This is a genomic window from Pseudomonas sp. B21-031, assembly GCF_024748985.1.
Classification (GTDB): Bacteria; Pseudomonadota; Gammaproteobacteria; order Pseudomonadales; family Pseudomonadaceae; genus Aquipseudomonas; species Aquipseudomonas kermanshahensis.
The window spans coordinates 522,501-578,367 of record NZ_CP087181.1; the positions used below are offsets into that span (position 1 = coordinate 522,501).

Below are 55,867 nucleotides of genomic sequence, written 5' to 3' on the forward strand. Positions count from 1 at the left end.
ATACCAAGGCGCTTGAGAGAACTCGGGTGAAGGAACTAGGCAAAATGGCACCGTAACTTCGGGAGAAGGTGCGCCGGCGAGGGTTAAGGACTTGCTCCGTAAGCCCATGCCGGTCGAAGATACCAGGCCGCTGCGACTGTTTATTAAAAACACAGCACTCTGCAAACACGAAAGTGGACGTATAGGGTGTGACGCCTGCCCGGTGCCGGAAGGTTAATTGATGGGGTTAGCGCAAGCGAAGCTCTTGATCGAAGCCCCGGTAAACGGCGGCCGTAACTATAACGGTCCTAAGGTAGCGAAATTCCTTGTCGGGTAAGTTCCGACCTGCACGAATGGCGTAACGATGGCGGCGCTGTCTCCACCCGAGACTCAGTGAAATTGAAATCGCTGTGAAGATGCAGTGTATCCGCGGCTAGACGGAAAGACCCCGTGAACCTTTACTATAGCTTTGCACTGGACTTTGAATTTGCTTGTGTAGGATAGGTGGGAGGCTTTGAAGTGGGGACGCCAGTTCTCATGGAGCCATCCTTGAAATACCACCCTGGCAACTTTGAGGTTCTAACTCAGGTCCGTTATCCGGATCGAGGACAGTGTATGGTGGGTAGTTTGACTGGGGCGGTCTCCTCCCAAAGAGTAACGGAGGAGTACGAAGGTGCGCTCAGACCGGTCGGAAATCGGTCGTAGAGTATAAAGGCAAAAGCGCGCTTGACTGCGAGACAAACACGTCGAGCAGGTACGAAAGTAGGTCTTAGTGATCCGGTGGTTCTGTATGGAAGGGCCATCGCTCAACGGATAAAAGGTACTCCGGGGATAACAGGCTGATACCGCCCAAGAGTTCATATCGACGGCGGTGTTTGGCACCTCGATGTCGGCTCATCACATCCTGGGGCTGAAGCCGGTCCCAAGGGTATGGCTGTTCGCCATTTAAAGTGGTACGCGAGCTGGGTTTAGAACGTCGTGAGACAGTTCGGTCCCTATCTGCCGTGGACGTTTGAGATTTGAGAGGGGCTGCTCCTAGTACGAGAGGACCGGAGTGGACGAACCTCTGGTGTTCCGGTTGTCACGCCAGTGGCATTGCCGGGTAGCTATGTTCGGAAGAGATAACCGCTGAAAGCATCTAAGCGGGAAACTTGCCTCAAGATGAGATCTCACTGGGATCTTGAATCCCCTAAAGGGCCGTCGAAGACTACGACGTTGATAGGTTGGGTGTGTAAGCGCTGTGAGGCGTTGAGCTAACCAATACTAATTGCCCGTGAGGCTTGACCATATAACACCCAAGCAATTTGCTAGCGCGAATTGCGGTGGTGAAGACGAAAGACCCGAAAGTTCGTAACCACAAAATCGCATATCCGAATTCGCTGGGCTGTCCATCTGGACATTCTGGCTACAGAATTTCTTGACGACCATAGAGCATTGGAACCACCTGATCCCATCCCGAACTCAGTAGTGAAACGATGCATCGCCGATGGTAGTGTGGGGTTTCCCCATGTGAGAGTAGGTCATCGTCAAGATTCATTTCGCAAAACCCCTATCTGCGCAAGCAGGTAGGGGTTTTGTCTTTTCTGGCCGAAATTAGTCCTTTCTGCGGTCTTTCCGGGCAGCCCTTTTCCTATGCAAGCCCACTACCCATAGCTATCATGCCAGCCTTATTCCAAGTCGAGACTGGCATGCTGAAGTTGTTGAATCTCCTCAAGGACGGCCGGTTCCATTCCGGAGAAGCCTTGGGGGCAGCCCTCGGGGTGAGTCGCAGCGCCGTTTGGAAGCAGCTGCAGCACCTGGAGAATGAGCTGAACCTCACCATTCACAAGGTTCGTGGGCGTGGCTACCAGCTTGCGGCACCTCTCGCCCTGCTCGAATCACAGGCGATCAATGAATTCGCCGAGGGCGAGCAGTGGCCTGTTTTCATCCACGAAACCATCGATTCAACCAATGCTGAAGGGCTTCGGCTTGCAGGCGAAGGGCAGTCGGCGCCATTCCTGGTCCTTGCCGAGCGTCAGAGCGCTGGGCGTGGCCGCCGCGGTCGCCAATGGGTCAGCCCTTTCGCAGAAAACCTTTATTACAGTCTCGTCCTGCGTGTCGAAGGTGGCATGCGTCAGCTCGAAGGGCTGAGCTTGGTGGTGGGGTTGGCAGTGATGCGTACCCTGCAGAGCTTTGGAGTGAAGGATGTGGGGCTGAAATGGCCCAATGATGTGCTTGTTCGTGGGCAGAAGATCACCGGTATCTTGCTTGAGTTGGTCGGTGATCCTGCAGACGTGTGTCACGTTGTGCTTGGAATAGGTATCAATGTAAACATGCAAGCCAATGACCAGGTCGACCAGGAGTGGACATCGATGCGTCGAGAGCTTGGCACCGCTATTGATCGCAACCGTCTGGTGGCAAAGCTCAGTCAGCAGTTGCAGCATGAATTGGCGCGCCACCGCCGCTATGGTTTTGCTGCTTTCCAGGAAGAATGGGAGCAGGCGCATCTATGGCAGGGGCGTAACGTATCGCTTGTTGCAGGCAGTACCCGCATTGATGGGGTAGTGCTGGGGGTAGACGGGCAGGGCGGTTTGCGCCTTGAGGTCGAAGGTGTAGAAAAGAGCTTTAGTGGTGGTGAGCTCAGTTTGAGGTTGCGTGATGATTCTTGAGCTCGATTGCGGTAACAGCTTCATTAAATGGCGAGTTATTCACGCCGCGGACGCTACGATCGTGGGCGGCGGTATTGTTGATTCCGACCATGCATTGGTGGCCGAGGTCAGTGCGTTGGCGTCGTTGCGCTTGACTGGCTGCCGCATCGTCAGTGTGCGCAGCGAAGAAGAAACCGCCGCGCTCTGCGCGCTGATCCATCAGGCGTTCTCGGTGGTGGCGCGCGTTGCCGAACCTGCTCAGCAAATGGCGGGGGTGCGCAATGGTTATGAAGACTACCAGCGCCTGGGCATGGATCGTTGGCTTGCAGCATTGGGTGCATTCCACCTGGCCAAGGGTGCTTGCCTGGTGATTGATCTTGGCACCGCCGCCAAATCCGATTTCATCGCCGCCGATGGCGAGCACTTGGGTGGTTACATCTGCCCGGGGATGCCCCTTATGCGCAGTCAATTGCGTACGCATACGCGGCGCATCCGCTATGACGATGCTTCGGCAGTTCGCGCACTGACAAGCCTTGCCCCTGGCCGCTCGACGGTCGAGGCTGTGGAGCGTGGCTGCGTGTTGATGCTGCAGGGCTTTGCCCACACTCAGCTTGAGCAGGCGCGGGCGCTGTGGGGGGAGAATTTTACGGTGTTCCTTACCGGTGGGGATGCGCCGTTGGTGCGTGAAGCGGCACCGATGGCGCGCGTAGTCCCTGACCTGGTATTCGTTGGCCTGGCAATGGCCTGCCCACTGGATTGAGGTGCTTATGCGTTGGTTGTTTCTGCTGTTGCTGGTGCTCAACGTCTTCTATTACGTCTGGCACCAACAGGAAGCCCCGCTCAAGGCCAAGGATGTCGCCCCGCTGTCGTTGTACAAAGGTAGTCAGCAAGAAATTCGGCTGTTGCGTGAAACCGGTGTATCCGCGCCGGCCCGCCGTCGTGATGAATGCCTGGTAGTAGGTGGCCTGGTGGCAAAAGAGCAGCTCGATGCGCTGCGCCAGCGGCTGTTGAGCCTGGATATCAATGCGTTGCCGGTGTCGGGTCAGTTACCGGGTGCTGATGGTTTCTGGCTCAAGATTTCCCCGGAAAGCGAGCGTTTGCTGGACCAAACAGTACTCGTCGCTCTTTCCAACGATTTCAAAGACTTAAAACAAAAAATTATTTTCTGCCAGGGTATTGCAACTGGCGAATAGCTTGATAGAATGGCGCCCGCTTCACAGGGAACACCATCAAGGTGGTAGAACTGGAAGCGGTGTCAAAGCAGCTAAGTTTCAGATTTGATTGAAAAAATTTGAAAAAACGCTTGACACTAGGGCGGCAGACAAATAGAATGCCGGCCACATCTGGAGGGATTCCCGAGCGGTCAAAGGGGACGGACTGTAAATCCGTTGCGAGAGCTTCGAAGGTTCGAATCCTTCTCCCTCCACCAGTTTTAGCGAGAGCCGCAAGCTCCGCGGGTATAGTTTAGTGGTAGAACCTCAGCCTTCCAAGCTGATGATGCGGGTTCGATTCCCGCTACCCGCTCCAAGTTTGCTGGATTTTGCGCAAAGTGTTTCGCTCTTGTAGCTCAGTTGGTAGAGCACACCCTTGGTAAGGGTGAGGTCAGCGGTTCAAGTCCGCTCAAGAGCTCCATATAAACAAGGCAGATATGAAAATATCTGCCTTTGTTTTATCAGCTTTATCAGCGTAAGACTATTTCTTCTGCGGAGGATTGTATCGATGGCTAAGGAAAAGTTTGATCGTTCCCTACCACACGTGAACGTTGGCACTATTGGCCACGTTGACCATGGTAAAACCACTCTGACCGCAGCTCTGACTCGCGTCTGCTCCGAAGTTTTCGGTTCGGCAGTCGTTGAGTTCGACAAGATCGACTCGGCTCCGGAAGAAAAAGCGCGCGGTATCACCATCAACACCGCTCACGTCGAGTACAACTCGAACATTCGTCACTACGCTCACGTCGACTGCCCAGGTCACGCTGACTACGTGAAGAACATGATCACCGGTGCTGCCCAGATGGACGGCGCGATCCTGGTTTGCTCGGCCGCCGATGGTCCGATGCCACAAACCCGTGAGCACATCCTGCTGTCCCGTCAGGTTGGCGTTCCGTACATCGTGGTCTTCCTGAACAAGGCTGACCTGGTAGACGACGCTGAGCTGCTGGAGCTGGTCGAGATGGAAGTTCGCGACCTGCTGTCCACCTACGACTTCCCAGGCGACGACACCCCGATCATCATCGGTTCGGCTCGTATGGCGCTGGAAGGCAAAGACGACAACGAAATGGGCACCAGCGCTGTCAAGAAGCTGGTTGAAACTCTGGACAGCTACATCCCAGAGCCAGAGCGTGCTATCGACAAGCCGTTCCTGATGCCAATCGAAGACGTATTCTCGATCTCGGGTCGTGGTACCGTTGTTACCGGCCGTATCGAGCGTGGTATCGTCCGCGTTCAAGATCCGCTGGAAATCGTTGGTCTGCGTGACACCACCACCACCACCTGCACCGGCGTTGAGATGTTCCGCAAGCTGCTGGACGAAGGTCGTGCTGGCGAGAACTGCGGCGTTCTGCTGCGTGGTACCAAGCGTGACGACGTTGAGCGTGGCCAGGTTCTGGTCAAGCCAGGTTCGGTCAAGCCGCACACCAAGTTCACCGCAGAAGTCTACGTCCTGTCGAAGGAAGAAGGCGGCCGTCACACTCCGTTCTTCAAAGGCTACCGTCCTCAGTTCTACTTCCGTACCACTGACGTGACCGGTAACTGCGAACTGCCGGAAGGCGTTGAAATGGTAATGCCAGGTGACAACATTCAGATGACTGTCACTCTGATCAAGACCATCGCAATGGAAGACGGTCTGCGCTTCGCTATCCGTGAAGGCGGTCGTACCGTCGGCGCCGGCGTCGTGGCAAAAATTATTGAATAAGTAGTTGATTTACTTGATCAGGCCGGTATAATGGCCGGCCTGATACAGCGTTACAGGTCAGTAGCTCAATTGGCAGAGCGACGGTCTCCAAAACCGTAGGTTGGGGGTTCGATTCCCTCCTGACCTGCCATTCACCTCGGTGTGATTGGCTTTCTTCTCACAGGATCCTCCCCGATGACTCCCAAAACTGAAGCCCAAGAATCGCGTTTTGATCTGTTCAAGTGGCTGGCTGTAGTTGCTTTGGTGGTTGTTGGCGTCGTGGGTAATCAGTATTACTCCGCCTCCCCAATCCTGTATCGCGTACTCGCACTGCTCGCCCTGGCTGCGGCTGCTGGCTTTGTTGCCTTGCAGACTGCGAAGGGTAAGTCGTTCTTTGCGCTGGCGAAGGAAGCTCGTACCGAGATCCGTAAAGTCGTGTGGCCGACCCGCCAAGAAACCACTCAGACCACGCTGATTGTCGTGGCTGTAGTTCTGGTTATGGCGCTGCTGTTGTGGGGTCTTGATTCCCTGCTCGGTTGGGCGGTCTCCTTGATTGTTGGCTAAGGGTGTCCCGTGGCTAAGCGTTGGTACGTAGTGCATGCTTACTCGGGTTACGAGAAGCATGTGATGCGCTCGCTGATCGAGCGCGTCAAGCTGGCTGGCATGGAAGACGGTTTCGGCGAAATTCTGGTTCCGACCGAAGAAGTCGTTGAAATGCGTAACGGCCAAAAGCGCAAAAGTGAGCGCAAATTCTTCCCTGGCTATGTTCTGGTCCAGATGGAGATGAATGAAGGGACTTGGCACTTGGTCAAGGATACCCCTCGTGTGATGGGCTTTATTGGTGGTACCGCAGATAAGCCTGCACCAATCACTGATAAAGAAGCCGAGGCTATCCTGCGTCGCGTTGCCGACGGTAGCGACAAGCCGAAGCCTAAGACGCTGTTCGAGCCAGGTGAAGTGGTTCGAGTCATTGACGGTCCGTTTGCTGACTTCAATGGCAGTGTCGAAGAGGTTAACTACGAAAAGAGTCGCCTCCAGGTGGCGGTGCTCATTTTCGGTCGCTCTACTCCGGTGGAGCTCGAGTTCAGCCAGGTCGAGAAGGTCTAGGCGAACGAAGCATCCCATACCCCGCAGCCCTGTGTGCTGCGGGGTTTTGTCGTCACTGGGATAAAACGCAAGTCATCCGGGGAGCCATCTGGCGTTTGTACCCGATTTTGGAGTAGCTCATGGCTAAGAAGATTCAGGCTTACATCAAGCTGCAAGTTAAGGCCGGCCAGGCCAACCCAAGCCCACCCGTTGGTCCAGCACTGGGCCAACACGGTGTGAACATCATGGAATTCTGCAAGGCCTTCAACGCCCGTACTCAGGGTCAAGAAGCCGGCCTGCCGACTCCTGTGATCATCACTGTTTACAGCGACCGTAGCTTCACTTTCGAGACCAAGAGCACCCCTGCCTCGGTTCTGCTGAAGAAAGCTGCTGGCCTGACCAGTGGTTCGGCTCGTCCGAACACCGTTAAAGTCGGTACCGTGACCCGTGCTCAGCTCGAAGAGATCGCCAAGACTAAACAGGCTGATCTGACCGCTGCTGACCTGGACGCTGCTGTACGCACCATCGCTGGCTCTGCCCGCAGCATGGGCCTGAACGTGGAGGGTGTGTAATGGCTAAGCTGACCAAGCGCCAAAAGGCCATTGCTTCGAAAATCGAAGCTGGCAAAGTTTACAACTTCGAAGAAGCAGCAGTGCTGCTGGCCGAACTGTCCACCGTGAAGTTCAGCGAATCCTTCGACGTTGCCGTCAACCTCGGCGTTGACCCGCGTAAATCCGACCAGGTCGTTCGTAGCGCTACTGTGCTGCCACACGGCACTGGCAAGACCGTACGCGTTGCCGTCTTCACCCAGGGTCCAGCTGCTGAGGCCGCTCTGGCTGCCGGCGCTGACCGTGTAGGTATGGACGATCTGGCTGCAGAAATGAAAGCCGGCGACCTGAACTATGACGTCGTCATCGCATCGCCTGATGCCATGCGCGTTGTTGGTCAGCTGGGTCAGGTTCTGGGTCCTCGCGGCCTGATGCCTAACCCGAAAGTGGGTACTGTGACTCCAGACGTAGCCGGCGCTGTCAAAAACGCCAAGGCTGGTCAGGTTCGCTACCGTACCGACAAGAACGGTATCATTCACACCTCCGTTGGCAAAGTCGGCTTCGAAGCTGGCAAGCTGAAGGAAAACGTTGAAGCCCTGATCGCTGATCTGAAGCGTATCAAGCCAGCTTCTTCGAAAGGCATCTACGTCAAGCGCGTTACCCTGAGCACCACTATGGGCCCAGGCCTGGTCATCGACCAGGGTTCGCTGAACGCGTAAGGCCATGGCGGTGCGACGTGTCGCGCCGCCAGCAAAAAATTGGGGTCCCTGCCTGGCGGGGGCTATCCAAGACCGTAGGCGGCGCAAGCCTTAAACCACAAGCCTACGCAGATGGTGCTCCCGATTCGTTATCGAATCAGACACCAAAACGACATCCGGCTTCGGCCAGATGAAACGGTAGAAACCAGGAGTAAACCCGTGGCAATTAAACTCGAAGACAAGAAGGCCATCGTCGCTGAAGTCAACGAGGCTGCCAAAGTCGCTCTGTCCGCTGTCGTGGCTGATGCCCGTGGTGTGACTGTAGGCGCAATGACCGGACTCCGTAAAGAGGCTCGTGAAGCTGGCGTTTACGTACGTGTCGTACGTAACACCCTGCTCAAGCGCGCTGTTGCCGATACTGAATTCAGTGTCCTCAACGACGCCTTCACTGGCCCGACCCTGATCGCTTTCTCCAACGAACACCCGGGCGCTGCTGCTCGTCTGTTCAAAGAGTTCGCCAAGGGTCAGGACAAGTTCGAGATCAAGGCAGCTGCGTTTGACGGCAAATTCATTGCCGCCAACCAGATCGATGTACTGGCTACCTTGCCGACCCGTGACGAAGCTATCGCACGTCTGATGAGCGTGATTCAAGGCGCCACCAGCAAGCTGGCTCGTACTCTGGCGGCCGTTCGCGACCAGAAAGAAGCTGCTGCTGCCTAAGGCGGCGTAACCTCTTTCAAAATCATTTGTTTAATTTGATGGCTGCGAAGGCTGTCACCCCAATACAGGATTTAAGTCATGTCCCTGACTAACGAGCAAATCATCGAAGCAATCGGCCAGAAAACCGTTCTGGAAGTTGTTGAGCTGATCAAAGCTATGGAAGAAACCTTCGGCGTTACCGCTGCTGTTGCCGCTGCTGGCCCAGCTGCTGCTGCTGCCGTTGTTGAAGAGCAAACCGAGTTCAACGTTGTTCTGGTTGAAGCCGGCGAGAAGAAAGTAAACGTGATCAAGGCCGTTCGTGAACTGACCGGTCTGGGCCTGAAAGAAGCCAAAGAGAAAGTCGATGGCGCTCCTCAGGTTGTAGCTGAAGGCGTTTCGAAAGAAGCCGCTGAAGACGCTAAGAAGAAGCTGGAAGAAGCAGGCGCTAAAGTCGAGCTGAAGTAATTTCGACTTTGCGATGCCAGCCTGAGCGTTGAGCACAAGGCTGATGGCTGGTGGCTTATGCCACCGGCCTTTTTCCGTTATTGGTGGCCGATCAGATCGGCCCCGATAACGAGCTGCAAGACACCCATGTGGGTGGCGCAAACCAAGGGGTTTGCACGATTTTCTGGCTGCTCCCGCCGGGAGAAGCCAAACAAGCAGGTGACCAAGCTGGGGAACGCTGATGGCTTACTCATACACTGAGAAAAAACGTATCCGCAAGGACTTTAGCAAGTTGCCGGACGTCATGGATGTGCCTTACCTCCTGGCCATCCAGCTGGATTCGTATCGCGAATTCCTGCAAGCGGGAGCATCCAAGGATCAGTTCCGCGACGTCGGCCTGCACGCGGCCTTCAAATCGGTATTCCCGATCATCAGCTACTCCGGCAATGCTGCCCTGGAGTACGTAGGCTATCGCCTGGGCGAACCCGCCTTCGATGTGAAGGAATGTGTCCTGCGTGGCGTGACCTTCGCGGTCCCACTGCGGGTCAAGGTGCGCCTGATCATCTTCGACAAGGAATCGTCGAACAAAGCGATCAAGGACATCAAAGAGCAAGAAGTCTACATGGGTGAAATCCCCCTGATGACTGAGAACGGTACCTTCGTAATCAACGGTACCGAGCGTGTGATCGTTTCCCAGCTGCACCGTTCGCCTGGTGTGTTCTTCGACCACGACCGTGGCAAGACGCACAGCTCCGGCAAGCTGCTGTACTCCGCTCGCATCATCCCTTACCGCGGCTCCTGGCTGGACTTCGAGTTCGACCCGAAGGACTGCGTGTTCGTGCGTATCGACCGTCGCCGCAAACTGCCGGCCTCGGTACTGCTGCGCGCATTGGGTTACAGCACCGAAGAGGTTCTGAACACCTTCTACACCACCAACGTGTTCCACGTCTCCGGCGAAAAACTCAGCCTGGAACTGGTACCTCAGCGTCTGCGTGGTGAAGTCGCGGTCATGGACATCCATGACGAAACCGGCAAGGTCATTGTCGAGCAGGGTCGCCGCATCACTGCGCGCCACATCAACCAGCTCGAGAAAGCCGGCGTCAAGCAGCTCGACGTTCCTATGGAATACGTCCTGGGCCGCACCACCGCCAAGGCTATCGTGCATCCGGCTACCGGCGAGATCCTTGCCGAGTGCAACACCGAGCTGACCACCGAGCTGCTGATCAAGGTCGCCAAGGCACAGGTCGTCCGTATCGAGACCCTGTACACCAACGACATCGATTGCGGTCCGTTCATCTCGGACACCCTGAAGATCGACACCACCAGCAACCAGCTGGAAGCCCTGGTCGAAATCTATCGCATGATGCGTCCAGGCGAGCCGCCAACCAAGGATGCTGCCGAGACCCTGTTCAACAACCTGTTCTTCAGCGCTGAGCGTTACGACCTGTCCGCCGTAGGCCGCATGAAGTTCAACCGTCGTATCGGTCGTACCGAGATCGAAGGTTCGGGCGTGCTGAGCAAGGAAGACATCGTCGAGGTCCTCAAGACCCTGGTCGACATCCGTAACGGCAAAGGCATCGTCGACGACATCGACCACCTGGGTAACCGTCGCGTACGTTGCGTCGGCGAGATGGCCGAGAACCAGTTCCGTGTTGGCCTGGTGCGCGTTGAGCGTGCGGTCAAGGAACGTCTGTCGATGGCTGAAAGCGAAGGCCTGATGCCGCAAGACCTGATCAACGCCAAGCCGGTAGCGGCCGCGGTGAAAGAGTTCTTCGGTTCCAGCCAGCTGTCGCAGTTCATGGACCAGAACAACCCGCTCTCCGAGATCACCCACAAGCGCCGCGTTTCTGCACTCGGCCCTGGCGGTCTGACCCGTGAGCGTGCTGGCTTCGAAGTCCGTGACGTACACCCGACCCACTACGGCCGCGTGTGCCCGATCGAGACCCCTGAAGGTCCGAACATCGGTCTGATCAACTCCCTGGCAGCCTATGCCCGCACCAACCAGTACGGCTTCCTCGAAAGCCCGTACCGCGTGGTGAAGGAAGGCGTAGTCAGCGACGACATCGTGTTCCTGTCGGCCATTGAAGAAGCGGATCACGTCATCGCCCAGGCTTCGGCTGCGATGAACGAGAAGAAGCAGCTGATCGATGAGCTGGTAGCGGTTCGTCACCTGAACGAATTCACCGTCAAGGCGCCAGAAGACGTCACCTTGATGGACGTTTCGCCGAAGCAGGTTGTTTCGGTTGCAGCGTCGCTGATTCCGTTCCTCGAGCACGACGACGCCAACCGTGCACTCATGGGTTCGAACATGCAGCGTCAGGCTGTACCGACCCTGCGCGCTGACAAGCCGCTGGTAGGTACCGGCATGGAGCGCAACGTTGCCCGTGACTCCGGCGTCTGCGTCGTGGCTCGTCGTGGCGGCGTGATCGACTCGGTCGATGCCAGCCGTATCGTCGTGCGTGTTGCCGATGACGAAGTCGAAACCGGTGAAGCAGGTGTAGATATCTACAACCTGACCAAATACACCCGTTCGAACCAGAACACCTGCATCAACCAGCGTCCGCTGGTCAGCAAAGGTGATGTGGTCAAGCGTCACGACATCATGGCCGACGGCCCGTCCACCGATATGGGTGAACTGGCACTGGGTCAGAACATGCGCATCGCGTTCATGGCGTGGAACGGCTTCAACTTCGAAGACTCCATCTGCCTGTCCGAGCGTGTGGTTCAGGAAGACCGTTTCACCACGATCCACATTCAGGAACTGACCTGTGTGGCGCGTGACACCAAGCTTGGCCCAGAGGAAATCACCGCAGACATTCCGAACGTGGGTGAAGCTGCGCTGAACAAGCTGGACGAAGCCGGTATCGTTTACGTAGGTGCCGAAGTCGGCGCTGGCGACATTCTGGTTGGTAAGGTCACTCCGAAAGGCGAGACCCAACTGACGCCGGAAGAGAAGCTGCTGCGTGCCATCTTCGGTGAGAAGGCAAGCGATGTTAAAGACACCTCCCTGCGTGTGCCAACCGGCACCAAGGGTACTGTCATCGACGTCCAGGTCTTCACCCGTGACGGTGTTGAGCGCGACAGCCGCGCCCTGGCCATCGAGAAGATGCAGCTGGACGAGATCCGCAAGGACCTCAACGAAGAGTTCCGCATCGTCGAAGGTGCAACCTTCGAGCGTCTGCGTTCCGCCCTGAACGGCCAAGTGGTCGACGGTGGTGCGGGCCTGAAAAAAGGCACCGTGATCACTGACGAAGTACTGGACGGTCTGGAGCACGGCCAGTGGTTCAAACTGCGCATGGCCGAAGACGCGCTGAACGAACAGCTGGAAAAGGCTCAGGCTTATATCGTCGATCGCCGTCGTCTGCTGGACGACAAGTTCGAAGACAAGAAGCGCAAGCTGCAGCAAGGCGACGACTTGGCGCCGGGCGTACTGAAGATCGTCAAGGTCTACCTGGCTATCCGCCGCCGCATTCAGCCGGGCGACAAGATGGCAGGCCGTCACGGTAACAAAGGTGTGGTCTCGGTGATCATGCCGGTCGAAGACATGCCGCACGACGCCAACGGTACTCCGGTCGACGTCGTACTGAACCCACTGGGCGTACCTTCGCGTATGAACGTCGGTCAGATCCTTGAAACCCACCTGGGCCTCGCGGCCAAAGGCCTGGGCGAGAAGATCGACCGGATGCTCGAAGAGCAGCGCAAAGCCGCTGAGCTGCGCGTGTTCCTGACCGAGATCTACAACGAGATCGGCGGTCGTCAGGAAAGCCTGGAAGAGTTCACCGACGCAGAGATCCTTGCCCTGGCAAACAACCTGAAGAAGGGTGTGCCTATGGCTACCCCAGTCTTCGACGGTGCCAAGGAAAGCGAGATCAAGGCCATGCTGAAACTGGCAGACATGCCAGAAAGCGGCCAGATGGTGCTGTTCGATGGCCGTACCGGCAACAAGTTCGAGCGTCCAGTGACCGTTGGTTACATGTACATGCTCAAGCTGAACCACTTGGTGGACGACAAGATGCACGCGCGTTCCACTGGTTCCTATAGCCTGGTTACCCAGCAGCCGCTGGGTGGTAAGGCGCAGTTCGGTGGTCAGCGTTTCGGGGAGATGGAAGTGTGGGCGCTGGAAGCATACGGCGCGGCATACACCCTGCAAGAAATGCTCACAGTGAAGTCGGACGACGTGAACGGCCGTACCAAGATGTACAAAAACATCGTGGATGGCGATCACCGTATGGAGCCGGGCATGCCCGAGTCCTTCAACGTGTTGATCAAAGAGATCCGTTCGCTCGGTATCGATATCGATCTGGAAACCGAATAACACGTGACGCGAAGGGGAGCGGGGCAGGTAATGCCCGCTTCCTGCTCCGCCAGGAGGAAAGGCCTTGAAAGACCTACTGAATTTGCTGAAAAACCAGGGTCAAGTCGAAGAGTTCGACGCCATCCGCATCGGTCTGGCGTCGCCTGAAATGATCCGTTCGTGGTCGTTCGGTGAAGTTAAGAAGCCGGAAACCATCAACTACCGTACGTTCAAACCTGAGCGTGACGGCCTGTTCTGCGCCAAGATCTTTGGCCCAGTCAAGGACTACGAGTGCCTGTGCGGCAAGTACAAGCGCCTCAAGCACCGCGGTGTGATCTGCGAGAAGTGCGGCGTTGAAGTTGCCCTGGCCAAGGTTCGTCGTGAGCGCATGGCGCACATCGAACTGGCCTCGCCGGTTGCCCACATCTGGTTCCTGAAGTCGCTGCCGTCCCGTATCGGCCTGCTGATGGACATGACCCTGCGTGATATCGAGCGCGTTCTCTACTTCGAGAGCTATGTCGTTATCGACCCAGGCATGACCACCCTTGAAAAAGGCCAGCTGCTGAACGACGAGCAGTACTTCGAAGCGCTGGAAGAGTTCGGTGACGACTTCGACGCCCGCATGGGTGCCGAGGCTGTCCGCGAGCTGCTGCACGCTATCGACCTGGAGCACGAGATCGGTCGCCTGCGTGAAGAGATTCCGCAGACCAACTCGGAAACCAAGATCAAGAAGCTGTCCAAGCGCTTGAAGCTGATGGAAGCTTTCCAGGGCTCGGGCAACCTGCCTGAGTGGATGGTCCTGACCGTCCTGCCAGTACTGCCGCCGGACCTGCGTCCGCTGGTACCGCTGGATGGCGGCCGCTTCGCGACCTCCGACCTGAACGACCTGTATCGTCGGGTGATCAACCGTAACAACCGTCTGAAGCGCCTGCTCGATCTGTCGGCGCCGGACATCATCGTGCGCAACGAAAAGCGCATGCTGCAGGAAGCGGTCGACGCCCTGCTGGACAACGGCCGTCGCGGTCGCGCCATCACTGGCTCGAACAAGCGTCCGCTGAAGTCCCTGGCTGACATGATCAAAGGTAAGCAAGGTCGTTTCCGTCAGAACTTGCTCGGTAAGCGCGTGGACTACTCCGGTCGTTCGGTAATTACCGTAGGCCCGACCCTGCGCCTGCACCAGTGCGGTCTGCCGAAGAAAATGGCCCTCGAGCTGTTCAAACCGTTCATTTTCGGCAAGCTGGAAATGCGTGGTCTGGCGACCACCATCAAGGCTGCCAAGAAGATGGTCGAGCGCGAGCTGCCAGAGGTGTGGGACGTTCTCGCCGAGGTCATCCGCGAACACCCCGTACTGCTCAACCGTGCACCGACCCTTCACCGTCTGGGTATCCAGGCGTTCGAGCCTGTGCTCATCGAAGGTAAGGCGATCCAGCTGCACCCGTTGGTCTGTGCGGCGTACAACGCCGACTTCGACGGTGACCAGATGGCCGTTCACGTGCCGCTGACGCTGGAAGCCCAGCTCGAAGCGCGCGCGCTGATGATGTCGACCAACAACATTCTGTCGCCAGCCAACGGTGAGCCAATCATCGTTCCGTCGCAGGACGTTGTACTGGGTCTGTACTACATGACCCGTGAAGCCATCAACGCCAAGGGCGAAGGTCGCGTATTCGCAGACCTGCAAGAAGTCGACCGCGTATTCCGCGCCGGCGAAGCTGCCCTGCACGCGAAAATCAAGGTCCGTATCAACGAGACCGTGAATGACCGTGATGGCTCCGTCACCAAGAACACCCGCATCGTCGACACCACCGTCGGCCGTGCGCTGTTGTTCCAGGTTGTACCGGCAGGTCTGCCGTACGACGTGGTCAACCAGCCGATGAAGAAGAAAGCGATCTCCAAGCTGATCAACCAGTGCTACCGCGTGGTTGGTCTGAAAGAGACCGTCATCTTCGCTGACCAGCTGATGTACACCGGTTTTGCCTACTCGACCATTTCCGGCGTTTCGATCGGTGTTAACGACTTCGTTATCCCGGACGAAAAAGCCCGCATCATCGGTACTGCTACCGACGAAGTGAAGGAAATCGAGAGCCAGTACGCCTCCGGCCTGGTAACCCAGGGCGAGAAGTACAACAAGGTCATCGACTTGTGGTCGAAGGCGAACGACGAAGTGTCCAAGGCGATGATGGCCAACCTCTCGAAAGAGAAGGTCATCGACCGCGAAGGCAAGGAAGTCGAGCAAGAGTCCTTCAACTCGATGTACATGATGGCTGACTCGGGTGCGCGGGGTTCCGCAGCACAGATCCGTCAGCTGGCCGGTATGCGTGGTCTGATGGCCAAGCCGGATGGCTCGATCATCGAGACGCCGATCACCGCGAACTTCCGTGAAGGTCTGAGCGTACTGCAGTACTTCATCTCGACTCACGGTGCTCGTAAGGGTCTGGCGGATACCGCACTGAAGACTGCGAACTCCGGTTACCTGACGCGTCGTCTGGTAGACGTGGCGCAAGATCTGGTCGTGACCGAGATCGACTGTGGCACCGACCACGGCCTGCTGATGACTCCGCACATCGAAGGCGGTGACGTTGTCGAGCCGCTGGGTGAGCGCGTATTGGGCCGTGTCATTGCCCGTGACGTGTTCAAGCCAGGCACCGAGGACGTCATCGTCCCGGCCGGTACCCTGGTTGACGAGCAGTGGGTCGAGTTCATCGAGCTGAACAGCATCGACGAAGTTATCGTGCGTTCGCCGATCAACTGCGAAACCCGCTACGGTATCTGCGCCAAGTGCTACGGTCGTGACCTGGCTCGCGGTCACCAGGTCAACATCGGTGAAGCTGTCGGCGTTATCGCTGCACAGTCGATCGGTGAGCCGGGTACCCAGCTGACCATGCGTACGTTCCACATCGGTGGTGCTGCAAGCCGGACCTCGGCTGCCGACAGCGTCCAGGTGAAGAACGGCGGTATGGTTCGTCTGCACAACCTGAAGCAGGTCGTGCGCGCCGATGGCAACCTGGTTGCCGTATCGCGTTCCGGCGAGCTGGCCATTGCCGATGAATTCGGTCGTGAGCGTGAGCGTTACAAGCTGCCTTACGGTGCGGTCATTTCGGTCAAGGAAGGTGACAAGGTCGAAGCTGGCGCCATCGTCGCCAAGTGGGACCCGCACACCCACCCGATCGTTACCGAGCTGAAAGGTACCGTGACCTTCGTGGGCATGGAAGAAAACATCACCATCAAGCGTCAGACCGACGAACTGACTGGTTTGACCAACATCGAAGTGCTGGACGTCAAGGATCGCCCTGCCGCAGGCAAGGAAATCCGTCCGGCAATCAAGATGGTCGATGCCAACGGCAAGGACCTGTACCTGCCAGGTACCGACGTACCGGCTCAGTACTTCCTGCCGGCCAACGCCCTTGTCGGTGTGGCTGACGGTGCACAGATCGGTGTTGGTGACGTTATCGCGCGTATCCCGCAAGAAACGTCGAAGACCCGTGACATCACCGGTGGTCTGCCGCGCGTTGCCGACTTGTTCGAAGCGCGTCGTCCGAAAGAAGCCTCGATTCTGGCTGAAGTCAGCGGCACCATCGCGTTCGGTAAAGAGACCAAAGGCAAGCGCCGTCTGGTCATTACGCCGACCGACGGTAGCGATCCGTACGAAGAGCTGATTCCGAAGTGGCGCCACCTGAACGTCTTCGAGGGCGAACAGGTAAACCGCGGCGAAGTTATCTCCGACGGCCCGAGCGATCCGCACGATATCCTGCGTCTGCTGGGTGTGAGCGCGCTGGCCAAGTACATCGTCAACGAGATCCAGGACGTTTACCGCCTGCAAGGCGTTAAGATCAACGACAAGCACATCGAGACCATCCTGCGTCAGATGCTGCGTAAGGTCGAGATCGCCGAGTCGGGTGATTCCAGCTTCATCAAGGGCGACCAGATGGAACTGACTCACGTACTGGTCGAGAACGAGCGTCTCGCCAGCGAAGACAAGTTCATCTCGAAGTTCTCGCGTGTGCTGCTGGGTATCACCAAGGCGTCGCTGTCGACCGAATCGTTCATCTCCGCGGCTTCCTTCCAGGAAACCACCCGCGTACTGACCGAAGCGGCCGTCACCGGCAAGCGCGATTACCTGCGCGGCCTGAAAGAGAACGTGGTCGTGGGTCGTCTGATCCCGGCCGGTACCGGTCTGGCTTACCACAGCGAGCGCAAGCGCCGCCGTGATGCCGACAAACCGCTGCGTGTGAGCGCCAGTGAGGTGGAAGCCGCACTGACCGAAGCGCTGAATTCCAGCGGTAACTAAGTACAGGGCAGGGCCCCGGCAAGCCCCGAACGACCATCGTCGACATGAATTGTTGCCGATGACCGGGCGGGGAGGGCCGGGGCCTCGTCTTGACTGGGTGCAAGATCCTCCGTAGACTTTTGTACCCTTAAATTTGGTGAGGCTCCGTCTCGCCAATTTTTGGCTTTCTTGCAAGACAATAGAGTCGCAAGACAATCAGTGGAGCTAGTAGATGGCAACTATCAACCAGCTGGTACGTCAGCCGCGTAAGCGTTCGGTCGAGAAGTCCGACGTTCCTGCGCTGCAGAACTGCCCGCAACGTCGTGGCGTGTGCACCCGCGTGTACACCACCACGCCGAAAAAACCTAACTCGGCACTGCGTAAAGTTTGCCGTGTGCGTCTGACCAACGGTTTCGAGGTTTCCTCGTACATCGGCGGTGAAGGCCACAACCTGCAAGAGCACAGCGTCGTCCTGATCCGTGGCGGCCGTGTAAAAGACTTGCCAGGTGTTCGTTACCACACCGTTCGCGGCTCTCTGGATACTTCGGGCGTTAAAGGCCGTAACCAGGGTCGTTCGAAGTACGGTACCAAGCGTCCGAAGTAATCGGTCGTTTGCACCCATCCATTTTTTTGAGTCGATAAGAGTAAGGTCGGGCAGGGGTCGAAGACCCACGTCCCGGGCTAACCTGAAGACCGTTTGAGGGCTTATCATGCCAAGACGTCGTGTAGCAGCAAAACGTGAGATTCTGGACGATCCTAAATACGGATCCCAAATCCTCGCCAAGTTCATGAACCACGTGATGGAAAGCGGCAAGAAGGCCGTGGCCGAGCGCATCGTTTACGGTGCACTGGACAAGGTCAAAGAGCGCAAGAACAGCGACCCCCTGGAAATCTTCGAGAAAGCTCTCGACGCCATCGCTCCGCTGGTCGAAGTAAAGTCCCGTCGTGTCGGCGGTGCCACTTACCAGGTTCCGGTTGAAGTTCGTCCATCCCGTCGTAATGCTCTGGCAATGCGCTGGCTCGTAGACTACGCCCGCAAGCGCGGCGAGAAGTCGATGGCTCTGCGCCTGGCTGGCGAGCTGCTGGATGCTGCTGAAGGCAAGGGTGCTGCAGTCAAGAAGCGTGAAGACGTTCACCGTATGGCTGAAGCCAACAAAGCGTTCTCGCACTACCGCTTCTAATTCAAGCATCAATCATTTTGCGAGGGCTTTATGGCTCGTACTACAGCAATTAACCGCTACCGTAACATTGGTATCTGTGCCCACGTTGACGCGGGCAAGACCACCACTACCGAGCGGATCCTGTTCTACACAGGCCTGAGCCACAAGATGGGCGAGGTGCACGACGGCGCCGCGACCACCGACTGGATGGTTCAGGAGCAGGAGCGGGGTATTACCATTACCTCCGCTGCCGTAACTACCTTCTGGAAGGGCTCTGTTGGTCAGTACGACAACTACCGCGTAAACGTCATCGATACCCCCGGCCACGTTGACTTCACCATTGAAGTAGAGCGTTCGCTGCGCGTACTCGACGGTGCGGTCGTTGTGTTCTGCGGTACCTCCGGCGTTGAACCTCAGTCCGAAACCGTATGGCGTCAGGCCAACAAATACGGCGTTCCACGTGTTGTTTACGTGAACAAGATGGACCGTGCCGGTGCAAACTTCCTGCGCGTCGTAGGTCAGATCAAGAACCGTCTGGGTCACACCCCGGTTCCTGTTCAGCTGGCCATCGGTTCGGAAGATAACTTCCAGGGTCAGGTCGACCTGATCAAGATGAAGGCTATCTACTGGAACGACGACGACAAAGGCACCACCTATCGCGAGGAAGAAATTCCTGCCGATATGCTGGAGCTGGCTGAAGAGTGGCGCTCCAACATGGTTGAGGCGGCTGCCGAGGCCAGCGAAGAGCTGATGAACAAGTACCTGGAAGGCGAAGAGCTGACCGTCGAAGAGATCAAAGCCGGTCTGCGCGCGCGCACCCTGGCCAGCGAAATCGTACCGGCCGTCTGCGGTTCGTCGTTCAAGAACAAGGGCGTTCCCCTGGTTCTCGACGCCGTCATCGACTACCTGCCTGCTCCGACCGAGATTCCTGCAATCCAGGGTATCAACCCGGACGACAAGGATCTGGATAAAGACGATCCGGCTGTTCGTAAAGACGAGCGTCACGCTGACGACGACGAGCCGTTCTCGGCTCTGGCGTTCAAGATCGCGACTGACCCGTTCGTGGGTACTCTGACCTTCGTTCGCGTCTACTCGGGTGTTCTGACCTCCGGTGACTCCGTCATCAACTCGGTCAAGGGCAAGAAAGAGCGCGTTGGTCGTATGGTGCAGATGCACGCCAACCAGCGTGAAGAGATCAAGGAAGTGCGCGCTGGCGACATCGCGGCCCTGATCGGCATGAAGGACGTGACCACAGGCGAAACCCTGTGCAACGCCGACAAGCCAATCATCCTTGAGCGTATGGACTTCCCTGAGCCGGTTATTTCGCTCTCCGTTGAGCCGAAAACCAAGGCTGACCAGGAGAAGATGGGTATCGCTCTGGGCAAGCTGGCCCAGGAAGACCCGTCGTTCCGCGTCAAGACCGACGAAGAGACTGGTCAGACCATCATCTCGGGCATGGGTGAGCTGCACCTGGACATCCTCGTTGACCGCATGAAGCGCGAGTTCAACGTCGAAGCCAACATCGGTAAGCCTCAGGTTTCGTACCGCGAGAAGATCACCAAGTCCAACGTCGAGATCGAAGGCAAGTTCGTTCGTCAGTCGGGCGGTCGTGGTCAGTTCGGTCACTGCTGGATCCGTTTCTCGGAGCCGGACGTCGACGAGAAGGGCAACATTACCGAAGGTCTGGTCTTCACCAACGAAGTCGTTGGTGGTGTGATTCCTAAGGAATTCATCGCCCCGATCCAGAAGGGTATCGAAGAGCAGATGAAAAACGGCGTTGTTGCCGGCTATCCGCTGCTCGGCCTGAAGGCCACGGTATTCGACGGTTCGTACCACGACGTCGACTCCAACGAAATGGCGTTCAAAATCGCTGCTTCGATGGCGACCAAGCAACTGGCCCAGAAGGGCGGTGGCGTGGTGCTTGAGCCGATCATGAAGGTCGAAGTTGTAACCCCGGAAGACTACCTGGGTGACGTGATGGGTGACCTGAGCCGTCGTCGCGGGATGATCCAGGGTAATGAAGACTCGGTGTCCGGCAAGGTAATCACTGCTGAGGTACCGCTCGGAGAAATGTTCGGTTATGCGACCGACGTTCGTTCCATGTCTCAGGGTCGCGCAAGCTACTCCATGGAATTCTCCAAATACGCCGAAGCTCCGTCGAACATCGTCGAAGCACTCGTTAAAAAACAAGGCTAATCCCCTTTAGGCAAGAGGTTCACTGTCGTGGCTAAAGAAAAATTTGATCGTTCCCTTCCCCACGTTAACGTCGGCACCATCGGCCACGTTGACCACGGTAAGACCACTCTGACCGCAGCTCTGACTCGCGTCTGCTCCGAAGTTTTCGGTTCGGCAGTCGTTGAGTTCGACAAGATCGACTCGGCTCCGGAAGAAAAAGCGCGCGGTATCACCATCAACACCGCACACGTCGAGTACAACTCGAACATTCGTCACTACGCTCACGTCGACTGCCCAGGTCACGCTGACTACGTGAAGAACATGATCACCGGTGCTGCCCAGATGGACGGCGCGATCCTGGTTTGCTCGGCCGCCGATGGTCCGATGCCACAAACCCGTGAGCACATCCTGCTGTCCCGTCAGGTTGGCGTTCCGTACATCGTGGTCTTCCTGAACAAGGCTGACCTGGTAGACGACGCTGAGCTGCTGGAACTGGTCGAGATGGAAGTTCGCGACCTGCTGTCCACCTACGACTTCCCAGGCGACGACACCCCGATCATCATCGGTTCGGCTCGTATGGCGCTGGAAGGCAAAGACGACAACGAAATGGGCACCAGCGCTGTCAAGAAGCTGGTTGAAACTCTGGACAGCTACATCCCAGAGCCAGAGCGTGCTATCGACAAGCCGTTCCTGATGCCAATCGAAGACGTATTCTCGATCTCGGGTCGTGGTACCGTTGTTACCGGCCGTATCGAGCGTGGTATCGTCCGCGTTCAAGATCCGCTGGAAATCGTTGGTCTGCGTGACACCACTACCACCACCTGCACCGGCGTTGAGATGTTCCGCAAGCTGCTGGACGAAGGTCGTGCTGGCGAGAACTGCGGCGTTCTGCTGCGTGGTACCAAGCGTGACGACGTTGAGCGTGGCCAGGTTCTGGTCAAGCCAGGTTCGGTCAAGCCGCACACCAAGTTCACCGCAGAAGTCTATGTCCTGTCGAAGGAAGAAGGCGGTCGTCACACTCCGTTCTTCAAAGGCTACCGTCCTCAGTTCTACTTCCGTACCACTGACGTGACCGGTAACTGCGAACTGCCGGAAGGCGTTGAAATGGTAATGCCAGGTGACAACATTCAGATGACTGTCACTCTGATCAAGACCATCGCAATGGAAGACGGTCTGCGCTTCGCTATCCGTGAAGGCGGTCGTACCGTCGGCGCCGGCGTCGTAGCCAAAATCATCGAGTAATCACTCGACCGATTGAAAAAACCCCCGCTCAGCGGGGGTTTTTTTTTATTGGGTTGACACTAAATTGGGGCGTCTATAGAATCACGCCTCCTTTTAGCGGGCGTAGTGCGTCCGTTGGGAACAGCCTGGAGTCTGAAATCCAATGCAAAATCAGCAAATCCGTATCAGGTTGAAGGCTTTCGACCATCGCCTGATCGACCAATCCACCCAGGAAATCGTGGAAACCGCGAAACGTACTGGTGCACAAGTGCGTGGTCCAATTCCACTGCCTACCCGCAAAGAGCGTTTCACCGTTCTGGTCTCCCCGCACGTCAACAAAGACGCGCGTGACCAGTACGAGATTCGCACTCATAAGCGTGTTCTGGACATCGTCCAGCCAACGGATAAAACCGTTGACGCGCTGATGAAGCTTGATCTCGCGGCAGGTGTGGAAGTGCAGATCAGCCTCGGCTAAGACTTCGGTCTTGTCCGTGTAACGCTCTGAAATGGGCGGCCATAGCGGGTGAAAGCCCCGTACACTCATGAGGTTACAACATGACTATTGGTGTAGTCGGTCGTAAATGCGGTATGACCCGCGTTTTCACCGAAGAAGGTGTCTCCATTCCGGTCACGGTCATTGAGATCGAGCCGAATCGCGTCACCCAGTTCAAGACTGAAGAAACCGATGGCTACCGTGCAGTGCAAGTCACTGTCGGCGAGCGTCGTGCTTCGCGTGTGACTGCTGCTCAAGCAGGTCACTTCGCTAAAGCGAACGTTGCCGCTGGTCGCGGTGTCTGGGAGTTCCGCCTTGAAGAAGGCGAGTTCCAGGCTGGCGACTCGATCAAAGCTGAACTCTTCACTGCAGGCCAGCTGGTAGACGTTACTGGTCAGTCCAAAGGTAAAGGCTTCGCCGGTACCATCAAGCGCTGGAACTTCCGTGGTCAGGACAACACCCACGGTAACTCCGTGTCGCACCGCGTCCCAGGCTCCATCGGCCAGTGCCAGACTCCTGGTCGTGTGTTCAAGGGCAAAAAAATGTCCGGTCACATGGGCGCCGAGCGCGTGACTGTTCAGTCCCTGGAAGTAGTACGCGTAGACGCTGAACGCAACCTGCTGCTGATCAAGGGTGCCGTACCTGGCGCTACTGGCGGCGACGTGGTTGTACGTCCGGCTGTCAAGGCTCGCGGTTAAGGGGAAACTGACATGCAACTTAATGTAAATGACGCTCAGGCGATCGAAGTTTCCGAACTGACTTTCGGTGGCGAATTCAACGAGACGCTGGTTCACCAAGCAGTCGTGGCCTACATGGCCGGCGGCCGTCAGGGCACCAAGCAGCAAAAGACCCGTTCCGACGTGGCTGGTGGCGGTAAGCGCCCATGGCGTCAGAAGGGTACTGGCCGTGCTCGTGCTGGTACCACTCGTGGTCCGATCTGGCGTGGCGGTGGTGTTACCTTCGCAGCTCGCCCTCAAGATCACTCGCAAAAGCTCAACAAGAAGATGTACCGCGCAGCTCTGCGCTCCATCCTCGCTGAGCTGGTGCGTAGCGACCGTCTGGTCGTGGTTCAGGACTTCGCTGTTGAAGCACCGAAAACCAAAGATCTGCTGAACAAGCTGAACGGCATGGGTCTGAGCGACGTTCTGATCGTTTCGGACGCTGTTGATCAGAACCTGTACCTGGCTGCTCGCAACCTGCCACACGTCGATGTACGTGACGTGCAAGGTTCCGACCCGGTCAGTCTGATCGCATACGAGAAAGTGTTGATCACTGTCTCGGCCGTGAAGAAATTCGAGGAGCTGCTGGGATGAACCAGGAACGCGTATTCAAAGTCCTCCTTGGCCCGCACGTTTCCGAGAAGGCTACCGTTCTGGCTGAGAAAAAAGGCCAGTTCGTATTCAAGGTTGCTACTGACGCAACCAAGCTGGAAATCAAGAAAGCTGTCGAAGGCCTGTTCAACGTAAAAGTTGAAAACGTGTCGACCGTTAACGTTCTGGGTAAAACCAAGCGTACCGCACGTGGTCTGGGCAAGCGTAATGACTGGAAGAAGGCAATTGTCTCCCTTCAGCCAGGCCAAGATCTCGATTTCAGCAGCAGTGCTGAGTAAGGAAGGGGTGCATCATGGCAATCGTTAAATGCAAACCGACTTCCCCTGGCCGCCGTTTCGTGGTCAAGGTGGTCAACAAGGAGCTCCACAAGGGCGCTCCTCACGCACCGCTGCTCGAGAAGAAATCGAAGTCTGGTGGTCGTAACAATAATGGCCGCATTACCACTCGTCACGTTGGTGGTGGTCATAAGCAGCATTACCGTCTGGTCGACTTCCGTCGCAACGACAAAGATGGCATCCCAGCCACTGTCGAGCGTATCGAATACGATCCAAACCGTACTGCTCACATCGCCCTGCTGTGCTATGCAGACGGTGAGCGTCGCTACATCATCGCTCCTAAAGGCGTGAGCGCTGGCGACCAGCTGATCGCAGGTTCCCTGGCCCCAATCAAGGCCGGTAACTCCCTGCAGCTGCGTAACATCCCAGTAGGTAGCACCATTCACGGCATCGAACTGAAGCCGGGTAAAGGTGCACAGATCGCTCGTTCCGCTGGTGCTTCGGCTCAGCTGATCGCTCGCGAAGGTGTCTACGTGACCCTGCGTCTGCGCTCTGGTGAAATGCGTAAAGTACTGGCTGAGTGCCGTGCGACCCTGGGCGAAGTCTCGAACTCCGAGCACAGCCTGCGTTCGCTGGGTAAAGCAGGTGCCAAACGCTGGCGCGGCGTTCGCCCAACCGTTCGTGGCGTTGCCATGAACCCGGTTGACCACCCGCATGGTGGTGGTGAAGGTCGTACCTCCGGTGGTCGTCATCCGGTATCGCCATGGGGCTTCCCAACCAAGGGTGCTAAAACCCGTGGTAATAAGCGTACCGACAACATGATCGTCCGTCGTCGCAAGTAACTAGAGGGATACGACAGTGCCACGTTCTCTGAAAAAAGGTCCTTTTATCGATCTTCACCTGTTGAAGAAGGTCGAAGTGGCGGTGGAGAAGAACGATCGCAAGCCAGTTAAAACCTGGTCGCGTCGCTCGATGATCCTGCCACAAATGGTCGGTCTGACCATCGCGGTTCACAACGGTCGCCAACATGTCCCAGTTCTCGTGAACGAAGACATGGTCGGCCACAAACTGGGCGAGTTCGCCGGTACCCGCACCTATCGCGGGCACGTGGCTGACAAGAAAGCCAAGCGTTAAGGGGTAAGGAAATGGAAGTAGCCGCTAAGTTGTCGGGCGCTCGCATCTCCGCCCAGAAAGCCCGCTTGGTCGCCGACCAGATCCGCGGGAAGAAGGTGGGCGAAGCGCTCAACCTGTTGGCCTTCAGCAGCAAAAAAGCCGCTGAAATCATGAAGAAAGTCCTCGAGTCGGCCGTTGCCAACGCCGAACACAACGAAGGCGCAGACGTTGATGACCTGAAGGTCTCCACCGTCTTCGTCAACGAAGGGCGTTCGCTGAAGCGCATCATGCCACGTGCCAAAGGCCGTGCTGATCGCATCGTCAAGCGGTCTTGCCATATCACTGTCAAGGTTGCGGACAAGTAACGGAGTCGATCAGATGGGTCAGAAAGTACATCCCACTGGCATTCGCCTGGGAATCGTCAAGGAGCACACCTCCGTCTGGTACGCAGACGGTGCTACTTACGCAGATTACCTGTTGAAGGATCTGAAAACACGTGAGTACCTCCAAGACAAACTAAAAAGCGCGTCCGTAAGCCGTATCGATATTCATCGTCCGGCTCAAACTGCACGCATCACCATCCACACCGCTCGTCCCGGTATCGTTATCGGTAAGAAAGGTGAGGATGTCGAGAAGCTGCGTCAGGACCTGACCAAGCAGATGGGTGTGCCTGTGCACATCAACATCGAAGAGATCCGCAAGCCGGAACTCGACGCTATGCTGGTTGCGCAGAGCGTAGCTCAGCAGCTGGAACGCCGCGTAATGTTCCGTCGCGCCATGAAGCGCGCCGTACAGAACGCCATGCGTATTGGTGCCAAGGGCATCAAGATCCAGGTGAGCGGTCGTCTCGGCGGCGCCGAGATTGCTCGTACCGAGTGGTATCGCGAAGGTCGTGTGCCTCTGCACACCCTGCGTGCCGATATCGACTACAACACCTACGAAGCTCACACCACTTACGGTGTGATCGGTGTGAAGGTTTGGATCTTCAAAGGCGAAGTTATTGGTGGTCGCCAAGAAGAACTGAAACCACAAGCACCAGCGCCTCGTAAAAAAGCTGCTAAGTAAGGGGTACGCCAAATGTTGCAACCAAAGCGTACAAAATTCCGCAAGCAGATGACTGGCCACAACCGTGGTCTGGCACTGCGCGGTAGCAAAGTCAGCTTCGGCGAATTCGCCCTGAAAGCTGTTGCTCGCGGTCGCCTCACCGCTCGCCAGATCGAGTCGGCACGTCGTGCTCTGACTCGTCACGTGAAACGTGGCGGTAAGATCTGGATCCGTGTCTTCCCGGACAAGCCGATCTCCAAGAAACCTCTCGAGGTTCGTATGGGTAAAGGTAAGGGTTCCGTGGAATACTGGGTTGCCCAGATCCAGCCAGGCAAAGTCCTGTACGAGATCGAGGGTGTTTCTGAAGAGCTGGCGCGCGAAGCTTTCGCCCTGGCTGCTGCAAAGCTGCCTCTCGCCACCTCCTTTGTTAAGCGGACGGTGATGTGATGAAAGCGAATGAACTTCGTGAAAAATCGGCACAGCAGCTGAACGAGCAACTGCTCGGCTTGCTGCGCGACCAGTTCAATCTGCGTATGCAGAAAGCAACTGGCCAGTTGGGGCAGTCGCACCTGCTCTCGCAAGTTAAGCGTGACATCGCTCGCGTGAAAACTGTGCTCAACCAGCAGGCAGGTAAGTGATCATGGCTGAAGCTGAAAAAACCGTCCGTACGCTGACTGGCCGTGTCGTCAGCGACAAAATGGACAAGACCATCACCGTTCTGATCGAGCGTCGCGTAAAGCACCCGATCTACGGTAAATACGTTAAGCGTTCGACTAAGCTGCACGCGCACGACGAAGCCAACCAGTGCAAGATCGGCGACAAGGTTTCCATCCGTGAAACCCGTCCGCTGGCCAAGACCAAGTCCTGGGCACTGGTTGAAGTCCTCGAACGCGCTGTTGAAGTCTAAGGGCTAGGGGTCGGAGAAATTTTATGATTCAGACTCAATCCATGCTCGATGTGGCCGATAACAGCGGCGCTCGTCGCGTCATGTGCATCAAGGTACTCGGCGGTTCGCACCGCCGTTACGCCGGCATCGGTGACATCATCAAAGTAACCGTCAAGGAAGCAATTCCGCGCGGTAAGGTCAAAAAAGGCCAAGTGATGACCGCTGTTGTCGTCCGTACCCGTCACGGTGTACGTCGCGCTGACGGTTCCATCATTCGTTTCGACGGCAACGCTGCTGTTCTGCTGAACAACAAGCAAGAGCCGATCGGCACTCGCATCTTCGGGCCAGTGACCCGTGAACTTCGTACTGAGAAGTTCATGAAGATCGTCTCGCTCGCCCCTGAAGTGCTGTAAGGAGATCCGACATGCAAAAGATTCGTCGTGACGACGAGATCATCGTGATCGCCGGCAAAGACAAAGGTAAGCGCGGTAAGGTGCTGAAGGTTCTCGCTGATGACCGTCTGGTCATCGGTGGCGTGAACCTGGTCAAGCGTCATACCAAGCCTAACCCGATGGCGGGCGTTCAGGGCGGTATCGTCGAGAAAGAAGCGCCTCTGCACGCTTCCAACGTTGCCATCTTCAATGGCGAAACCAACAAGGCTGACCGCGTTGGTTTCAAAGTAGAAGACGGTAAGAAAATTCGTGTCTTCAAGTCGACCCAAAAAGCGGTTGATGCTTGAACACTGCTAGGTAGAAGACCATGGCACGACTGAAAGAGATTTACCGGAACGAAATCGCTCCCAAGCTTAAGGAAGAACTTAAGCTGTCGAACGTGATGGAAGTTCCGCGCGTTACCAAAATCACCCTGAACATGGGTCTGGGCGAAGCGATCGGCGACAAAAAAGTCATCGAGCACGCTGTTGCCGACCTGGAAAAGATCACCGGTCAAAAGCCGGTCGTGACTTTCGCTCGTAAATCCATCGCGGGCTTCAAAGTCCGTGAAGGATGGCCGATCGGCGTCAAGGTGACCCTGCGTAGCGACAAGATGTACGAATTCCTGGACCGCCTGCTGGCGATCTCCCTGCCTCGGGTTCGCGACTTCCGCGGCCTGAATGCCAAGTCCTTCGATGGCCGTGGCAACTACAGCATGGGCGTGAAAGAGCAGATCATCTTCCCGGAAATCGATTACGACAAGATCGATGCTCTGCGCGGTTTGGACATCACCCTGACCACCACTGCTCGTTCGGATGACGAAGGCCGCGCTCTGCTGCGTGCTTTCAAATTCCCGTTCCGCAACTGATTGGAGTAGGAAAATGGCCAAGAAGAGCATGAAAAACCGCGAGCTGAAGCGTCAGCTCACGGTAGCCAAGTTCGCCAAAAAGCGTGCTGAGCTGAAAGCGACCATCGTCAACCTGAACGCCTCTCCAGAAGAGCGTTTCGCTGCCGTTGTCGCTCTGCAGAAGCAGCCACGTGATGCCAGCGCTGCGCGTCTGCGCAACCGTTGCCGCCTGACCGGTCGTCCTCACGGTGTATACCGTAAGTTCGGCCTGGGCCGTAACATGCTGCGTCAAGCGGCAATGCGCGGTGACGTACCGGGTCTGGTCAAGGCCTCCTGGTAATCGCTGTAGGTGTGATCCCGGTGGAAGGGGAGCAATCTTCCGACCGCCGGTGACCTCGCCAACAAACAAGCCCCTATATGGGGCTTGTTTCGTTTCTACCTTGTGTCTAGAATGACCGGCTCACCTGAGCCTGGGTTTTTTGCCCAATCCGCTCGGGTGGTTGTGATAGCCGCAAGGCTAATAATTCTTGTATCAGGAGCATCTAGCCCATGAGTATGCAGGACCCGTTAGCGGACATGCTAACTCGCATCCGTAATGCCCAGATGGCTGAAAAGTCCGTCGTAAGCATGCCTTCCTCTACGCTGAAGGTCGCGGTTGCCAAAGTTCTGAAGGATGAAGGTTACATCGCTGGCTACCAAGTCAGTGGCGAAGCCAAGCCCTCCCTGTCGATCGAACTGAAGTACTTCGAAGGCCGTCCGGTCATCGAGGAACTGAAGCGCTCCAGCCGTCCAGGCCTGCGCCAGTACAAGGCCGTTACCGATCTGCCGAAAGTACGTGGCGGTTTGGGCGTGTCTATTGTCTCCACCAACAAAGGTGTGATGACTGATCGCGCTGCGCGCGCTGCCGGTGTCGGCGGCGAAGTTCTCTGCACAGTGTTCTAAGGGGGGATAGACATGTCTCGCGTCGCTAAGAACCCCGTTAAGCTGCCATCTGGTGTCGAAGTCAAATTCGCCGGCCAGCAGCTTTCGGTGAAGGGTGCCAAAGGCACTCTCGAACTGAACGTTCACTCGTCTGTTGAAGTTACCGAAGAGTCTGGTGAGCTGCGTTTCGTCGCTCGCAATGGTGACCAGCAAGCTCGCGCCATGGCCGGTACTACCCGCGCTCTGGTCAACAACATGGTCCAGGGCGTAAGCCAAGGCTTCGAGCGCAAGCTCCAGCTGGTCGGTGTTGGTTACAAGGCACAGGCCAAGGGCACTATCCTGAACCTGGCCCTGGGCTTCTCGCACCCAGTGGACTACGAACTGCCAGCCGGTATCACCGCTGAAACGCCTAGCCAGACCGACATCCTGATCAAGGGTATCGACAAGCAGCTGGTAGGTCAGGTGGCCGCTGAAATCCGCGACTTCCGTCCACCAGAGCCTTACAAAGGTAAAGGTGTGCGTTACGCGGACGAAGTAGTCCGTCGTAAAGAAGCCAAGAAGAAGTAGGGCCTAGCAAATGACCGACAAAAAAGTTACTCGACTGCGTCGCGCTCGCAAAGCACGCCTCAAGATGCACGAACTCGAAGTCGTGCGCCTGTGCGTGTTCCGCTCCTCGCAGCACATCTACGCCCAGGTCATTTCGGCCGACGGCAGCAAGGTTCTGGCAAGCGCCTCGACCTTGGACAAAGACCTGCGTGATGGCGCCACTGGCAACATCGACGCGGCCACTAAGGTTGGCAAGCTGGTAGCTGAGCGTGCGAAAGCCGCCGGTGTATCTCAAGTTGCCTTTGACCGTTCCGGCTTCAAGTACCATGGCCGCGTCAAAGCGCTGGCTGATGCTGCTCGTGAAGGCGGGCTGGAGTTCTAAGTTATGGCAAATAACGATCAAAAGCGCGACGAAGGCTACATCGAGAAGCTGGTTCAAGTTAACCGCGTTGCCAAGACCGTAAAAGGCGGCCGTATCTTCACCTTCACCGCGTTGACCGTGGTTGGTGATGGTAAAGGTCGTGTCGGCTTCGGCCGTGGCAAATCGCGCGAAGTACCTGCTGCGATCCAGAAAGCCATGGAAGCTGCTCGTCGCAACATGATCCAGGTTGACCTGAAGGGCACCACCCTGCAGTACGCCACCAAGGCTGCCCACGGCGCCTCGAAGGTTTACATGCAGCCTGCCTCGGAAGGTACCGGTATCATCGCCGGCGGTGCAATGCGTGCTGTCCTGGAAGTTGCTGGCGTTCAGAACGTTCTGGCCAAGTGCTACGGTTCGACCAACCCAGTGAACGTGGTTTACGCCACCTTCAAGGGTCTGAAAGCCATGCAATCTCCTGAATCCATTGCTGCCAAGCGCGGCAAGAGCGTCGAGGAGATCTTCTGATCATGGCAACCGTTAAAGTAACGCTGATCAAGAGCGTCTCGGGCCGTATCCCTAACCACAAACTGTGCGTTAAGGGTCTGGGTCTGCGTCGCATCGGTCACACTGTAGAAGTCCAGGATACTCCCGAGAATCGCGGGATGATCAACAAGGCTTACTACATGCTGCGCGTCGAGGGTTAATCGATGAAACTCAATGATCTGAGTCCAGCGCCGGGTTCCCGTCGCGAAAAGCATCGTCCGGGTCGTGGTATCGGTAGCGGTCTGGGTAAGACCGGCGGCCGTGGCCACAAAGGTCAGACCTCCCGTTCGGGTGGTTCGATCGCTCCGGGCTTCGAAGGCGGTCAACAGCCGCTGCACCGTCGTCTGCCGAAATTCGGCTTCGTTTCCCTGAAAGCCATGGACCGCGCAGAAGTGCGTCTGTCCGAGCTGGCCAAAGTGGAAGGCGACGTGATCTCCGTGCAATCCCTGAAGGATGCCAACGTGATCAACCAGCACATTCAGCGTGTGAAAATCATGCTGTCTGGCGAAGTTACTCGCGCAGTCACCATCAAGGGCATCGCAGCCACCAAGGGTGCGCGTGCGGCTATCGAAGCAGCTGGCGGCAAATTCGAGGAATAAATGGCTAAGCAAGGTGCTCTCTCTTCGCTCGGTAAGGGCGGGATGTCGGAACTCTGGGCTCGTCTGCGCTTTCTGTTCATGGCGATCATCGTCTATCGGATAGGTGCGCATATCCCGGTTCCAGGCATCAATCCGGACCGTCTGGCGGATCTGTTTCGGCAGAATGAGGGGACCATTCTTAGCTTGTTCAACATGTTTTCCGGTGGCGCGCTTGAGCGCATGAGCATCTTTGCACTGGGGATCATGCCGTACATTTCGGCATCGATCATCATGCAGCTGATGACGGCGGTCAGCCCGCAACTGGAGCAGTTGAAGAAGGAAGGTGAAGCTGGCCGTCGCAAGATCAGCCAGTACACCCGCTACGGCACCGTTATCCTGGCGCTGGTCCAAGCCATTGGCATGTCCATTGGCTTGGCCAACCAGGGCGTGGCGTTTTCTGTCGGCCTGGGCTTCCATGTCGTCGCGGTTTCCACGTTTGTGGCCGGCGCGATGTTCATGATGTGGCTGGGCGAGCAGATCACCGAGCGCGGTGTGGGCAACGGTATCTCGATGTTGATCTTCGCAGGTATCGTTGCCGGTCTTCCGAGAGCAATCGGGCAGTCTTTCGAGTCTGCGCGTACAGGCGATATCAACATTTTCGCCCTGGTCGCAATCGGTTTGCTGGCAGTAGCGATTATCGGTTTCGTGGTGTTCATTGAGCGTGGTCAGCGTCGTATCGCCGTTCACTACGCCAAGCGTCAGCAGGGCCGCAAGGTCTTCGCTGCGCAGACCAGCCACTTGCCGTTGAAGGTGAACATGGCGGGGGTTATCCCGGCTATTTTCGCCAGCAGCATTTTGCTGTTCCCGGCTTCGCTGGGTGCCTGGTTCGGTCAGTCCGAAGGTATGGGCTGGTTGCAGGACATCTCGCAGTCGATCGCTCCTGGTCAGCCGTTGAACATCTTGCTGTTTAGTGCAGGGATCATTTTCTTCTGCTTCTTCTACACAGCGCTGATGTTCAATCCGAAAGACGTAGCGGAAAACCTGAAGAAGTCCGGTGCCTTTATTCCGGGTATCCGTCCTGGTGAACAGTCGGCTCGCTACATTGATGGCGTTCTGACCCGTTTGACCATGTTCGGTGCTCTTTACATGATGGCCGTCTGCCTTCTGCCCCAGTTCCTGGTGGTGGCAGCAAATGTGCCGTTCTACCTTGGCGGGACCTCGTTGCTGATTGTGGTAGTGGTTGTGATGGACTTCATGTCCCAAGTACAATCGCACCTCGTTTCGCACCAGTACGAATCCCTGATGAAGAAAGCCAACCTGAAAGGCTACGGTGGCAGCGGTTTGCTGCGCTGATACGCCCCTAAGGTTCGAGGAGTCGGTAATGAAAGTTCGTGCATCGGTGAAAAAGCTGTGCCGTAACTGCAAGATCATCCGTCGCGAAGGCGTCGTACGAGTGATCTGCAGCGCGGAACCGCGTCACAAACAGCGCCAAGGCTGAGTGTGATCGTCGCTTCAAACCCAGCAGCTAGTGTGCTGCTGGGTTGATTATTCGTTTCTACAGCGATATTATCTCGCGCCCTATTTCTTGGCTTCCGGGGCGTAGGTAGCTGTCAATTGGAGTCCCACTGAATGGCCCGTATTGCAGGCGTCAACATTCCAGATAACAAGCATACTGTTATCTCGCTGACCTACATCTATGGTGTCGGTCGCACAACTGCGCAGAAGATCTGTGCAGACGCTGGTGTAAACCCAGCCGCTAAGATCAAGGATCTGAGCGACGAGCAAATCGAAACCCTGCGTGGCGAAGTCGCGAAGTTCACCACCGAAGGTGACCTGCGTCGTGACATCAACATGAAGATCAAGCGCTTGATGGACCTGGGTTGCTACCGCGGCCTGCGTCATCGTAAAGGTCTGCCGGTTCGCGGTCAGCGTACCAAGACCAACGCACGCACCCGTAAGGGCCCGCGTAAGCCGATCCGCAAGTAACCGCCCAGGAATATAGACATGGCAAAACCTGCTGCTCGTCCTCGTAAGAAAGTCAAAAAGACAGTGGTTGATGGCATCGCCCACATCCATGCGTCTTTCAACAACACCATCGTGACCATCACCGACCGTCAGGGCAATGCTTTGTCCTGGGCGACCTCCGGTGGTTCGGGTTTCCGTGGTTCGCGCAAATCCACCCCGTTCGCAGCACAGATCGCTGCTGAGCGTGCTGGTCAAGCTGCGCTGGAATACGGTCTGAAGAACCTCGACGTTAACGTCAAGGGTCCAGGTCCAGGTCGTGAGTCCGCCGTTCGTGCATTGAACAGCTGCGGCTACAAGATCGCCAGCATCACCGACGTGACGCCAATCCCGCACAACGGGTGCCGTCCGCCGAAGAAGCGTCGCGTGTAATCAGGAGACAGAAGAATGGCACGTTACATTGGTCCAAAATGCAAACTGTCTCGTCGTGAAGGCACCGATCTGTTCCTGAAGAGCGGCGTTCGCGCTCTGGAATCGAAGTGCAACATCGAAGCAGCCCCAGGTATCCACGGCCAGCGCCGTGGCCGTCAGTCCGACTACGGTACCCAGCTGCGCGAGAAACAAAAAGTCCGTCGTATCTACGGTGTTCTGGAGCGTCAGTTCCGCGGTTACTACCAAGCTGCTGCCTCGAAAAAAGGCGCAACCGGTGAGAACCTGCTGCAACTGCTCGAGTGCCGTCTGGATAACGTCGTCTACCGTATGGGCTTCGGCTCGACTCGTTCCGAGTCCCGTCAGCTGGTTTCGCACAAAGCGATCAGCGTCAACGGTAAGACTGTAAACATTCCATCCTACCAAGTTCGTCCGGGTGACGTGGTCGCGGTTCGCGAGAAGTCGCTGAGCCAGCTGCGCATTGTTCAAGCCCTTGAACTGTGCGCCCAGCGTGGCCGCGTTGAGTGGGTTGACGTGGATGCTGCTAAAAAGTCGGGCGTTTTCAAGAACGTTCCTGCTCGCAGCGACCTGTCTGCCGACATCAACGAGAACCTGATTGTCGAGCTCTACTCCAAGTAAGGGCTAGAAAATAGGTGCATCCATGCAGATTTCGGTAAATGAGTTCCTGACTCCCCGCCACATTGATGTGCAGGTAGTCAGTCCGACCCGCGCCAAGATCACGCTCGAGCCTCTCGAGCGTGGCTTCGGCCATACCCTGGGCAACGCGCTGCGCCGCATCCTGTTGTCCTCCATGCCTGGCTGTGCAGTAGTCGAGGCCGAGATCGATGGCGTACTCCATGAGTACTCCGCGATCGAAGGTGTTCAGGAAGACGTAATTGAAATCCTGTTGAACCTGAAAGGCCTGGCTATCAAACTGCACGGTCGTGACGAAGTTACGCTGACCTTGTCGAAAAAGGGTTCGGGGGTGGTTACCGCTGCCGATATTCAGCTGGATCACGATGTCGAGATCGTCAACCCCGATCACGTAATCGCGAACCTGGCGTCGAACGGCGCCCTGAACATGAAGCTCACCGTAGCTCGTGGTCGTGGTTACGAGCCGGCCGACTCCCGTCAAACCGACGAAGACGAAAGCCGTAGCATTGGCCGTCTGCAGTTGGACGCTTCGTTCAGCCCGGTGCGTCGTATCGCCTATGTGGTCGAAAACGCCCGTGTTGAACAGCGTACCAACTTGGACAAGCTGGTCATTGATCTGGAAACCAACGGCACCCTGGATCCTGAAGAGGCAATCCGCCGCGCTGCGACCATCCTGCAACAGCAGCTGGCCGCGTTCGTCGACCTCAAAGGTGACAGTGAGCCTGTCGTAGTCGAGCAGGAAGACGAGATCGATCCGATCCTGCTGCGTCCGGTTGACGACCTGGAACTGACTGTACGTTCGGCCAACTGCCTCAAGGCGGAGAACATCTACTACATCGGCGACCTGATTCAGCGTACCGAAGTAGAGCTGTTGAAGACTCCTAACCTGGGCAAGAAGTCCCTGACTGAAATCAAGGACGTCCTGGCCTCTCGTGGTCTGTCTCTCGGCATGCGCCTCGACAACTGGCCGCCTGCAAGTCTTAAGAAAGACGACAAGGCGACCGCCTGATCGTCGTAATCACCGAACGTAGTGTTTGGTAAGGAATGAATCATGCGTCATCGTAAAAGTGGACGTCACCTGAGCCGTACCAGCTCTCACCGCAAAGCTATGTTCCAGAACATGGCTGTGTCGCTGATCGAGCACGAGCTGATCAAAACCACCCTGCCGAAAGCCAAGGAACTGCGCCGCGTTGCCGAGCCGCTGATCACCCTGGCCAAGGAAGACAGCGTTGCTAACCGTCGTCTGGCCTTCGACCGTACCCGTTCGAAGTCCGCTGTTGGCAAACTGTTCAACGATCTGGGCAAGCGTTACGCCACCCGTCAGGGCGGCTACCTGCGCATCCTGAAGTGCGGTTTCCGCGCTGGCGACAACGCGCCTATGGCGTACGTCGAGCTGGTTGATCGTCCAGTCGGTGGTGCTGTAGAAGCTGCCGAGTAAGACGTTCTGTCTGCTACAAAGAACCGGGCCTTGTGCCCGGTTTTTTGTGTCTGCAAGTATTGTTAATTTCTATTGATGCAAGTCGTGTAATGAATTTGTCCTGAAACGACCGCTCGTCAATACTCCTATCCAAGCCGATTAGCCGGCAGTTCTAGACCGATAAGGAGAGCCCATGAGCAAGATTCTCACCACCGCCAGCGGTGCACCCGTAGCTGACAACCAGAATTCCCGCTCTGCCGGCCCCCGCGGCCCGCTGCTGCTCGACGATTTCCACCTGATCGAGAAGCTCGCCCACTTTAACCGCGAGAACATCCCAGAACGTCGTGTTCACGCCAAGGGTTCAGGCGCGTACGGTACCTTTACCGTTACCCGCGACATCACCGGCTACACCAGCGCCAAGCTGTTCGAGCAGGTCGGCAAGCAGACTGAAACCTTCCTGCGCTTCTCCACGGTCGGTGGTGAACGTGGTTCGGCTGACACCGAGCGTGATCCGCGTGGCTTCGCCGTCAAGTTTTATACCGAGGAAGGCAACTGGGACATCGTTGGCAACAACACCCCGGTGTTCTTCATCCGTGACCCGCTCAAGTTCCCGGACTTTATCCACACTCAGAAGCGCCACCCGCAGTCCAACCTGAAAAACGCGCAAATGATGTGGGACTTCTGGTCACACTCGCCCGAGGCGCTGCACCAGGTCACCATCCTGTTCTCTGACCGCGGCATCCCGGATGGCTACCGTCACATGCACGGGTTCGGCAGCCACACCTACAGCCTGATTAGCGCCGCCGGTGAGCGTACCTGGGTGAAGTGGCACTTCAAGACTCAGCAAGGCATCAAGAACCTCGCCCCTGCCGACGCTGCACGCCTGGCGGGTACAGACCCGGACTATGCCCAGCGCGACCTGTTCGAGGCGATCGAGCGCGGCGACTACCCGCGATGGACTGTGTGCATTCAGGTGATGACTGAGGCCGAGGCCGCCAGCCGTGACGAGAACCCGTTCGATGTGACCAAGACCTGGTCGCAGAAGGATTTTCCGCTGATCGAGGTCGGCGTCCTGGAGCTCAACCGCAACCCGCTCAACTACTTCGCTGAGGTCGAGCAAGCGGCGTTTGGCCCGAGCAATATGGTCCCAGGCGTCGGGCTGTCGCCTGACCGCATGCTGCAGGGCCGGGTGTTCGCCTACGCCGATGCGCACCGCTACCGCGTGGGCACCAACCATCAGCAGTTACCGGTCAACGCGCCGCGCGCTGCGGTCAATAGCTACCAGCGTGATGGTTCTATGGCTATTGGAAGCTACGGCAGCGCGCCGAACTACGAGCCCAATAGCTATGGCGATGCACCCAAGCAGTCGCCACGCCATGCCGAGCCTGCCCTGGCCCTGAATGGCTCGGCTGATCGCTACGATCATCGTGAGGACAGTGACTACTACAGCCATGCCGGTGCACTGTTCCGCTTGATGAACGAACAGCAGAAGGCCCTGCTGATCAACAACATCGCGGGCGCCATGGCAGGCGTGAGCGACGATGTCATCCAACGCCAGTTGCAGTACTTCTTCAAGGCCGACCCGGCCTACGGCGAGGGGATTGCAAAGGCGCTGGGCGTGAATCTCGCCTAAGTCGAAGTGATAAGAAGAACCGCCCTCATTTGGGCGGTTTTTCAATGAATATCACTACTGTTTAACCGATTTTTTGCATCTAATTGCGCGTTTTTCAGTGACCGCGAGCAAAACGTGGTTCACACTATGTCCATTGATGTTTTCACATGGAGAAGCAGGGCGATGCAAGGTCACCCGGACGTAATCAACTACCTCGTCACGTTGCTGAAGGGCGAACTGGCAGCACGCGACCAGTACTTCATTCACTCGCGTATGTATGAAGACTGGGGCCTGTCCAAGCTCTACGAGCGCATCAACCACGAGATGGAAGAAGAAACGCAGCACGCCGACGCGCTGATGCGCCGCATCCTCATGCTCGAAGGCACCCCCGACATGCGCGCGGATGACCTCGAAGTGGGCAGCACCGTGCCGGAGATGATCGAAGCCGACCTCAAGCTGGAATACAAGGTCCGCGCCGCGCTGTGCAAAGGCATCGAGCTGTGCGAGCTGCACAAGGACTACATCAGCCGCGACATCTTGCGCGCGCAGTTGGCCGATACCGAAGAAGATCACACCTACTGGTTGGAGAAGCAGCAGGGCCTGATCAAGGTTATCGGCCTGGAGAACTACCTGCAGTCGCAGATGTAAGTTATCCACAGTCAATAAAAAGCCCCTGGCACTTACGGTGCCAGGGGCTTTTTTATGCACAGGCTGATCAGGCCCGGTCACGCTCCAGCAATGGCTTGAGGTAATGCCCGGTGTAGGACTGCTTCATCTTGGCCAGTTCTTCCGGTGTACCGCTGGCAATGATCTGTCCACCTTTGGAGCCACCTTCCGGCCCCAGGTCCACCAGCCAGTCGGCGGTCTTGATCACGTCCAAGTTGTGCTCGATAACCACCACGGTGTTGCCGTGGTCGCGCAGGCGGTGCAGCACATCGAGCAACTGCTGGATATCGGCGAAGTGCAGGCCGGTGGTTGGCTCGTCGAGGATATACAGGGTCTTGCCGGTATCGCGCTTGGACAGCTCGCGGGACAGCTTTACCCGTTGAGCCTCACCGCCCGACAAGGTAGTCGCCGACTGGCCCAGCTTGATATAGGACAGGCCTACGTCCATCAAGGTTTGCAGCTTGCGCGCCAGCGCCGGGACCGCGTCGAAGAACTCGCGGGCGTCCTCGATGGTCATTTCCAGCACCTCGTGGATGTTCTTGCCCTTGTACTTGATCTCCAGGGTTTCGCGGTTGTAGCGCTTGCTCTTGCACACGTCGCACGGCACGTAGATGTCGGGCAGGAAGTGCATCTCGACCTTGATCAGGCCATCGCCCTGGCAGGCCTCGCAACGGCCACCCTTGACGTTGAACGAGAAGCGTCCTGGGCCGTAGCCGCGTGAGCGCGATTCTGGAACACCCGAGAACAGCTCGCGGATCGGCGTGAAAATGCCAGTGTAGGTTGCCGGGTTCGAACGCGGTGTGCGGCCAATCGGGCTCTGGTCGATATCCACCACTTTGTCCAGGTGCTGCATGCCATCCATGCTGCTGTGCGGAGCGGCTTCCAGGCTGCTCGCGCCGTTGAGCGCGGTAGCGGCGAGCGGGTACAGGGTGTTGTTGATCAGGGTCGATTTGCCCGAACCCGACACGCCCGTTACGCAGGTCAGCAGGCCGATCGGGATTTCCAGGTCGACGTTCTGCAGGTTGTTACCACGCGCGCCCTTGAGCTTCAGCGAGCGTTTCTTGTCGCGTGGCGTGCGTTTGGCCGGCACGACGATTTTCTTGCGCCCGGACAGGTATTTGCCAGTCAGCGAGTCAGGATGCGCCATGACCTCCTCGGGCGTGCCCTCGGCGACGATCTGGCCGCCATGCACCCCGGCACCCGGGCCGATGTCTACCACATAGTCGGCTAAACGAATAGCGTCTTCGTCGTGTTCCACCACGATGACCGTATTGCCCAGGTCGCGCAGGTGGTTGAGGGTGGCCAGCAAGCGGTCGTTGTCGCGTTGATGAAGACCGATGGACGGTTCATCGAGGATGTACATCACCCCGACCAGGCCCGCACCGATCTGGCTGGCCAAGCGGATGCGCTGGGCCTCACCACCCGACAGTGTGTCGGCGCTGCGGTCCAGGGTGAGGTAGTCCAGGCCGACGTTGACCAGAAACTGCAGGCGCTCGCAGATTTCCTTGAGAATTTTCGCTGCAATTTCGCCACGGCGCCCGGTCAGGGTCAGCTCGCCGAAGTAGCTGCTGGCTTCACCGATGGGCAGGTTGGTGACGGCCGGCAGGGTTTTCTCGCCCACCCACACGTGGCGCGCTTCGCGCCGCAGACGAGTGCCGCGGCAGTCAGGGCAGGGTTGGGTGCCGAGCAGTTTGGCCAGCTCTTCACGCACGGTTGCCGATTCAGTCTCGCGGTAGCGCCGCTCCAGGTTCGGCACGATGCCTTCGAACGGGTGCGAGCGTTTGACGATGTCGCCGCGGTCATTCAGGTATTTGAAGTCGACGCTCTGCTTGCCGCTGCCTTGCAGGATCACCTTCTGGTGCTCGGCCGACAGCTCGCCGAACGGCGCTTCGAGGCTGAACCCGTAGTGCGCGGCCAGCGAGCCAAGCATCTGGAAGTAATAGACGTTGCGCCGGTCCCAGCCGCGTATAGCGCCCTCGGCCAGGGTCAGCTCGGTGTTGACCAGGCGTTTGGTGTCGAAGAACTGTTTGACCCCCAGGCCGTCACAGGTCGGGCAAGCACCGGCCGGGTTGTTGAAGGAGAACAGCTTGGGCTCCAGCTCACTGATCGCATGGCCACAGACCGGGCAGGCGAAGCGGGCGGAGAAGATCATCTCTTCGCCTTCTTCGTCGTCCATCGGCGCCACCAAGGCGATACCGTCGGCCAATTTGAGTGCAGTCTCGAACGACTCGGCCAGACGCTGCTGCAGGTCGGCCCGGACCTTGAAGCGGTCTACCACCACATCGATGCTGTGCTTCTTCTGTTTATCCAGCTTGGGCAGCTCATCGAGCTCGTAGAGCTTGCCGTTGACCCGCGCGCGGACGAAGCCCTGAGCGCGCAGCTCGTCGAACACCGCCAAGTGCTCGCCCTTGCGCTCGCGGATCACCGGTGCCAGCAGCATCAGCTTGCTGCCTTCGGGGCGCTCCAGTACCAGGTCGACCATCTGGCTGACGGTCTGCGCCTCCAGCGGGATGTCGTGGTCCGGGCAGCGCGGCGTGCCAACGCGGGCGTAAAGCAGGCGCAGGTAGTCGTAGATCTCGGTGATGGTGCCGACGGTGGAGCGGGGGTTGTGCGAGGTCGACTTCTGCTCGATGGAAATGGCCGGGGAAAGGCCTTCGATGGTGTCGACGTCGGGCTTTTCCATCATCGACAGGAACTGTCGGGCATAGGCCGACAGGGATTCGACATAACGGCGCTGGCCTTCGGCGTACAGTGTGTCGAACGCCAGGGAGGACTTGCCGGACCCGGACAGGCCGGTGATGACGATCAGCTTGTCCCGCGGCAGGGTCAGGTCGATGTTCTTCAGGTTGTGGGTACGTGCCCCACGAATCAGGATCTTGTCCACTGCGGCCTCGCTCGGCGGGCATAAACAAAGAAGTATACGGCGCGCTGCCAGTACGCGGCAAAGCGTCGCGTATATGCCGTCAAGCTGTCGGACTGATAGAATCGCCGCCGGTTCACACGAGGTTAATCCATGCACGACACCCACAACGAGCGCATGAGTGGCAGCGAAACCCGCGCCGCAGGCGGCCTGGCCCTGGTCTTTGCCTTTCGTATGCTGGGCATGTTCATGGTCTTGCCGGTGCTGGCCACCTACGGCATGGACCTGGCCGGTGCCACCCCCGCGCTGATTGGCCTGGCCATTGGCGCCTACGGCCTGACCCAGGCGGTCCTGCAGATCCCGTTCGGCATGGTGTCCGACCGCATCGGCCGGCGCCCGGTAATTTACCTGGGGCTGGTGATCTTCGCCCTGGGCAGCGTGCTGGCGGCCCAGGCCGACTCTATCTGGGGGGTAATCGCCGGGCGCATTCTGCAGGGCGCGGGGGCGATTTCCGCCGCCGTCATGGCACTGCTGTCCGACCTGACCCGGGAACAGCATCGCACCAAGGCCATGGCCATGATCGGCATGAGCATCGGCCTGTCGTTCGCCGTCGCCATGGTCGTCGGCCCGCTGTTGACCCGTGCCTACGGGCTGTCAGGATTGTTCCTGGCCACGGCAGGGCTTGCGCTGTTGGGCACCCTGCTGATCGCCTTCGTCGTGCCTAGCACTCACAGCACCTTGCAGCACCGTGAGTCGGGCGTTGCCCGCCAGGCACTGGGCCCGACCCTGCGCCATCCGGACCTTCTGCGCCTGGACATCAGTATCTTCATCCTCCACGCCATCCTCATGGCCAGCTTCGTCGCACTGCCCTTGGCCTTCGTCGAGCGTGGCGGCCTGCCCAAGGAAGAGCACTGGTGGGTCTACCTGACCGCGCTGTTCATCTCATTTTTTGCAATGGTCCCGTTCATCATCTACGGCGAAAAAAAGCGCAAGATGAAACGTGTACTGGCCGGGGCGGTCAGTGTGTTGCTGCTGGTCGAGGTGTTCTTCTGGCAGTGGGCTGACAACTTGCGCGGACTGGTGATTGGCACCGTGGTATTCTTTACCGCATTCAACCTGCTGGAAGCCTCGCTGCCTTCGTTGGTGAGCAAGGTGTCGCCTGCGGGTGGCAAGGGAACGGCGATGGGGGTGTACTCCACCAGCCAGTTCCTGGGCGCCGCCCTGGGGGGCATCCTCGGTGGCTGGTTGTTCCAGCACGGTGGGCTGAACATGGTGTTCCTCGGTTGCGCGCTGCTGTGTGCCGTATGGTTGGTCGTCGCATTGCGCATGAACGAGCCGCCGTATGTGACCAGCCTGCGCATGCCGCTGACGCCCGAGGCAGTCCGGGAAGCCGGGTTGACCGAACGCCTGATGGCCGTGCCGGGTGTGACCGACGCCGTTGTGGTGGCAGAAGAAGCCGCCATCTATATCAAACTGGATACGAAAATTTTGGACCGTACGACCCTCGAGCGTCTGGTGAACCCAGCCTCTTCGGCGTGCGAAGCCTAGGAGAACGTTATGGCCCGTGGGGTTAACAAAGTCATTCTGGTCGGCACCTGTGGCCAGGATCCCGAAGTCCGCTACCTGCCCAACGGTAACGCCGTGACCAACCTGAGCCTGGCTACCAGCGAGCAGTGGACCGACAAGCAGTCGGGCCAGAAGGTCGAGCGTACCGAGTGGCACCGTGTGTCGCTGTTCGGCAAGGTTGCCGAAATCGCCGGCGAATACCTGCGCAAGGGTTCGCAGGTGTACATCGAAGGCAAGCTGCAGACCCGCGAGTGGGAAAAAGACGGCATCAAGCGCTACACCACCGAGATCATCGTCGACATCAACGGCACCATGCAGCTGCTGGGCGGCCGTCCGCAGAACCAGCAAGGTGGCGGCGACCAGTACAACCAGGGTGGTGGCAACAACTACAACCAGGGTGGCCAGCAGCAACAATATAACCAGGCGCCACCACGTCAGCAGGCCCAGCGCCCGCAACAGGCTCCTCAGCGCCCAGCGCCGCAGCAGCCAGCGCCGCAGCCGGCGGCTGACTTTGACAGCTTTGATGACGATATTCCGTTCTGATCAGAGCGGTTAGCGTCGAGCTACAGCGAAAACCCAGGGCAAAGTGCTCTGGGTTTTTTTATGCAAGGCGCAAGAGCGCCTGTCCAGAGTTGTGGAGCTGGCTAGACCGGCCCTAGTAAAAAAGTCGCGGTTCCGGCGAGTCCAGCAAGCTGACCAGCTTGGTCAGAGCAAAGCCCAACTCCGCGCGGCTTGGCGTCATCAGTGCGATACGCACGCCGCAGGTGGCAGCGCTGCGCTCCGGCAGGAACTGACTGCCACTCACCACCGTGACGCCGTTGTTGCGCGCCAGGTTGGCAAATTCGTCGCTGGTCCACGGCTCGGGCAGCTCCAGCCAAAGATGGAAACTGTTGGGCTGGCTGCGGACCTTGTAGTTACCCAGGATCTCGCGGGCCATTTGCTGGCGCGCGGCCGCTTCGTCCTGCTGCACCTGCACCAGTTGGTCGGCCATGCCGCTGTTGATCAGGTTGCTGGCCAGTTGCGCCATCAACGGCGAGGGCATCCAGACGCTGCTGCGCACCATCGACGAGAGCCGCGAAAGTGTTTGTGGCGGGGCATAGAGGTAACCGATCCGCAGCGCGGGGAGCACACTTTTGGACAAACTGGTCAGGTACACCGAGCGCTCTGGGGCATAGGCCGCCAACGGCTTGTAGTCAGGTGCCGGTTCAAGGAAGCCATAGATATCGTCATCGACGATAAACAGCTCGAACTCGCGGGCGATCTCGGCGATGGCTTCACGGCGCGCGTGGGGCATGATCGAGTTGGTGGGGTTCTGGTGGGTGGTCACGCACACCAGCAGGGAAGGGCGGTGCTCCAGGCACGCCGCGCGCAAGGCCTCGGGGATTAAACCGTGCTCGTCCATGGCCACGCCGCGCAGGCGGCGCCCCATGCTGTGCGCCAGTGAAATGATGCCCGGGTAGCAGAATGACTCGCACAGGATGACGTCATCGTTCTTGGACAAACTGCTGATGGCCACCAGCAGCCCGTGTTGGGCGCCCGAGGTCAGCACCACCTGCTGCCAGTTCGCTTCGGGTAGCCAGCGTTGAATCCAGGCCGCACCGGCCTGCTTGTGAGTCGCGTGGCCACCCTCGGTGACGTAATCGAGCACCTGGGCCAGGTCGGGGGATTCTGCCAGTTCGTTTATTGCCCCGCGCAACCAGTCGGTCATGTGCGCGTCATTGGGTTTGATGATCGAAAGGTCGATCTGGCCACTCTCGCGCTCGGCTGGCGCAGGCATGGAGCGTACTGCCGAGGCTGGCGCATGCGTCGGGCGTTGCTGCAGCACAAAGGTGCCGCGGCCGACCTCGCCCACCACCAGGCCCCGTTTGGCGGCTTCGTCATAGGCGCGCCCAATGGTGCCAGGCGTCACGTTCAATGATTCAGCCAAGTCCTTGAGGGTCGGCAGGCGATCACCAGCGGTCAGTCGGCCGCTGCCGATGTCCTGTTCAAGGGCGTCGGCGATCATCAGATAGACCGGCTGCGCCAGGTCGCTGTAGTGAGGAACCCACATAGAAATGGCACCAAAGGCTGCAAGAACGCGGAAGCCTAGCACGAATGGTCTGATAGGAGTAATTGTGTTTTCTTGTAGGTAAATTACATCGATTGAGCTGGCTTTTGCCGCTCAGATGAGCGACTGACGCTCTTTCAGCTTCGGCAGAACTCAGCTAGCTGCTTCCGGGTTTACAGTCATTTTTCCAGAAACCTTTTGAAATCAATACGTTGATTGAATCGATGCAATCGATGTGCTCACGGTGTACTGAAATAAATTGAGTCGATTCTATTTTTGTAATTACAATGATTGAGTCGATGCAATTTGCGGGATGCCGCGTTGGCTCCGCTGATCTCATCGCACAGCTGTGAACGGCTTCAAAAAAAGACAACGTCTGCCGCCTCTGCCCGGCTTAGCACGACACCGAATGGCCTCAAGCTAGCTCAATGGAATATCACTCGAAATGGAAAGCGCACACCTGCAACAGGGAGCCGAGCCTCAGACTTCACTGGAGATCCGCCTGCCTTGGGTTACCTCAAGTGCCTGGCAAACCTTGCTGAACAATACCCCCCTCGATTTTGAAACCAGCAAAGAGCTCTACCCTCAGCTCAAGGATCAGGCGCAGGAGGTGCTGGGCAACGCACTGTGCCAGCAGATTCGTGGTTTCGTCGAAGACCCGCAACTGACCAGCATGATCGTGCGCAATTGCCCGCGCGACCGTGACGTACCTCCTACACCGTACTCGGGTGTGCTCAGCCCGCGCAGCACGCCGATTGCCTGCCTGGTCAGCCTGACCATGCAGAGCCTGATGGGCATCAACCCGATCGTTTATGAGGGGGAGAACGACGGCCGGCTGTTCCGCCATGTCATTCCGGCACGCACTTCATCCAGCCACAAGAGCTCCCACGGCTCGCGGCTGCGTTTTTCCTACCACGTCGACAACCCCGACCTGCCGCTGTCATCCGAACCACTCGGTACGGCCTCCTGCTGCCCGGAATACCTGTCGTTCTTTGGCATGCGCTGCGACCCGCGCATCAGCACAACGCTGGTCAACCTCGATGCGGTAGTGGCGGCGCTGCCGTCGGCCACCGTGCGTGAGCTTTGCCTGCCACAGTTCGAAATCCGCCGCCCCGACTCGTTTACCGCCAATCGGCGATGCACCGCCGAGTTGCCCGTGCTGGCGCATGGCAATGCCGGCGAGTGGTTGTGCCGTTTCGACAGCGAGAACACCCACGGCCTGAACCTGCGTGCCGAGCAAGCCCTGGCCAGCTTGCGCGGAGTGCTGGAGACCCGCCGCTTCGACGAGCCACACCTGCTGCTGCCGGGCGACTTCATGATTTTCAAGAATCAGCGTGTGTTGCATGCCCGTGATGGCTTCGAGCCGCAGAACGACGGTGCCGACCGCTGGCTGTTGCGCCTGTTCGCGGTCAACGACCTGAACCGAGTGCATTTCGCCCGTGCGGACCACCTCTACGAAGTGCGCTCCTGATCATTCTCAACGACTCGATGGAAGTAACGATATGGAACTGTTAGGCACTTTCTGGGCGGAACACTGGCTGCTGGCGATCCTGATGCTGGGGGCGATCGCGTTCATTGCAGGCTTCGTCGACAGTATTGCCGGTGGCGGCGGGTTGTTCCTGGTCCCGGGGTTTCTGTTAGTGGGTATGCCGCCCCAGGTGGCCTTGGGGCAAGAAAAACTGGTGAGCACACTCGGCACGCTGGCCGCCATCCGCAACTTTCTGGCCAACAGCAAGATGGTCTGGAAGGTGGCGCTGGTCGGGGTGCCGTTCTCGTTGCTCGGCGCTTATCTGGGGGCGCACCTGATCGTGTCGATCTCCCAGGAGACCGTGGGCAAGATCATCCTGGCGCTGATCCCGTTCGGCATCCTGATCTTCCTCACCCCCAAAGACCGCCCGGTCGAGGAGCGCGAACTGTCCCCGCGCACGCTCTACACCGTGGTGCCGTTGACCTGCCTGACCATCGGCTTCTATGACGGCTTCTTCGGCCCAGGCACCGGCAGCATGTTCATCATCGCTTTCCATTACCTGCTGCGCATGGACCTGGTCTCCAGCTCGGCCAACTCCAAGACCTTCAACTTCGCCTCCAACATCGGCGCGCTGGTGGCGTTCATCATGGCCGGCAAGGTTGTGTACCTGCTGGCCCTGCCACTGGTGGCCTGCAACATTCTCGGCAACCACATGGGCAGTGCCCTGGCCTTGCGCAAAGGCAACGACGTGGTGCGCAAAGTGTTGGTGTTCTCGATGCTGTGCCTGTTCACCAGCCTGGGCGTGAAGTACCTGGTCTGACCTACCTACTTGGAGATAACTGATGAAAACCGCATTCGTAACCGGCGCCTCCTCGGGGTTTGGCCGAGCCATCTGCCGTACGTTGATTGCCAAGGGCTACCGCGTGATCGGTGGCGCCCGGCGCATGGACAAACTGCAGGCGCTGGAGGCTGAGCTGGGGCTTAATTTCATCCCCTTGGCGTTGGATGTCACCGACCCTGCGTCGCTTGAAGCGGCTGTCGAGCAGATTCGTGATGCCTCGCTGCAGATCGATCTGCTGGTCAACAACGCCGGGCTGGCGCTGGGGGTCGATCGCGCCCAGGCCAGCAGCGCCGAGAACTGGCAGCGGATGATCGATACAAACATCACCGGGCTGGCCATGGTCACCCACAAGATCCTGCCGCAGATGGTGGAAGCAGACAGCGGGATGATCATCAACATCGGCTCGATTGCCGGCACCTACCCCTATCCAGGTGGCAACGTGTACGGCGCGAGCAAGGCATTCGTGCGCCAGTTCAGCCTCAACCTGCGTGCCGACCTGGCCGGTACCCGCGTGCGGGTGAGCAATATCGAGCCGGGCCTGTGCTCGGGCACGGACTTTTCGGTGGTGCGCCTGAAGGGCGACCTGGACGCGGTGGAGGCGCTGTACCGCGACGTGGAAGCCATCCTGCCGGAGGACATCGCGGCGACAGTGGCGTGGATCGCCGAGCAGCCCGCGCATGTGAACATCAACACCCTCGAAATCATGCCGGTGGCGCAGAGCAGTGCGGCGCTGAATGTGGTGCGTAATCTGCCCAGGCCGTTGGGCGCTGCTTGATAGAGGGGAGCGCGCAGGGTGTTCGCCGTAACATTTTCGGCGCTCGATCTCACAGGCGCAGAAGCCATTGTGGCGAGCCCCCTGTCATAGCACCTTCCCGATTCTTGACTAGTCTTACCTATCGGCGGCCATCAAAAAACCGCCACCGTGACTACCAAGAGGCGCCGGCCATGTTCCGCGCGTCCACCACCTGATCAGGAGTGCACGATGGACCTCAACCGTCGGCAGTTCTTCAAGGTCGCCGCTGTCGGCCTTGGAGGCTCGAGCCTGGCGGCGTTGGGCATGGCCCCGAAGCCGGCCTTCGCCGAGCAGGTGCGTCACTTCAAGCTGGCGCACACCAAAGAGACTCGCAACACCTGCCCCTACTGCTCGGTCGGCTGCGGCCTGATCATGTACAGCCAGGGTGATGCGGGCAAGAACGTCAAACAGAACATCATCCATATCGAAGGCGACGCCGACCACCCGGTCAACCGGGGCACCCTGTGCCCGAAAGGCGCGGGCCTTCTGGACTTTATCCACAGCCCAAGCCGCCTGCAGTACCCCGAGGTGCGCAAGCCGGGCAGCAAGGAGTGGGTGCGGGTGGAGTGGGACGAGGCGCTCGACCGCGTCGCCGACCTGATGAAGCAGGACCGCGACGCCAACTTCATCGAGAAGAACGCCCAGGGGCAAACCGTCAACCGCTGGCTTACCACCGGTTTTCTCGCCGCCTCCGCCGCCTCCAGCGAGGCCGGCTACCTGACCCACAAGGTTGTTCGTGCAACAGGCATGCTGGGGTTCGATAACCAAGCACGTGTCTGACATGGCCCGACGGTGGCAAGTCTTGCCCCGACGTACGGCCGTGGTGCCATGACCAACCACTGGTCCGATATCGCCAACGCGAATCTGGTCCTGGTGATGGGGGGCAACGCAGCAGAAGCGCATCCGTGCGGCTTCAAATGGGTGACCGAAGCCAAGGCGCACAACAAGGCGCGGCTGATCGTGGTCGACCCGCGGTTTACCCGTACCGCCTCGGTGGCGGACTACTACGCGCCCATCCGCACCGGCAGCGACATCGCCTTCATGGGCGGGCTGATCAATTACCTGCTGAGCACCGACAAGATCCAGCACGAGTACGTGCGCAACTACACCGACGTGTCGTTCATCGTCAAAGAAGGCTATGGCTTCGAGGACGGGCTGTTCAGCGGCTACGACGCGGCCAAGCGCGTGTACGCCGACAAGTCCGGTTGGGGCTACGAGCTGGGTGAGGACGGCTTTGCCAATGTCGACCCGACCTTGCAGCACCCGCGTTGCGTGTTCCAGCTGATGAAGCAGCACTACAGCCGCTACACCCCGGAGCTGGCCAGCATGACCTGTGGCATGCCGCAGGACGCCATGATGAAAATCTGGGAAGAGATCGCCACCTGCTCGGTACCGGGCAAGACCATGACGATTCTCTACGCATTGGGCTGGACCCAGCACTCGATCGGCGCGCAGATCATCCGCAGTGCGGCGATGGTGCAGCTGTTGCTGGGGAACGTCGGCATGCCGGGTGGTGGGGTCAACGCCTTGCGTGGGCACTCCAACATCCAAGGCCTGACCGACCTCGGCCTGCTGTCCAACTCGCTGCCGGGTTACCTGACCCTGGCCGGTGATGCCGAGCAAGACTACGCCGCGTTCATCGACAAGCGTGCCTCCAAGCCGCTGCGACCTGGGCAGCTGTCCTACTGGCAGAATTACGGCAAGTTCCATGTCAGCCTGATGAAGGCCTGGTATGGCGCCAATGCCACGGCGGAAAACAACTGGGGCTACGACTGGCTGCCCAAGCTCGATGTGCCGGCCTACGACGTGCTGCGCATGTTCGAGATGATGGGCCAGGGCAAGGTCAACGGCTACATCTGCCAAGGCTTCAACCCGATTGCCGCGCTGCCGGACAAGAACCGTGTCACCGCCGCGCTAGGCAAGCTCAAGTGGCTGGTGATCATGGACCCGCTGGCCACCGAAACCTCGGAGTTCTGGCGCAATGCCGGGCCGTTCAACGACGTCGACACGGCCAATATCCAGACCGAAGTGATCCGCCTGCCCACCACTTGCTTCGCCGAGGAGGACGGCTCGCTGGTCAACAGCAGCCGCTGGCTGCAATGGCACTGGAAAGGTGCCGACGGCCCGGGCCAGACCCGCACCGACGTGCACATCATGAGCGAGCTGTTCCTGCGCCTGCGCCAACGCTACCAGGCTGAGGGCGGCGCTTACCCCGATGCGCTGATGAACATCAGCTGGCCGTACAAGGTCCCTGAAGAGCCGTCCCCGGAGGAGCTGGCCAAGGAAATGAACGGCTGGGCGGTAACCGACGTCACCGACCCGACCGGCGCGGTGCTCAAGGGCGGGCAACAGTTGTCGGGCTTCGGCCAGCTCAAGGACGACGGCAGTACCGCTTCGGGTTGCTGGATTTTCGCCGGCTGCTGGACCGAGCAAGGCAATCAGATGGCACGCCGCGACAACAGCGACCCGTATGGCATGCACCAGGTGCAGAACTGGGCCTGGGCCTGGCCGGCCAACCGCCGCATCCTCTACAACCGTGCCTCCAGCGACCCGCAAGGCAAGCCATGGGACCCAGACAAAAAACGCCTGGTGTGGTGGAACGGCAAAGCCTGGACCGGTACCGATGTGCCCGACTTCAAGGTCGACTCGCCACCGGAAGCCGGGATGAACCCGTTCATCATGAACCCCGAGGGCGTGGCGCGGTTCTTTGCCATCGACAAGATGGCCGAAGGCCCGTTCCCCGAGCACTACGAGCCGTTCGAAACGCCGATCGGCATCAACCCACTGCACCCGCAGAACAAGAAGGCCACCAGCAACCCGGCCGGGCGCATCTTCGATTCGGTGTGGGACAGCCTCGGCACCCATGATGAATTCCCCTACGCGGCGACTACCTACCGGCTGACCGAGCACTTCCACTTCTGGAGCAAGCATTGCCGGCTCAACGCGATCGCCCAGCCCGAGCAGTTCGTCGAGATCGGCGAGGTGCTGGCGAATGAGAAGGGCATCAAGGCAGGTGACCGGGTGCGGGTGTCGAGCAAGCGCGGGCATATCGACGCGGTGGCGGTGGTGACCAAGCGGATTCGCCCGCTGCAGGTCAACAACCAGACCGTGCACCAGATCGGCATCCCGTTGCACTGGGGCTTCACCGGGGCGACCCGGCACGGCTACCTGACCAACACCCTGGTGCCGTTCCTGGGTGATGGTAATACCCAGACGCCGGAGTCCAAGTCGTTCCTCGTCAAAGTGGAGAAACTCTGATGGCCAGCCAAGACATCATCGCCCGCTCGGCCACCACCACCGTGCCGCCCTCGGTACGCCAGCAGGAGGAAGTCGCCAAGCTGATCGACACCACCAAGTGCATCGGCTGCAAGGCCTGCCAGGTGGCGTGTTCGGAGTGGAACGAGCTGCGTGACGAGGTTGGCCACAACCACGGCACCTACGACAACCCCCAGGACCTCACGGCCGAGACCTGGACCCTGATGCGCTTCACCGAGCACGAGCGCGACGACGGCAACCTGGAGTGGCTGATCCGCAAGGATGGCTGCATGCACTGCGCCGACCCCGGTTGCCTGAAGGCCTGCCCGAGCCCGGGGGCGATCATCAAGCACGCCAACGGTATCGTCGATTTCAACCAGGACCACTGCATCGGTTGCGGCTACTGCATCACCGGCTGCCCGTTCAACATCCCGCGCATCTCGCAGAAGGACCACAAGGCGTACAAGTGCACGCTGTGTTCCGACCGGGTGAGCGTGGGGCTGGAGCCGGCCTGTGTGAAAACCTGCCCGACCGGGGCGATCGTTTTCGGCAGCAAGGACGAGATGAAGGTGCATGCCGCCGAGCGCATCGTCGACCTCAAGTCACGTGGCTACGACAACGCCGGGCTGTACGACCCGGACGGCGTCGGCGGCACCCACGTGATGTACGTGCTGCACCATGCCGACACGCCCCGGCTGTACGCCGGCCTGCCGGACCAGCCGGTGATCAGCCCGCTGGTAGGTTTGTGGAAGGGCTTCACCAAGCCGCTGGCGCTGTTGGCCATGGGCGCGGCGGTGCTGGCTGGGTTCTTCCACTATGTGCGGGTTGGCCCGCAGCGGGTCGAAGAGGACGAGCACCCCACGCCGCCTGATGACAGCGTGCACCAGGTGGACCCTGCGGTGCATGTGTACGATCCGAAGCAGCCCGGTGGGCAAGGGGAGCAACGGCCATGAACCACAACAAGCCTATCCTGCGTTACAACGCCAACGAGCGGACCAACCACTGGATTGTCGCCATTCTGTTTTTCATGGCCGGGCTGTCTGGGCTGGCGCTGTTCCATCCGGCCCTGTTCTGGCTAAGCCACCTATTCGGCGGTGGGCCGTGGACACGCATTCTGCACCCGTTCATGGGCGTGGCCATGTTCGTGTTCTTCCTCGGCCTGGTGGTGCGTTTCTGGCGCGCCAACTTCATCACCGCCAACGACCGCCTGTGGCTGCGCCGCATCGACCGGGTGATGGTCAACCGTGAAGACGGCGTGCCGCCCATTGGCAAGTACAACGCCGGGCAGAAGCTGCTGTTCTGGACGCTGCTGCTGTGCATGCTGGTGCTGTTGCTGAGCGGTGTGGTCATCTGGCGCGCGTACTTCAGCCATTTCTTCGATATCGGCTCCATTCGCCTGGCTACCTTGCTGCATGCGCTGGCGGGTTTTGTGCTCATCCTTAGCATCATTGTGCACATCTACGCCGGTATCTGGATCAAGGGCTCCATTGGCGCCATGCTGCATGGCTGGGTCAGCCGCGCCTGGGCCCGCAAACATCATGAGCTGTGGTACCGCGAGGTGACCGGCGACAAGCAGCCAGGTGATCACGGACGTAAAGAAGGATGAGTACATGAGTACGATACTCGTACCCGGGCAGATCGAGGCGTCGGCGGTGGCGCCACCCTTTTTGCACCTGCCACCGAAGGGCTTGTTCGCCCTGCGTGCCGAGCGGCTGGAGCTGCTCGCTGAAGGTAATGCCCTTGGCGATTACCTGTGGCTGATCGCCCGGCTGTGCCACCTCCAGCAGTGGCTTGTGGATAACCCGCCTGGTGCTTTGCCTGTGGCCGAAGACCGCCAGCGCCTGTGCGTCAGTCATGGGCTGCCGCCGCTGGCAGCCGACAGCCTGGTGCGAGAAGGGCCGTGGCTGGTCTGGCTGCAGGTGTTGCTCGATCAGTTCGGTGAAGCGGCCAAAGGGCCGTTGGCTGAAGCGCTGCAGGCACTGCGCAAAAGTGACGACGGCCAGCGCAAGGGCTGGGGCATCGCGTTGCTGGCGGGGCAGTTCGATGCCGTGCCGGCCGCGGTTGTGCCGTTTCTGGGCGCGGCGCTGCAAGCCGCCTGGTCCTATTGGCTGCTGGCGCTACCGGCCTGCGAACTCAAGCCGGCCGGCAGCCTGGCCCAGTGCCCGGCCTGCGGGTCGCCGGCGTTGGCCGGTGTGGTGCGTAACCGTGGCAAGCATAACGGCCTGCGTTACCTGGCCTGCTCGTTGTGTGCCTGCGAGTGGCATGTGGTGCGGGTCAAGTGCGTGTACTGCGAGTCGAGCAAGGACCTGCGCTATACCAGCTTGGAGGATGATCGCCATGCGCCGGGCAAGGCGCCGTTGCAGGCTGAGTGTTGCCCGGGGTGCAGCACCTACCTGAAGCAGCATTATCTGGAGAACGATGCCGCTGCCGAGCCGCTGGCCGATGACCTGGCCAGCCTGGCGCTGGATATCCGGCTGGATGAGGAAGGGTTTCATCGCCTGGCGCCAAACCTGCTGCTGGCGCCGGGCGGTGGGTGAGTGTCTACACTGCAAGATCGAGTCGCGCCCTTCGCGGGGCAAGCCCGCTCCCACAGGTACTTCGCTGTATTCGGAACCAGCAAGTTCTCTGTGGGAGCGGGCTTGCCCCGCGAAAGGGCCAGAACAGACAACGGATCAGCTGAAGGTAGTACCTGATGTCTTCAAGCCTCGCCAACGACACCCCACGCCTGCCTTCCATCGACACCCTCCTGCGTCATCCGGCCTGCCTCCCGCTGATCGACCGCCACGGCCGCGACGCTGTGCTCGCCACCCTCCGCCAACTGCTCGACGACCTGCGCGAGCCCGCCCATCTGGGCCAACTCAGCACCGCCGAGTTGGCCGCAGAGGTACTGCTCGGCCGCACTGGCGAGCGCCTGGCTATCCAGCAACGCAGCCAGGTCCGCCGGGTGTTCAACCTCACCGGCACCGTGCTGCACACCAACCTCGGCCGCGCTCTGTTGCCGGAAGAGGCCATCGACGCCATGCAGACCGCCGCCCGTTACCCGCTCAACCTGGAATTCGACCTGGCCACCGGCAAGCGCGGCGACCGTGACGACTTGATTGAAGGCCTGATCCGCGAATTGACCGGTGCCGAAGCCGTTACCGTGGTCAACAACAATGCCGCAGCGGTGCTGCTGGCGCTGAACAGCCTGGGGGCGCGCAAGGAGGGCATCATCTCCCGAGGCGAGCTGATCGAGATCGGCGGGGCCTTTCGCATCCCCGACATCATGGCCCGTGCAGGCGTACGGCTGCACGAGATCGGGACCACCAACCGCACCCATGCGCGCGACTACGAGGCCGCCATCGGCCCGCGCACCGGCCTGCTGATGCGCGTGCACTGCAGCAACTACAGCATCCAAGGGTTCACGACCCAGGTGCCTACCGCCGAGCTGGCGCGCATTGCCCATCACCATGAACTGCCGCTGCTCGAAGACCTGGGCAGCGGCAGCTTACTCGACCTTACCCGCTGGGGCCTGCCCGCCGAACCGACCGTGCGCCAGGCACTGGCAGATGGCGCCGATATCGTCACCTTCAGCGGCGACAAGCTGCTTGGCGGGCCACAAGCCGGGATCATCGTCGGGCGCAAGGACTTGATCGCCACGATCAAGAAGAACCCCCTCAAACGTGCACTGCGCGTCGACAAGATCACCCTCGCTGCCCTTGAAGCGGTGCTGGCGCTGTACCGCAACCCGGACCGGCTGGCCGAGCGCTTGCCTAGCCTGCGCCTGCTGACCCGCAGCCAGGCCGAGATCCATGCCCAGGCCGAGCGCCTGGCGCCCGAACTCAACGCCCGCCTCGATGGGCAATGGGCGGTCAGTGTGGAACCGGCACTGGGCATGATTGGCAGCGGCAGCCAGCCGGTGGCGCGCCTGCCCAGCGCCGCGTTGTGCCTGCGCCCGCAGGTGTCGAAGAAGCTGCGCGGGCGCAGCCTGCATGTGCTGGAGCGCGCCTTGCGCGAGCTGCCGGTGCCGGTGCTGGGGCGTATCGACGACGATGCGCTGTGGCTCGACCTGCGCCAGCTGGACGATGAAGCCCAGTGGCTGGCGCAGCTGCCTGCCCTGCAACTGGGGCCGGTGCAGTGATCGTCGGTACCGCTGGCCATATCGACCACGGCAAGACGGCGCTGCTGCAGGCCTTGACCGGGCAGGCTGGCGACCACCGTCAGGAAGAACGCGAACGCGGCATGACCATCGACCTCGGCTATCGCTATGCCGCACTGGCCGAAGGTGCGCCACTGACGGGCTTCATCGATGTGCCGGGCCATGAGCGCTTTATCCACAACATGCTGGCAGGGGCGCACGGCATCGACCTGGTGTTGCTGGTGGTGGCTGCGGACGACGGCGTCATGCCGCAAACCCGCGAGCACCTGGCGATCATCGAGTTGCTGGGCATTCCTCAGGCGTTAGTGGCGGTCAGCAAATGCGACCGGGTAGCGCCGGCTCGCCTGGCCGAAGTGCACGCGCAGATCGCCGCGCTGCTGGCGCCGGGGCCGTATGCAGGGACCTCGCAGTATGCACTGTCGAGCATCACGGGCGAGGGTGTGGAGGCATTGCGCCAGGCACTCCTGCAGGCGCAAGGGCGGGTGCGGCAGCGCAGTGTGCGCGGCGGTTTTCGCCTGGCCATCGACCGCGCCTTCGCGGTGTCTGGCGCCGGCGTGGTGGTCACCGGCACGGCATTGGCCGGCCAGGTCAGTGCGGGTGACACCCTGTCGTTGGGCAAGGCTGGCAAACCCGTGCGAGTGCGCGGCCTGCATGCCCAGAGCCAGGCCGCGCTGATGGCCGAAGCGGGCCAACGGGTGGCGCT

Annotated in this window: 60 protein-coding genes, 4 tRNA genes and 2 rRNA genes (2 of these 66 only partly in view); 64 read left to right on the forward strand and 2 right to left on the reverse strand. The window is 58.9% G+C overall.

Translation table 11 applies throughout. The annotated features are described in order from the left end of the window. The 53 genes from LOY53_RS02270 to bfr all read left to right on the forward strand — a co-directional run. Positions 1–1,267 (forward strand): 23S ribosomal RNA (locus LOY53_RS02270) (it extends 1,626 nt beyond the left edge of the window). A 128-nt stretch (positions 1,268–1,395) separates the two neighbouring features. Continuing rightward, positions 1,396–1,511, forward strand: a 5S ribosomal RNA gene (rrf, locus tag LOY53_RS02275). Positions 1,512–1,667: 156 nt separating this feature from the next. After that, positions 1,668–2,627: a bifunctional biotin--[acetyl-CoA-carboxylase] ligase/biotin operon repressor BirA gene (gene birA / locus LOY53_RS02280; RefSeq protein ID WP_252826537.1), complete on the forward strand. Its 960-nt coding sequence runs from the start codon at positions 1,668–1,670 to the stop codon at positions 2,625–2,627. After that, positions 2,617–3,366 (forward strand): pantothenate kinase, encoded by a 750-nt coding sequence (locus LOY53_RS02285; RefSeq protein WP_252826538.1) that lies wholly within the window; start codon positions 2,617–2,619, stop codon positions 3,364–3,366. Before birA ends, LOY53_RS02285 begins: the two co-directional genes overlap by 11 nt. Before the next feature lie 7 nt (positions 3,367–3,373). Continuing rightward, a complete protein-coding gene (locus tag LOY53_RS02290) occupies positions 3,374–3,799 on the forward strand; it encodes a hypothetical protein (RefSeq protein WP_258703555.1) in 426 nt (141 codons plus the stop codon). A 152-nt stretch (positions 3,800–3,951) separates the two neighbouring features. Further along, positions 3,952–4,035: transfer RNA gene (locus LOY53_RS02295), tRNA-Tyr, on the forward strand. 24 nt (positions 4,036–4,059) lie between these two features. Continuing rightward, positions 4,060–4,133 (forward strand) — tRNA-Gly (locus tag LOY53_RS02300). A 29-nt stretch (positions 4,134–4,162) separates the two neighbouring features. Beyond that, positions 4,163–4,238 (forward strand) — tRNA-Thr (locus tag LOY53_RS02305). Between the two features lie 87 nt (positions 4,239–4,325). Continuing rightward, the gene (gene tuf, locus LOY53_RS02310) at positions 4,326–5,519 is read left to right on the forward strand and encodes an elongation factor Tu (RefSeq protein WP_016484647.1); all 1,194 of its coding nucleotides are present in this window, start codon (positions 4,326–4,328) and stop codon (positions 5,517–5,519) included. A 54-nt stretch (positions 5,520–5,573) separates the two neighbouring features. Continuing rightward, a tRNA-Trp gene (locus LOY53_RS02315) sits at positions 5,574–5,649 on the forward strand. A gap of 44 nt (positions 5,650–5,693) precedes the next feature. Continuing rightward, the gene (gene secE, locus LOY53_RS02320) at positions 5,694–6,062 is read left to right on the forward strand and encodes a preprotein translocase subunit SecE (protein WP_027595465.1); all 369 of its coding nucleotides are present in this window, start codon (positions 5,694–5,696) and stop codon (positions 6,060–6,062) included. A 9-nt stretch (positions 6,063–6,071) separates the two neighbouring features. Continuing rightward, the gene (gene nusG, locus LOY53_RS02325; protein ID WP_003255501.1) at positions 6,072–6,605 is read left to right on the forward strand and encodes a transcription termination/antitermination protein NusG; all 534 of its coding nucleotides are present in this window, start codon (positions 6,072–6,074) and stop codon (positions 6,603–6,605) included. Positions 6,606–6,724: 119 nt separating this feature from the next. Beyond that, positions 6,725–7,156, forward strand: a complete 432-nt coding sequence (gene rplK, locus LOY53_RS02330) for a 50S ribosomal protein L11 (RefSeq protein ID WP_027595466.1) — start codon at positions 6,725–6,727, stop codon at positions 7,154–7,156. After that, complete coding sequence (gene rplA / locus LOY53_RS02335; protein WP_027595467.1) at positions 7,156–7,851, forward strand: 50S ribosomal protein L1; 696 nt, start codon at positions 7,156–7,158, stop codon at positions 7,849–7,851. Before rplK ends, rplA begins: the two co-directional genes overlap by 1 nt. A gap of 198 nt (positions 7,852–8,049) precedes the next feature. Next, positions 8,050–8,550, forward strand: a complete 501-nt coding sequence (gene rplJ / locus LOY53_RS02340) for a 50S ribosomal protein L10 (RefSeq protein WP_027595468.1) — start codon at positions 8,050–8,052, stop codon at positions 8,548–8,550. A gap of 78 nt (positions 8,551–8,628) precedes the next feature. Further along, a complete protein-coding gene (gene rplL / locus LOY53_RS02345; protein ID WP_007957596.1) occupies positions 8,629–8,994 on the forward strand; it encodes a 50S ribosomal protein L7/L12 in 366 nt (121 codons plus the stop codon). A gap of 50 nt (positions 8,995–9,044) precedes the next feature. After that, a complete protein-coding gene (locus LOY53_RS02350; protein WP_155951450.1) occupies positions 9,045–9,215 on the forward strand; it encodes a hypothetical protein in 171 nt (56 codons plus the stop codon). Then, positions 9,215–13,288, forward strand: a complete 4,074-nt coding sequence (gene rpoB / locus LOY53_RS02355) for a DNA-directed RNA polymerase subunit beta (protein ID WP_027595469.1) — start codon at positions 9,215–9,217, stop codon at positions 13,286–13,288. The genes LOY53_RS02350 and rpoB overlap by 1 nt, the downstream gene beginning before the upstream one ends. Positions 13,289–13,352: 64 nt before the next feature. Continuing rightward, positions 13,353–17,552: a DNA-directed RNA polymerase subunit beta' gene (gene rpoC / locus LOY53_RS02360; protein WP_027595470.1), complete on the forward strand. Its 4,200-nt coding sequence runs from the start codon at positions 13,353–13,355 to the stop codon at positions 17,550–17,552. A 211-nt stretch (positions 17,553–17,763) separates the two neighbouring features. Then, entirely contained in the window at positions 17,764–18,135 is a 372-nt protein-coding gene (gene rpsL, locus LOY53_RS02365; RefSeq protein WP_003255492.1) for a 30S ribosomal protein S12, read from the forward strand. A 106-nt stretch (positions 18,136–18,241) separates the two neighbouring features. Further along, on the forward strand, positions 18,242–18,712 hold the full coding sequence (gene rpsG, locus LOY53_RS02370) for a 30S ribosomal protein S7 (RefSeq protein WP_008089143.1): 471 nt from the start codon (positions 18,242–18,244) through the stop codon (positions 18,710–18,712). A 30-nt stretch (positions 18,713–18,742) separates the two neighbouring features. Continuing rightward, on the forward strand, positions 18,743–20,887 hold the full coding sequence (gene fusA, locus LOY53_RS02375; protein WP_027595471.1) for an elongation factor G: 2,145 nt from the start codon (positions 18,743–18,745) through the stop codon (positions 20,885–20,887). Positions 20,888–20,914: 27 nt separating this feature from the next. Then, positions 20,915–22,108 (forward strand): elongation factor Tu, encoded by a 1,194-nt coding sequence (tuf, locus tag LOY53_RS02380; RefSeq protein WP_016484647.1) that lies wholly within the window; start codon positions 20,915–20,917, stop codon positions 22,106–22,108. A 142-nt stretch (positions 22,109–22,250) separates the two neighbouring features. Continuing rightward, entirely contained in the window at positions 22,251–22,562 is a 312-nt protein-coding gene (gene rpsJ, locus LOY53_RS02385; RefSeq protein WP_003186070.1) for a 30S ribosomal protein S10, read from the forward strand. Positions 22,563–22,642: 80 nt separating this feature from the next. Next, the gene (gene rplC, locus LOY53_RS02390; RefSeq protein WP_027594871.1) at positions 22,643–23,278 is read left to right on the forward strand and encodes a 50S ribosomal protein L3; all 636 of its coding nucleotides are present in this window, start codon (positions 22,643–22,645) and stop codon (positions 23,276–23,278) included. 12 nt (positions 23,279–23,290) lie between these two features. Beyond that, positions 23,291–23,893 carry a 50S ribosomal protein L4 gene (gene rplD / locus LOY53_RS02395; protein ID WP_003255485.1) on the forward strand — a complete coding sequence of 201 codons (603 nt, stop codon included), beginning with the start codon at positions 23,291–23,293 and terminating at the stop codon, positions 23,891–23,893. Continuing rightward, positions 23,890–24,189, forward strand: coding sequence for a 50S ribosomal protein L23 (rplW, locus tag LOY53_RS02400; RefSeq protein ID WP_003255484.1), 300 nt, complete (start codon positions 23,890–23,892; stop codon positions 24,187–24,189). The genes rplD and rplW overlap by 4 nt, the downstream gene beginning before the upstream one ends. 14 nt (positions 24,190–24,203) lie before the next feature. After that, entirely contained in the window at positions 24,204–25,028 is an 825-nt protein-coding gene (gene rplB, locus LOY53_RS02405) for a 50S ribosomal protein L2 (protein WP_027594872.1), read from the forward strand. Positions 25,029–25,044: 16 nt separating this feature from the next. Then, positions 25,045–25,320, forward strand: coding sequence for a 30S ribosomal protein S19 (gene rpsS, locus LOY53_RS02410; protein ID WP_003255482.1), 276 nt, complete (start codon positions 25,045–25,047; stop codon positions 25,318–25,320). A gap of 11 nt (positions 25,321–25,331) precedes the next feature. After that, positions 25,332–25,664: a 50S ribosomal protein L22 gene (rplV, locus tag LOY53_RS02415; RefSeq protein WP_003103908.1), complete on the forward strand. Its 333-nt coding sequence runs from the start codon at positions 25,332–25,334 to the stop codon at positions 25,662–25,664. A gap of 13 nt (positions 25,665–25,677) precedes the next feature. Continuing rightward, on the forward strand, positions 25,678–26,364 hold the full coding sequence (rpsC, locus tag LOY53_RS02420) for a 30S ribosomal protein S3 (RefSeq protein ID WP_003255481.1): 687 nt from the start codon (positions 25,678–25,680) through the stop codon (positions 26,362–26,364). A gap of 12 nt (positions 26,365–26,376) precedes the next feature. Beyond that, positions 26,377–26,790, forward strand: coding sequence for a 50S ribosomal protein L16 (gene rplP, locus LOY53_RS02425; protein ID WP_003255479.1), 414 nt, complete (start codon positions 26,377–26,379; stop codon positions 26,788–26,790). Beyond that, positions 26,790–26,981 carry a 50S ribosomal protein L29 gene (gene rpmC / locus LOY53_RS02430; protein WP_002555481.1) on the forward strand — a complete coding sequence of 64 codons (192 nt, stop codon included), beginning with the start codon at positions 26,790–26,792 and terminating at the stop codon, positions 26,979–26,981. The genes rplP and rpmC overlap by 1 nt, the downstream gene beginning before the upstream one ends. Positions 26,982–26,983: 2 nt before the next feature. Further along, the gene (rpsQ, locus tag LOY53_RS02435) at positions 26,984–27,250 is read left to right on the forward strand and encodes a 30S ribosomal protein S17 (RefSeq protein WP_003255478.1); all 267 of its coding nucleotides are present in this window, start codon (positions 26,984–26,986) and stop codon (positions 27,248–27,250) included. Between the two features lie 23 nt (positions 27,251–27,273). Continuing rightward, positions 27,274–27,642: a 50S ribosomal protein L14 gene (gene rplN, locus LOY53_RS02440; protein ID WP_002555479.1), complete on the forward strand. Its 369-nt coding sequence runs from the start codon at positions 27,274–27,276 to the stop codon at positions 27,640–27,642. 11 nt (positions 27,643–27,653) lie between these two features. Then, complete coding sequence (gene rplX / locus LOY53_RS02445; RefSeq protein ID WP_003255476.1) at positions 27,654–27,968, forward strand: 50S ribosomal protein L24; 315 nt, start codon at positions 27,654–27,656, stop codon at positions 27,966–27,968. Positions 27,969–27,988: 20 nt separating this feature from the next. Further along, the gene (gene rplE / locus LOY53_RS02450) at positions 27,989–28,528 is read left to right on the forward strand and encodes a 50S ribosomal protein L5 (RefSeq protein ID WP_003255474.1); all 540 of its coding nucleotides are present in this window, start codon (positions 27,989–27,991) and stop codon (positions 28,526–28,528) included. 13 nt (positions 28,529–28,541) lie between these two features. Beyond that, complete coding sequence (gene rpsN / locus LOY53_RS02455; protein WP_012316516.1) at positions 28,542–28,847, forward strand: 30S ribosomal protein S14; 306 nt, start codon at positions 28,542–28,544, stop codon at positions 28,845–28,847. Between the two features lie 209 nt (positions 28,848–29,056). Continuing rightward, positions 29,057–29,449, forward strand: a complete 393-nt coding sequence (rpsH, locus tag LOY53_RS02460) for a 30S ribosomal protein S8 (RefSeq protein WP_027594873.1) — start codon at positions 29,057–29,059, stop codon at positions 29,447–29,449. 12 nt (positions 29,450–29,461) lie between these two features. Then, positions 29,462–29,995 carry a 50S ribosomal protein L6 gene (rplF, locus tag LOY53_RS02465; protein ID WP_027594874.1) on the forward strand — a complete coding sequence of 178 codons (534 nt, stop codon included), beginning with the start codon at positions 29,462–29,464 and terminating at the stop codon, positions 29,993–29,995. A gap of 10 nt (positions 29,996–30,005) precedes the next feature. Beyond that, a complete protein-coding gene (gene rplR, locus LOY53_RS02470) occupies positions 30,006–30,356 on the forward strand; it encodes a 50S ribosomal protein L18 (RefSeq protein WP_008089801.1) in 351 nt (116 codons plus the stop codon). 3 nt (positions 30,357–30,359) lie between these two features. Continuing rightward, positions 30,360–30,860, forward strand: a complete 501-nt coding sequence (gene rpsE / locus LOY53_RS02475) for a 30S ribosomal protein S5 (RefSeq protein ID WP_003255465.1) — start codon at positions 30,360–30,362, stop codon at positions 30,858–30,860. Between the two features lie 2 nt (positions 30,861–30,862). Beyond that, entirely contained in the window at positions 30,863–31,039 is a 177-nt protein-coding gene (gene rpmD, locus LOY53_RS02480) for a 50S ribosomal protein L30 (RefSeq protein WP_008089798.1), read from the forward strand. Between the two features lie 3 nt (positions 31,040–31,042). Further along, positions 31,043–31,477 carry a 50S ribosomal protein L15 gene (gene rplO, locus LOY53_RS02485; protein ID WP_003255461.1) on the forward strand — a complete coding sequence of 145 codons (435 nt, stop codon included), beginning with the start codon at positions 31,043–31,045 and terminating at the stop codon, positions 31,475–31,477. Further along, on the forward strand, positions 31,478–32,809 hold the full coding sequence (gene secY / locus LOY53_RS02490) for a preprotein translocase subunit SecY (RefSeq protein ID WP_003257108.1): 1,332 nt from the start codon (positions 31,478–31,480) through the stop codon (positions 32,807–32,809). Positions 32,810–32,837: 28 nt separating this feature from the next. Then, positions 32,838–32,954: a 50S ribosomal protein L36 gene (gene rpmJ, locus LOY53_RS02495; RefSeq protein WP_002555468.1), complete on the forward strand. Its 117-nt coding sequence runs from the start codon at positions 32,838–32,840 to the stop codon at positions 32,952–32,954. A 131-nt stretch (positions 32,955–33,085) separates the two neighbouring features. Next, positions 33,086–33,442 (forward strand): 30S ribosomal protein S13, encoded by a 357-nt coding sequence (rpsM, locus tag LOY53_RS02500; RefSeq protein WP_003255457.1) that lies wholly within the window; start codon positions 33,086–33,088, stop codon positions 33,440–33,442. An 18-nt stretch (positions 33,443–33,460) separates the two neighbouring features. Then, on the forward strand, positions 33,461–33,850 hold the full coding sequence (gene rpsK / locus LOY53_RS02505) for a 30S ribosomal protein S11 (RefSeq protein WP_003255454.1): 390 nt from the start codon (positions 33,461–33,463) through the stop codon (positions 33,848–33,850). A gap of 15 nt (positions 33,851–33,865) precedes the next feature. Then, positions 33,866–34,486: a 30S ribosomal protein S4 gene (gene rpsD, locus LOY53_RS02510; protein WP_009681977.1), complete on the forward strand. Its 621-nt coding sequence runs from the start codon at positions 33,866–33,868 to the stop codon at positions 34,484–34,486. Positions 34,487–34,508: 22 nt separating this feature from the next. Next, entirely contained in the window at positions 34,509–35,510 is a 1,002-nt protein-coding gene (locus tag LOY53_RS02515; RefSeq protein ID WP_003255452.1) for a DNA-directed RNA polymerase subunit alpha, read from the forward strand. 42 nt (positions 35,511–35,552) lie between these two features. Continuing rightward, positions 35,553–35,939, forward strand: coding sequence for a 50S ribosomal protein L17 (gene rplQ / locus LOY53_RS02520; RefSeq protein ID WP_003255451.1), 387 nt, complete (start codon positions 35,553–35,555; stop codon positions 35,937–35,939). A gap of 172 nt (positions 35,940–36,111) precedes the next feature. Continuing rightward, positions 36,112–37,551 (forward strand): catalase, encoded by a 1,440-nt coding sequence (locus LOY53_RS02525; RefSeq protein ID WP_258703556.1) that lies wholly within the window; start codon positions 36,112–36,114, stop codon positions 37,549–37,551. A 162-nt stretch (positions 37,552–37,713) separates the two neighbouring features. Continuing rightward, complete coding sequence (gene bfr, locus LOY53_RS02530; protein WP_008089766.1) at positions 37,714–38,178, forward strand: bacterioferritin; 465 nt, start codon at positions 37,714–37,716, stop codon at positions 38,176–38,178. Between the two features lie 67 nt (positions 38,179–38,245). Here the strand turns inward: bfr and uvrA are convergent, their stop codons facing one another. Then, positions 38,246–41,080 (reverse strand): excinuclease ABC subunit UvrA, encoded by a 2,835-nt coding sequence (uvrA, locus tag LOY53_RS02535; RefSeq protein ID WP_252826542.1) that lies wholly within the window; start codon positions 41,078–41,080, stop codon positions 38,246–38,248. A gap of 129 nt (positions 41,081–41,209) precedes the next feature. Between uvrA and LOY53_RS02540 the strand changes: the two genes are divergently transcribed. Together LOY53_RS02540 and LOY53_RS02545 are read left to right on the forward strand one after the other, a co-directional pair. Next, complete coding sequence (locus LOY53_RS02540) at positions 41,210–42,604, forward strand: MFS transporter (RefSeq protein WP_258703557.1); 1,395 nt, start codon at positions 41,210–41,212, stop codon at positions 42,602–42,604. Positions 42,605–42,613: 9 nt separating this feature from the next. Next, positions 42,614–43,165: a single-stranded DNA-binding protein gene (locus LOY53_RS02545; RefSeq protein WP_027594878.1), complete on the forward strand. Its 552-nt coding sequence runs from the start codon at positions 42,614–42,616 to the stop codon at positions 43,163–43,165. A 112-nt stretch (positions 43,166–43,277) separates the two neighbouring features. On the opposite strand, the gene LOY53_RS02550 is transcribed toward LOY53_RS02545, so the two are convergent. Then, positions 43,278–44,672 (reverse strand): PLP-dependent aminotransferase family protein, encoded by a 1,395-nt coding sequence (locus LOY53_RS02550; RefSeq protein WP_258703558.1) that lies wholly within the window; start codon positions 44,670–44,672, stop codon positions 43,278–43,280. 442 nt (positions 44,673–45,114) lie between these two features. On the opposite strand from LOY53_RS02550, the gene LOY53_RS02555 reads away from it, so the two are divergent. The 9 genes from LOY53_RS02555 to selB form a co-directional block, all read left to right on the forward strand. After that, positions 45,115–46,140, forward strand: a complete 1,026-nt coding sequence (locus tag LOY53_RS02555; protein ID WP_099452747.1) for a TauD/TfdA family dioxygenase — start codon at positions 45,115–45,117, stop codon at positions 46,138–46,140. Between the two features lie 31 nt (positions 46,141–46,171). Next, entirely contained in the window at positions 46,172–46,957 is a 786-nt protein-coding gene (locus LOY53_RS02560; protein WP_252826545.1) for a TSUP family transporter, read from the forward strand. A 22-nt stretch (positions 46,958–46,979) separates the two neighbouring features. Next, complete coding sequence (locus LOY53_RS02565) at positions 46,980–47,753, forward strand: SDR family NAD(P)-dependent oxidoreductase (protein ID WP_252826546.1); 774 nt, start codon at positions 46,980–46,982, stop codon at positions 47,751–47,753. A gap of 207 nt (positions 47,754–47,960) precedes the next feature. Beyond that, entirely contained in the window at positions 47,961–51,029 is a 3,069-nt protein-coding gene (gene fdnG / locus LOY53_RS02570) for a formate dehydrogenase-N subunit alpha (protein WP_258703559.1), read from the forward strand. Next, a complete protein-coding gene (gene fdxH, locus LOY53_RS02575) occupies positions 51,029–51,979 on the forward strand; it encodes a formate dehydrogenase subunit beta (RefSeq protein ID WP_027594885.1) in 951 nt (316 codons plus the stop codon). Before fdnG ends, fdxH begins: the two co-directional genes overlap by 1 nt. After that, positions 51,976–52,632, forward strand: coding sequence for a formate dehydrogenase subunit gamma (locus LOY53_RS02580; RefSeq protein ID WP_027594886.1), 657 nt, complete (start codon positions 51,976–51,978; stop codon positions 52,630–52,632). The genes fdxH and LOY53_RS02580 overlap by 4 nt, the downstream gene beginning before the upstream one ends. 4 nt (positions 52,633–52,636) lie before the next feature. Beyond that, on the forward strand, positions 52,637–53,563 hold the full coding sequence (fdhE, locus tag LOY53_RS02585; protein WP_258703560.1) for a formate dehydrogenase accessory protein FdhE: 927 nt from the start codon (positions 52,637–52,639) through the stop codon (positions 53,561–53,563). 155 nt (positions 53,564–53,718) lie between these two features. Beyond that, entirely contained in the window at positions 53,719–55,146 is a 1,428-nt protein-coding gene (gene selA / locus LOY53_RS02590; RefSeq protein ID WP_252826549.1) for an L-seryl-tRNA(Sec) selenium transferase, read from the forward strand. Next, positions 55,143–55,867, forward strand: partial view of a selenocysteine-specific translation elongation factor gene (gene selB / locus LOY53_RS02595; RefSeq protein ID WP_252826550.1) — the beginning only. It continues 1,198 nt past the right edge of the window; the window shows 725 of its 1,923 coding nt (coding positions 1–725); it begins with the start codon at positions 55,143–55,145; its stop codon lies off the right edge, out of view. The genes selA and selB overlap by 4 nt, the downstream gene beginning before the upstream one ends.

Excerpts from the sequence above, each read along its gene's own strand:
- birA (WP_252826537.1), top strand. The coding sequence starts at position 1,668 with ATGCTGAAGTTGTTGAATCTCCTCAAGGACGGCCGGTTCCATTCCGGA.
- LOY53_RS02285 (WP_252826538.1), top strand. The coding sequence starts at position 2,617 with ATGATTCTTGAGCTCGATTGCGGTAACAGCTTCATTAAATGGCGAGTT.
- LOY53_RS02290 (WP_258703555.1), top strand. The coding sequence starts at position 3,374 with ATGCGTTGGTTGTTTCTGCTGTTGCTGGTGCTCAACGTCTTCTATTAC.
- tuf (WP_016484647.1), top strand. The coding sequence starts at position 4,326 with ATGGCTAAGGAAAAGTTTGATCGTTCCCTACCACACGTGAACGTTGGC.
- secE (WP_027595465.1), top strand. The coding sequence starts at position 5,694 with ATGACTCCCAAAACTGAAGCCCAAGAATCGCGTTTTGATCTGTTCAAG.
- rplK (WP_027595466.1), top strand. The coding sequence starts at position 6,725 with ATGGCTAAGAAGATTCAGGCTTACATCAAGCTGCAAGTTAAGGCCGGC.
- rplA (WP_027595467.1), top strand. The coding sequence starts at position 7,156 with ATGGCTAAGCTGACCAAGCGCCAAAAGGCCATTGCTTCGAAAATCGAA.
- rplL (WP_007957596.1), top strand. The coding sequence starts at position 8,629 with ATGTCCCTGACTAACGAGCAAATCATCGAAGCAATCGGCCAGAAAACC.
- rpoB (WP_027595469.1), top strand. The coding sequence starts at position 9,215 with ATGGCTTACTCATACACTGAGAAAAAACGTATCCGCAAGGACTTTAGC.
- rpsL (WP_003255492.1), top strand. The coding sequence starts at position 17,764 with ATGGCAACTATCAACCAGCTGGTACGTCAGCCGCGTAAGCGTTCGGTC.
- rpsG (WP_008089143.1), top strand. The coding sequence starts at position 18,242 with ATGCCAAGACGTCGTGTAGCAGCAAAACGTGAGATTCTGGACGATCCT.
- fusA (WP_027595471.1), top strand. The coding sequence starts at position 18,743 with ATGGCTCGTACTACAGCAATTAACCGCTACCGTAACATTGGTATCTGT.
- rpsJ (WP_003186070.1), top strand. The coding sequence starts at position 22,251 with ATGCAAAATCAGCAAATCCGTATCAGGTTGAAGGCTTTCGACCATCGC.
- rplC (WP_027594871.1), top strand. The coding sequence starts at position 22,643 with ATGACTATTGGTGTAGTCGGTCGTAAATGCGGTATGACCCGCGTTTTC.
- rplD (WP_003255485.1), top strand. The coding sequence starts at position 23,291 with ATGCAACTTAATGTAAATGACGCTCAGGCGATCGAAGTTTCCGAACTG.
- rplW (WP_003255484.1), top strand. The coding sequence starts at position 23,890 with ATGAACCAGGAACGCGTATTCAAAGTCCTCCTTGGCCCGCACGTTTCC.
- rplB (WP_027594872.1), top strand. The coding sequence starts at position 24,204 with ATGGCAATCGTTAAATGCAAACCGACTTCCCCTGGCCGCCGTTTCGTG.
- rplV (WP_003103908.1), top strand. The coding sequence starts at position 25,332 with ATGGAAGTAGCCGCTAAGTTGTCGGGCGCTCGCATCTCCGCCCAGAAA.
- rpsC (WP_003255481.1), top strand. The coding sequence starts at position 25,678 with ATGGGTCAGAAAGTACATCCCACTGGCATTCGCCTGGGAATCGTCAAG.
- rplP (WP_003255479.1), top strand. The coding sequence starts at position 26,377 with ATGTTGCAACCAAAGCGTACAAAATTCCGCAAGCAGATGACTGGCCAC.
- rpmC (WP_002555481.1), top strand. The coding sequence starts at position 26,790 with ATGAAAGCGAATGAACTTCGTGAAAAATCGGCACAGCAGCTGAACGAG.
- rpsQ (WP_003255478.1), top strand. The coding sequence starts at position 26,984 with ATGGCTGAAGCTGAAAAAACCGTCCGTACGCTGACTGGCCGTGTCGTC.
- rplN (WP_002555479.1), top strand. The coding sequence starts at position 27,274 with ATGATTCAGACTCAATCCATGCTCGATGTGGCCGATAACAGCGGCGCT.
- rplX (WP_003255476.1), top strand. The coding sequence starts at position 27,654 with ATGCAAAAGATTCGTCGTGACGACGAGATCATCGTGATCGCCGGCAAA.
- rplE (WP_003255474.1), top strand. The coding sequence starts at position 27,989 with ATGGCACGACTGAAAGAGATTTACCGGAACGAAATCGCTCCCAAGCTT.
- rpsN (WP_012316516.1), top strand. The coding sequence starts at position 28,542 with ATGGCCAAGAAGAGCATGAAAAACCGCGAGCTGAAGCGTCAGCTCACG.
- rpsH (WP_027594873.1), top strand. The coding sequence starts at position 29,057 with ATGAGTATGCAGGACCCGTTAGCGGACATGCTAACTCGCATCCGTAAT.
- rplF (WP_027594874.1), top strand. The coding sequence starts at position 29,462 with ATGTCTCGCGTCGCTAAGAACCCCGTTAAGCTGCCATCTGGTGTCGAA.
- rplR (WP_008089801.1), top strand. The coding sequence starts at position 30,006 with ATGACCGACAAAAAAGTTACTCGACTGCGTCGCGCTCGCAAAGCACGC.
- rpsE (WP_003255465.1), top strand. The coding sequence starts at position 30,360 with ATGGCAAATAACGATCAAAAGCGCGACGAAGGCTACATCGAGAAGCTG.
- rpmD (WP_008089798.1), top strand. The coding sequence starts at position 30,863 with ATGGCAACCGTTAAAGTAACGCTGATCAAGAGCGTCTCGGGCCGTATC.
- rplO (WP_003255461.1), top strand. The coding sequence starts at position 31,043 with ATGAAACTCAATGATCTGAGTCCAGCGCCGGGTTCCCGTCGCGAAAAG.
- secY (WP_003257108.1), top strand. The coding sequence starts at position 31,478 with ATGGCTAAGCAAGGTGCTCTCTCTTCGCTCGGTAAGGGCGGGATGTCG.
- rpmJ (WP_002555468.1), top strand. The coding sequence starts at position 32,838 with ATGAAAGTTCGTGCATCGGTGAAAAAGCTGTGCCGTAACTGCAAGATC.
- rpsM (WP_003255457.1), top strand. The coding sequence starts at position 33,086 with ATGGCCCGTATTGCAGGCGTCAACATTCCAGATAACAAGCATACTGTT.
- rpsK (WP_003255454.1), top strand. The coding sequence starts at position 33,461 with ATGGCAAAACCTGCTGCTCGTCCTCGTAAGAAAGTCAAAAAGACAGTG.
- rpsD (WP_009681977.1), top strand. The coding sequence starts at position 33,866 with ATGGCACGTTACATTGGTCCAAAATGCAAACTGTCTCGTCGTGAAGGC.
- LOY53_RS02515 (WP_003255452.1), top strand. The coding sequence starts at position 34,509 with ATGCAGATTTCGGTAAATGAGTTCCTGACTCCCCGCCACATTGATGTG.
- rplQ (WP_003255451.1), top strand. The coding sequence starts at position 35,553 with ATGCGTCATCGTAAAAGTGGACGTCACCTGAGCCGTACCAGCTCTCAC.
- LOY53_RS02525 (WP_258703556.1), top strand. The coding sequence starts at position 36,112 with ATGAGCAAGATTCTCACCACCGCCAGCGGTGCACCCGTAGCTGACAAC.
- bfr (WP_008089766.1), top strand. The coding sequence starts at position 37,714 with ATGCAAGGTCACCCGGACGTAATCAACTACCTCGTCACGTTGCTGAAG.
- LOY53_RS02540 (WP_258703557.1), top strand. The coding sequence starts at position 41,210 with ATGCACGACACCCACAACGAGCGCATGAGTGGCAGCGAAACCCGCGCC.
- LOY53_RS02545 (WP_027594878.1), top strand. The coding sequence starts at position 42,614 with ATGGCCCGTGGGGTTAACAAAGTCATTCTGGTCGGCACCTGTGGCCAG.
- LOY53_RS02550 (WP_258703558.1), bottom strand. The coding sequence starts at position 44,672 with ATGTGGGTTCCTCACTACAGCGACCTGGCGCAGCCGGTCTATCTGATG.
- LOY53_RS02555 (WP_099452747.1), top strand. The coding sequence starts at position 45,115 with ATGGAAAGCGCACACCTGCAACAGGGAGCCGAGCCTCAGACTTCACTG.
- LOY53_RS02560 (WP_252826545.1), top strand. The coding sequence starts at position 46,172 with ATGGAACTGTTAGGCACTTTCTGGGCGGAACACTGGCTGCTGGCGATC.
- LOY53_RS02565 (WP_252826546.1), top strand. The coding sequence starts at position 46,980 with ATGAAAACCGCATTCGTAACCGGCGCCTCCTCGGGGTTTGGCCGAGCC.
- fdxH (WP_027594885.1), top strand. The coding sequence starts at position 51,029 with ATGGCCAGCCAAGACATCATCGCCCGCTCGGCCACCACCACCGTGCCG.
- LOY53_RS02580 (WP_027594886.1), top strand. The coding sequence starts at position 51,976 with ATGAACCACAACAAGCCTATCCTGCGTTACAACGCCAACGAGCGGACC.
- fdhE (WP_258703560.1), top strand. The coding sequence starts at position 52,637 with ATGAGTACGATACTCGTACCCGGGCAGATCGAGGCGTCGGCGGTGGCG.
- selA (WP_252826549.1), top strand. The coding sequence starts at position 53,719 with ATGTCTTCAAGCCTCGCCAACGACACCCCACGCCTGCCTTCCATCGAC.